This window comes from Hymenobacter sp., from assembly GCF_035709525.1.
In the GTDB taxonomy this organism is placed as follows: Bacteria; Bacteroidota; Bacteroidia; order Cytophagales; family Hymenobacteraceae; genus Hymenobacter.
Map to the genome: position 1 here is coordinate 1 of NZ_DASTEP010000084.1, position 53,311 is coordinate 53,311.

48 protein-coding genes are annotated in these 53,311 nt (G+C 62.5%); 27 read left to right on the plus strand and 21 right to left on the minus strand.

Translation table 11 applies throughout. The annotated features are described in order from the left end of the window. Positions 1 to 57: 57 nt before the first annotated feature. The 6 genes from VFO93_RS07210 (at position 58) to VFO93_RS07235 (ending at position 6,329) form a co-directional block, all read left to right on the plus strand. Positions 58 to 2,601 (plus strand): glycoside hydrolase family 95 protein, encoded by a 2,544-nt coding sequence (locus VFO93_RS07210; RefSeq protein WP_325133676.1) that lies wholly within the window; start codon positions 58 to 60, stop codon positions 2,599 to 2,601. A 213-nt stretch (positions 2,602 to 2,814) separates the two neighbouring features. Next, positions 2,815 to 3,297 carry a type II 3-dehydroquinate dehydratase gene (locus VFO93_RS07215; protein ID WP_325133677.1) on the plus strand — a complete coding sequence of 161 codons (483 nt, stop codon included), beginning with the start codon at positions 2,815 to 2,817 and terminating at the stop codon, positions 3,295 to 3,297. Positions 3,298 to 3,401: 104 nt separating this feature from the next. Further along, positions 3,402 to 4,508, plus strand: a complete 1,107-nt coding sequence (locus tag VFO93_RS07220; protein ID WP_325133678.1) for an aminotransferase class V-fold PLP-dependent enzyme — start codon at positions 3,402 to 3,404, stop codon at positions 4,506 to 4,508. Between the two features lie 169 nt (positions 4,509 to 4,677). Beyond that, complete coding sequence (locus tag VFO93_RS07225) at positions 4,678 to 5,133, plus strand: ribonuclease H (protein WP_325133679.1); 456 nt, start codon at positions 4,678 to 4,680, stop codon at positions 5,131 to 5,133. A gap of 2 nt (positions 5,134 to 5,135) precedes the next feature. Then, positions 5,136 to 5,531 carry a hypothetical protein gene (locus VFO93_RS07230; RefSeq protein ID WP_325133680.1) on the plus strand — a complete coding sequence of 132 codons (396 nt, stop codon included), beginning with the start codon at positions 5,136 to 5,138 and terminating at the stop codon, positions 5,529 to 5,531. Positions 5,532 to 5,612: 81 nt separating this feature from the next. Next, the gene (locus VFO93_RS07235; protein WP_325133681.1) at positions 5,613 to 6,329 is read left to right on the plus strand and encodes a tRNA1(Val) (adenine(37)-N6)-methyltransferase; all 717 of its coding nucleotides are present in this window, start codon (positions 5,613 to 5,615) and stop codon (positions 6,327 to 6,329) included. A gap of 115 nt (positions 6,330 to 6,444) precedes the next feature. On the opposite strand, the gene VFO93_RS07240 is transcribed toward VFO93_RS07235, so the two are convergent. From VFO93_RS07240 to VFO93_RS07250, 3 genes are all read right to left on the minus strand, one after another. Continuing rightward, positions 6,445 to 7,140, minus strand: coding sequence for an ATP-binding cassette domain-containing protein (locus tag VFO93_RS07240; protein WP_325133682.1), 696 nt, complete (start codon positions 7,138 to 7,140; stop codon positions 6,445 to 6,447). A 151-nt stretch (positions 7,141 to 7,291) separates the two neighbouring features. Then, positions 7,292 to 8,188 (minus strand): hypothetical protein, encoded by an 897-nt coding sequence (locus tag VFO93_RS07245; protein WP_325133683.1) that lies wholly within the window; start codon positions 8,186 to 8,188, stop codon positions 7,292 to 7,294. Between the two features lie 64 nt (positions 8,189 to 8,252). Then, positions 8,253 to 9,611: a saccharopine dehydrogenase C-terminal domain-containing protein gene (locus VFO93_RS07250; protein WP_325133684.1), complete on the minus strand. Its 1,359-nt coding sequence runs from the start codon at positions 9,609 to 9,611 to the stop codon at positions 8,253 to 8,255. Positions 9,612 to 9,878: 267 nt separating this feature from the next. Here VFO93_RS07250 and VFO93_RS07255 point away from each other — a divergent pair, with 267 nt between their 5' ends. Together VFO93_RS07255 and VFO93_RS07260 are read left to right on the plus strand one after the other, a co-directional pair. After that, positions 9,879 to 10,400, plus strand: a complete 522-nt coding sequence (locus VFO93_RS07255; protein ID WP_325133685.1) for a cytidine deaminase — start codon at positions 9,879 to 9,881, stop codon at positions 10,398 to 10,400. A gap of 356 nt (positions 10,401 to 10,756) precedes the next feature. Beyond that, positions 10,757 to 11,137, plus strand: a complete 381-nt coding sequence (locus VFO93_RS07260) for a DUF423 domain-containing protein (RefSeq protein WP_325133686.1) — start codon at positions 10,757 to 10,759, stop codon at positions 11,135 to 11,137. Between the two features lie 185 nt (positions 11,138 to 11,322). On the opposite strand, the gene VFO93_RS07265 is transcribed toward VFO93_RS07260, so the two are convergent. After that, positions 11,323 to 11,835: a DUF1573 domain-containing protein gene (locus VFO93_RS07265; RefSeq protein ID WP_325133687.1), complete on the minus strand. Its 513-nt coding sequence runs from the start codon at positions 11,833 to 11,835 to the stop codon at positions 11,323 to 11,325. Positions 11,836 to 12,007: 172 nt separating this feature from the next. Next, positions 12,008 to 13,441 (minus strand): ATP-dependent DNA helicase, encoded by a 1,434-nt coding sequence (locus VFO93_RS07270; protein ID WP_325133688.1) that lies wholly within the window; start codon positions 13,439 to 13,441, stop codon positions 12,008 to 12,010. A gap of 184 nt (positions 13,442 to 13,625) precedes the next feature. On the opposite strand from VFO93_RS07270, the gene VFO93_RS07275 reads away from it, so the two are divergent. From VFO93_RS07275 to VFO93_RS07285, 3 genes are all read left to right on the plus strand, one after another. Next, a complete protein-coding gene (locus tag VFO93_RS07275; RefSeq protein WP_325133689.1) occupies positions 13,626 to 14,654 on the plus strand; it encodes a LacI family DNA-binding transcriptional regulator in 1,029 nt (342 codons plus the stop codon). Positions 14,655 to 14,854: 200 nt separating this feature from the next. Next, a complete protein-coding gene (locus VFO93_RS07280) occupies positions 14,855 to 15,178 on the plus strand; it encodes a hypothetical protein (protein ID WP_325133690.1) in 324 nt (107 codons plus the stop codon). A gap of 407 nt (positions 15,179 to 15,585) precedes the next feature. Beyond that, positions 15,586 to 18,885: a T9SS type A sorting domain-containing protein gene (locus VFO93_RS07285; protein WP_325133691.1), complete on the plus strand. Its 3,300-nt coding sequence runs from the start codon at positions 15,586 to 15,588 to the stop codon at positions 18,883 to 18,885. A 138-nt stretch (positions 18,886 to 19,023) separates the two neighbouring features. Here the strand turns inward: VFO93_RS07285 and VFO93_RS07290 are convergent, their stop codons facing one another. Beyond that, positions 19,024 to 19,443, minus strand: a complete 420-nt coding sequence (locus VFO93_RS07290; protein ID WP_325133692.1) for a PaaI family thioesterase — start codon at positions 19,441 to 19,443, stop codon at positions 19,024 to 19,026. A gap of 464 nt (positions 19,444 to 19,907) precedes the next feature. On the opposite strand from VFO93_RS07290, the gene VFO93_RS07295 reads away from it, so the two are divergent. From VFO93_RS07295 to coaD, 3 genes are all read left to right on the plus strand, one after another. Continuing rightward, entirely contained in the window at positions 19,908 to 20,399 is a 492-nt protein-coding gene (locus tag VFO93_RS07295) for an NUDIX hydrolase (RefSeq protein WP_325133693.1), read from the plus strand. Between the two features lie 153 nt (positions 20,400 to 20,552). Beyond that, positions 20,553 to 21,437, plus strand: a complete 885-nt coding sequence (locus tag VFO93_RS07300; RefSeq protein WP_325133694.1) for a DUF3822 family protein — start codon at positions 20,553 to 20,555, stop codon at positions 21,435 to 21,437. A 174-nt stretch (positions 21,438 to 21,611) separates the two neighbouring features. Beyond that, complete coding sequence (gene coaD, locus VFO93_RS07305; protein ID WP_325133695.1) at positions 21,612 to 22,082, plus strand: pantetheine-phosphate adenylyltransferase; 471 nt, start codon at positions 21,612 to 21,614, stop codon at positions 22,080 to 22,082. Between the two features lie 76 nt (positions 22,083 to 22,158). On the opposite strand, the gene VFO93_RS07310 is transcribed toward coaD, so the two are convergent. Then, complete coding sequence (locus tag VFO93_RS07310; protein ID WP_325133696.1) at positions 22,159 to 22,665, minus strand: hypothetical protein; 507 nt, start codon at positions 22,663 to 22,665, stop codon at positions 22,159 to 22,161. Between the two features lie 217 nt (positions 22,666 to 22,882). Between VFO93_RS07310 and VFO93_RS07315 the strand changes: the two genes are divergently transcribed. Together VFO93_RS07315 and VFO93_RS07320 are read left to right on the plus strand one after the other, a co-directional pair. Beyond that, complete coding sequence (locus VFO93_RS07315; RefSeq protein WP_325133697.1) at positions 22,883 to 24,514, plus strand: ABC-F family ATP-binding cassette domain-containing protein; 1,632 nt, start codon at positions 22,883 to 22,885, stop codon at positions 24,512 to 24,514. Positions 24,515 to 24,616: 102 nt separating this feature from the next. Next, positions 24,617 to 25,411 carry a hypothetical protein gene (locus tag VFO93_RS07320; protein WP_325133698.1) on the plus strand — a complete coding sequence of 265 codons (795 nt, stop codon included), beginning with the start codon at positions 24,617 to 24,619 and terminating at the stop codon, positions 25,409 to 25,411. Positions 25,412 to 25,495: 84 nt separating this feature from the next. On the opposite strand, the gene VFO93_RS07325 is transcribed toward VFO93_RS07320, so the two are convergent. Next, positions 25,496 to 25,663 (minus strand): lmo0937 family membrane protein, encoded by a 168-nt coding sequence (locus VFO93_RS07325; protein WP_325133699.1) that lies wholly within the window; start codon positions 25,661 to 25,663, stop codon positions 25,496 to 25,498. A gap of 198 nt (positions 25,664 to 25,861) precedes the next feature. Between VFO93_RS07325 and VFO93_RS07330 the strand changes: the two genes are divergently transcribed. Continuing rightward, complete coding sequence (locus tag VFO93_RS07330) at positions 25,862 to 26,749, plus strand: 3-hydroxybutyryl-CoA dehydrogenase (protein ID WP_325133700.1); 888 nt, start codon at positions 25,862 to 25,864, stop codon at positions 26,747 to 26,749. A gap of 190 nt (positions 26,750 to 26,939) precedes the next feature. After that, entirely contained in the window at positions 26,940 to 27,479 is a 540-nt protein-coding gene (gene msrA, locus VFO93_RS07335; RefSeq protein WP_325133701.1) for a peptide-methionine (S)-S-oxide reductase MsrA, read from the plus strand. 110 nt (positions 27,480 to 27,589) lie between these two features. Here msrA and VFO93_RS07340 read toward each other — a convergent pair whose 3' ends face one another. From VFO93_RS07340 to VFO93_RS07355, 4 genes are all read right to left on the minus strand, one after another. Beyond that, positions 27,590 to 28,027, minus strand: coding sequence for a hypothetical protein (locus VFO93_RS07340; protein ID WP_325133702.1), 438 nt, complete (start codon positions 28,025 to 28,027; stop codon positions 27,590 to 27,592). 19 nt (positions 28,028 to 28,046) lie between these two features. Beyond that, entirely contained in the window at positions 28,047 to 28,907 is an 861-nt protein-coding gene (locus VFO93_RS07345) for a 2,3,4,5-tetrahydropyridine-2,6-dicarboxylate N-succinyltransferase (protein ID WP_325133703.1), read from the minus strand. Between the two features lie 187 nt (positions 28,908 to 29,094). Further along, on the minus strand, positions 29,095 to 31,380 hold the full coding sequence (locus tag VFO93_RS07350) for a GH92 family glycosyl hydrolase (RefSeq protein WP_325133704.1): 2,286 nt from the start codon (positions 31,378 to 31,380) through the stop codon (positions 29,095 to 29,097). A 241-nt stretch (positions 31,381 to 31,621) separates the two neighbouring features. Continuing rightward, positions 31,622 to 32,836: an alpha/beta hydrolase gene (locus VFO93_RS07355; protein WP_325133705.1), complete on the minus strand. Its 1,215-nt coding sequence runs from the start codon at positions 32,834 to 32,836 to the stop codon at positions 31,622 to 31,624. A 223-nt stretch (positions 32,837 to 33,059) separates the two neighbouring features. Between VFO93_RS07355 and VFO93_RS07360 the strand changes: the two genes are divergently transcribed. From VFO93_RS07360 to VFO93_RS07380, 5 genes are all read left to right on the plus strand, one after another. Beyond that, a complete protein-coding gene (locus VFO93_RS07360; protein WP_325133706.1) occupies positions 33,060 to 34,268 on the plus strand; it encodes a glycosyltransferase in 1,209 nt (402 codons plus the stop codon). A gap of 113 nt (positions 34,269 to 34,381) precedes the next feature. Further along, complete coding sequence (locus VFO93_RS07365; RefSeq protein ID WP_325133707.1) at positions 34,382 to 35,401, plus strand: beta-ketoacyl-ACP synthase III; 1,020 nt, start codon at positions 34,382 to 34,384, stop codon at positions 35,399 to 35,401. Between the two features lie 111 nt (positions 35,402 to 35,512). Then, positions 35,513 to 36,166 (plus strand): metal-dependent transcriptional regulator, encoded by a 654-nt coding sequence (locus tag VFO93_RS07370; protein ID WP_325133708.1) that lies wholly within the window; start codon positions 35,513 to 35,515, stop codon positions 36,164 to 36,166. A 204-nt stretch (positions 36,167 to 36,370) separates the two neighbouring features. Further along, positions 36,371 to 37,768 carry a tRNA uridine-5-carboxymethylaminomethyl(34) synthesis GTPase MnmE gene (gene mnmE / locus VFO93_RS07375; RefSeq protein ID WP_325133709.1) on the plus strand — a complete coding sequence of 466 codons (1,398 nt, stop codon included), beginning with the start codon at positions 36,371 to 36,373 and terminating at the stop codon, positions 37,766 to 37,768. A gap of 213 nt (positions 37,769 to 37,981) precedes the next feature. Next, a complete protein-coding gene (locus VFO93_RS07380; RefSeq protein WP_325133710.1) occupies positions 37,982 to 39,274 on the plus strand; it encodes a citrate synthase in 1,293 nt (430 codons plus the stop codon). 67 nt (positions 39,275 to 39,341) lie between these two features. On the opposite strand, the gene VFO93_RS07385 is transcribed toward VFO93_RS07380, so the two are convergent. From VFO93_RS07385 to VFO93_RS07400, 4 genes are all read right to left on the minus strand, one after another. Further along, positions 39,342 to 39,533: a DUF4177 domain-containing protein gene (locus tag VFO93_RS07385; RefSeq protein ID WP_325133711.1), complete on the minus strand. Its 192-nt coding sequence runs from the start codon at positions 39,531 to 39,533 to the stop codon at positions 39,342 to 39,344. Positions 39,534 to 39,589: 56 nt separating this feature from the next. Beyond that, the gene (locus VFO93_RS07390; RefSeq protein ID WP_325133712.1) at positions 39,590 to 39,970 is read right to left on the minus strand and encodes a hypothetical protein; all 381 of its coding nucleotides are present in this window, start codon (positions 39,968 to 39,970) and stop codon (positions 39,590 to 39,592) included. A 315-nt stretch (positions 39,971 to 40,285) separates the two neighbouring features. Further along, entirely contained in the window at positions 40,286 to 42,247 is a 1,962-nt protein-coding gene (locus tag VFO93_RS07395; RefSeq protein ID WP_325133713.1) for an OmpA family protein, read from the minus strand. A gap of 129 nt (positions 42,248 to 42,376) precedes the next feature. Continuing rightward, on the minus strand, positions 42,377 to 42,958 hold the full coding sequence (locus VFO93_RS07400) for a 7-carboxy-7-deazaguanine synthase QueE (protein ID WP_325133723.1): 582 nt from the start codon (positions 42,956 to 42,958) through the stop codon (positions 42,377 to 42,379). Between the two features lie 231 nt (positions 42,959 to 43,189). Here VFO93_RS07400 and VFO93_RS07405 point away from each other — a divergent pair, with 231 nt between their 5' ends. After that, entirely contained in the window at positions 43,190 to 44,062 is an 873-nt protein-coding gene (locus VFO93_RS07405; protein ID WP_325133714.1) for an EamA family transporter, read from the plus strand. Between the two features lie 163 nt (positions 44,063 to 44,225). Here VFO93_RS07405 and VFO93_RS07410 read toward each other — a convergent pair whose 3' ends face one another. Further along, entirely contained in the window at positions 44,226 to 45,125 is a 900-nt protein-coding gene (locus VFO93_RS07410) for a bifunctional 5,10-methylenetetrahydrofolate dehydrogenase/5,10-methenyltetrahydrofolate cyclohydrolase (RefSeq protein ID WP_325133715.1), read from the minus strand. A gap of 152 nt (positions 45,126 to 45,277) precedes the next feature. After that, on the minus strand, positions 45,278 to 47,590 hold the full coding sequence (locus VFO93_RS07415) for a mechanosensitive ion channel domain-containing protein (protein ID WP_325133716.1): 2,313 nt from the start codon (positions 47,588 to 47,590) through the stop codon (positions 45,278 to 45,280). A gap of 135 nt (positions 47,591 to 47,725) precedes the next feature. On the opposite strand from VFO93_RS07415, the gene VFO93_RS07420 reads away from it, so the two are divergent. Next, positions 47,726 to 48,052, plus strand: coding sequence for a DUF805 domain-containing protein (locus VFO93_RS07420; protein ID WP_325133717.1), 327 nt, complete (start codon positions 47,726 to 47,728; stop codon positions 48,050 to 48,052). Between the two features lie 70 nt (positions 48,053 to 48,122). Here the strand turns inward: VFO93_RS07420 and lepA are convergent, their stop codons facing one another. Continuing rightward, entirely contained in the window at positions 48,123 to 49,910 is a 1,788-nt protein-coding gene (gene lepA / locus VFO93_RS07425) for a translation elongation factor 4 (protein WP_325133718.1), read from the minus strand. Between the two features lie 204 nt (positions 49,911 to 50,114). On the opposite strand from lepA, the gene VFO93_RS07430 reads away from it, so the two are divergent. Both VFO93_RS07430 and VFO93_RS07435 read left to right on the plus strand, forming a co-directional pair. Beyond that, entirely contained in the window at positions 50,115 to 50,750 is a 636-nt protein-coding gene (locus tag VFO93_RS07430) for a murein L,D-transpeptidase catalytic domain-containing protein (RefSeq protein ID WP_325133719.1), read from the plus strand. A 64-nt stretch (positions 50,751 to 50,814) separates the two neighbouring features. Continuing rightward, positions 50,815 to 51,669, plus strand: a complete 855-nt coding sequence (locus tag VFO93_RS07435) for a hypothetical protein (protein ID WP_325133720.1) — start codon at positions 50,815 to 50,817, stop codon at positions 51,667 to 51,669. A gap of 222 nt (positions 51,670 to 51,891) precedes the next feature. Here the strand turns inward: VFO93_RS07435 and VFO93_RS07440 are convergent, their stop codons facing one another. Continuing rightward, on the minus strand, positions 51,892 to 52,947 hold the full coding sequence (locus VFO93_RS07440; RefSeq protein ID WP_325133721.1) for an NAD-dependent epimerase/dehydratase family protein: 1,056 nt from the start codon (positions 52,945 to 52,947) through the stop codon (positions 51,892 to 51,894). A gap of 100 nt (positions 52,948 to 53,047) precedes the next feature. After that, positions 53,048 to 53,311: hypothetical protein (locus VFO93_RS07445; RefSeq protein WP_325133722.1), on the minus strand; the 264-nt coding region annotated here is incomplete at its 5' end.

Sequence of the window (53,311 nt, forward strand, 5' to 3'; positions counted from 1 at the left end):
ACAGCGCCACCACTGCCTACCCCAACTCGCCGCCCTTACCCCTATCTTGCCCGGCTTATGGCATTTCCTCGCTTACTCCAAAAATTAGCAACTTTCGCCGCGCTGCTCACCCTGCCCGCCCACGCCCAGCAAAGCCCTAAACTCTGGTACCGCCAGCCCGCCCAGCAGTGGGTTGAGGCCCTGCCGCTGGGCAACGGCCGCCTCGGGGCCATAGTATACGGCAAGCCCGAGCAAGAACTGATTCAACTCAACGAAAGCACCTTGTGGAGCGGCGGCCCAGTGGAAACCGGCATAAACCCCGGCTCGGCGGCCGTGCTGCCGCAGGTGCGCCAGGCCCTGCTGCAAGACCAGGACTACGGCCGGGCCGACCGCCTGAGCCACCAGATGCAGGGCTTCTTCTCGGAGTCGTACCTACCGCTCGGCGACGTGCGCCTGCGCCAGGACCTGGGCGGCCAGACGCCCACCGACTACTACCGCGACCTCGACCTGGCCAGCGCCACGGCCACCACCCGCTTCACGGCCGGGGGCGTGCGCTACGAGCGCACGCTCTTCGCCTCGGCCCCCGACAAGGTACTGGTCTTGCGCCTCACCAGCAGCCAGCCGGGCAAGCTGAGTCTCGATATTTCGGCGCGCTCGCTGCTGCGCTACCAGGTGGCGGCCGCGGCGGGCGAGCTGGTGGTGCGCGGCAAGGCCCCGGCCCATGTCGACCCCAATTACTACAACAAGCCCGGCCGCCAGCCCATCGTGCAGGCCGACACGGCCGGCTGCAACGGCATGCGCTTTGAGTACCGCCTGCGCGCCCGCACCCGGCAAGGCACCGCCACGGCCGACACGGCTGGCCTGCACGTGCGCGGGGCCACGGAAGTAGTGGTTTTTATCGCGGCGGCCACGTCGTTTAATGGCTTCGACAAGTGCCCCGACAGCCAGGGCCTCGACGAAGACGCGCTGGCCACCGCCGCCCTGCGCGCTGCCAGCGGCCGCAGCTACGAAAGCCTGTTGCGCCGCCACCTGGATGACTACCAGCGCTTATTCAACCGCGCCACCCTCACCCTGGCCGCACCCGCGGCGGCGGGCGGCGGCGCGGCCCTGCCCACCAACGAGCGCCTGCAAGCCTACACGGCCGGCGCGGCCGATACGGGGCTGGAGGCGCTGTATTTCCAGTTTGGGCGGTATTTGCTGATTTCGGCCTCGCGCCCCGGCGGGCCGCCCGCCAACCTGCAAGGCATCTGGAACAAGGAACTGCGCGCGCCCTGGAGCTCCAACTACACCATCAACATCAACACCCAGATGAACTACTGGCCCGCCGAGGCCACCGGCCTCAGCGAGCTGCACCAGCCGCTGCTCGACTGGCTGCCCGGCCTGGCGCGCACGGGCCGGGCCACGGCCCGCGAGTTTTACGGCGCGCGCGGCTGGGTGGCGCACCACAATTCCGACATATGGGCCATGTCGTATGCAGTGGGCAACCGCGGCGACGGTGACCCCGTGTGGGCCAACTGGTATATGGGCGGCAACTGGCTGTGCCGCCACCTCTGGGAGCACTACCTCTATACCGGCGACCAAGCGTTTTTGCGCCGGGCGTACCCGCTGATGAAATCGGCGGCGCACTTCTCGCTCGACTGGCTGGTCGAAGATGGCAAAGGCCACCTGGTCACGGCCCCGTCCACCACGCCCGAAAACAAGTTTAAGGACGCCGCCGGCCGCGAGCAAAGCGTGTCGGTGGGCACCACGATGGATTTGTCCATCATCCGCGACCTGTTTGCCAGCGTGCGGCAGGCCTCGGCCATGCTGGGCGTGGATGCGCCGCTACGCGACAGCCTGCAAGCGGCCACCGCCCGCCTGCTGCCGCTGCAAATCGGCAGCCAGGGCCAGCTCCTGGAGTGGTCGCAGGAGTTTACCGAAACCGACCCGCGCCACCGCCACGCCTCGCACCTCTACGGCCTGTATCCCGGCTGGGAAATCACGCCCCACACCAGCCCCGCCCTGCTGGCCGCCGCCCGCAAAAGCCTCGAAATCCGCGGCGACGAAGGCACCGGCTGGAGCAAGGGCTGGAAAATAAACTGGTGGGCCCGCCTGCTCGACGGCGACCACGCCCACCGCCTCGTGCGCCAGCTCCTGGCCTACGTGCCGCCCACCACGGGCTGGGGCGGGGCCGGCGGCACCTACCCCAACCTCTTCGACGCCCACCCGCCCTTCCAGATTGACGGCAACTTCGCCGGCACCGCCGGCATGGCCGAAATGCTGGTGCAAAGCCACGACGGCGCGCTGCACCTGCTGCCCGCCCTGCCCGGCGCCTGGCCCAGCGGCACCGCCACCGGCCTGCGCGCCCGCGGCGGCTTTGAGGTAGTGGCGCTGCGCTGGGAGCAAGGCCGCCTCACCGGCCTCACCATCCGCTCGACCCTGGGCGGCAACCTGCGCCTGCGGCTACCGGCCGGTCTGAGGCTGGCCAGCGGCCCCGCCCTCACGCCCGCCACCGGCCGCAATGCGAATGCGTTTTATCAGCAAAGCGCGTATTTCGGGGCGCAGCCGGGCGGTGCGGCGGGCGCGGCGGCTGATTATGACGTGGCTACGAAAGCGGGCAAAGAGTATACCTGGCGGTGGTAGGGTGCGGTAAAAAGGGATGCCGGTGGAGTAGCCCCAGCGGGGCGGCCCGTCGGTAGCAATGCTACGTTATACAGGCTAAAGCCCCGTAGGGGCGACCCATTCGGCCGAATGGGTCGCCCCTACGGGGCTTTAGCCCTTTATCTTTCCCTTCGCATTTACTAGCGACGGGTCGCCCCTCCGGGGCTATTCTACCACCTGAGCTACTACTCCCTCATGAACATCCTCCTCCTCAACGGCCCCAACCTCAACCTACTCGGCCGCCGCGAGCCGCACATCTACGGCACGCGCTCGTTCGACGACTTTTTGCCCGAGCTGCAAGCCGACTTTCCCGACCTCACGCTCACGTCCTTCCAAAGCAACCACGAGGGCGCGCTGCTCGACCGCCTGCACGCCGCCGCCGGCTGGGGCGACGCCGGTTCCGAAGCCGCCAGCCAGGCCGTGGTGCTCAACGCGGGCGGCCTCACCCACACCAGCGTGGCCCTGGGCGATGCCGTGGCCGCCGTGGCCGGCGCGGGCCTGCCCGTTATCGAGGTGCACCTCAGCAATTTGGCGGGGCGCGAGGAGTTTCGGCACGTCAGCTACATCGCCAAGCACTGCGTGGGCAGCATCGCGGGCTTTGGGCTGGAAAGCTACCGGCTGGCGCTGCACTACCTGCTACGGCAGAAGCCGCGGCCGGTGGGTTTTGGCAGGAGGTAGCGAGGTGTAGGGTAAGCTTTAGCTTGCCTTTTTAGCGATTTTTCGGGTTCTTTTAAAAAAGGCAAGCTAAAGCTTACCCTACACCCTTCTCTACCTTTGCCCCCATGGCAACCCTTCCGACTTATACGTTCAATCCCGGCCCCGCCGCCGTGTACCCCGAGCTGCGCCAGTACCTGGCCGATGCTTTTGAAGAGGGCTGGCTGTCGGCCCCGCACCGGGGCGAGCGCTTCGCGGCGCTCGTGCGCCACACCCTGGAGCAGGCCCGCGCCAAGCTCAACATTCCGCAAGACTATACCATTCTGTTCACGTCGTCGGCCACCGAGTGCTGGGAAATTCTGACCCAGAGCCTCACGCCGCGCCGCTCGTTTCACCTCTACAACGGGTCGTTTGGGCAGAAATGGTTTGACTACGCCCGCGCCCTGCGCCCCGGCTGCACCGGCCTGCGTTTCGACATCAATGACGTGCCCGACCCGGCCACGCTCCCCTTCGACCCCGAGGAAACCGACCTCGTGTGTTTGACGCAGAACGAAACCAGCACGGCCACCCAGCTGCGCGACAACTTCATTCTGAACGTGTTCAACCGCGTCGGCCCGGCGTTGCTGGCCGTCGATGCTACCTCGTCTATCGGCGGGGTGCAGCTCAAGTTCATCAAGGCTGACGTGTGGTACGGCTCGGTGCAGAAGTGCCTGGGGCTGCCCGCCGGCCTGGGGCTGCTGGTGCTATCGCCCCGCGCCGTGGCCCGCGCCCGCGAGGTGGGCGACAAATCGCACTACAACAGCCTGCTCAGCATGATTTCCAACATGCTGAACCACCAGACTACCCACACCCCCAACGTGCTGGGCATCTACCTGCTCAGCCGCGTGCTGAGCATGCGCGAGCCCATCAAGACCATCGCGCCCCACCTCGCCGAGCGCGCCCAGAAGCTCTACGACTACTTCGGGCAGGTGCAGCCGCTGGGCTTGCGCCCGCTCATCGACAATGCGGAGGCGCGCTCCACTACCGTTATCGGGGTGCAGGGCCCGCCCGCCCTCATTGAAGAGGTCAAGCGCCGCGCCCGCGACGAGGCCGGCCTGCACCTAGGCTCGGGCTACGGCGACCACAAGGCCACGAGCTTCCGCATCGCCAACTTCCCGGCCGTGCCCGATGCCGCGTTTGAGGCGCTGGTGCAGTTTTTTGAAAAGCTTCGCAATGAGGAGGTAGCGGCGAAATAGGCGCCTCCGCACGCGGGGAACCTCACCCCCGGCCCCTCTCCCAAGGAGAGGGGAGCCGACCGCAAACCGACGTTTGCTGTCGTTAAAGTCGTCAGGCTCCCCTCTCCTTGGGAGAGGGGCCGGGGGTGAGGTTCCCCGCGTGAGGCCGCGTTATTTTCGTTAAAAAAAAGTGATTACCCTTTTCACCGATGGCTCGTCGCGCGGCAACCCCGGCCCGGGCGGCTACGGCACCATCCTGCGCTACGGCCCCCACGAAAAAGAGCTGACCCAGGGCTTCCGCCGCACCACCAACAACCGCATGGAGCTGCTGGCCGTGATAGTGGGCCTCGAAGCCGTGACGCGCCCCGAAATTCCCATCCTCGTCGTCTCCGATTCCAAGTACGTGGTCGATGCCGTCGAAAAACGTTGGGTCTTCAACTGGGTTAAAAAACCCGACTTCGGCAAAAAAGCCAACGAAGACCTGTGGCGGCGCTTCCTGCGCATCTACGAGCAGCGCAAAGTGTCCTTCAAGTGGATAAAAGGCCACGCCGGCCACCCCGAAAACGAGCGCTGCGACGTGCTGGCGGTGCAAAGCGCGCTCGGTAAGGGGCTGCTGGTGGATGAGGGTTATGAGGCGCTGGGGTGACTATGAAACTGGAATACATCGCCGACAATACGGCCAGCGGCAAATATCCCGACGCTTGGCCCACCAAACTAATCCGGCTGTTTGACTTTGATGAGTCACAGAACCAGCAGCTAATAGAATTACTCACCGAAAGGTTGCTTAGGCAGCGGTTAGAAGTTGAACTGGCAGAAGTAAGCTTTATTTCTGCGGTGAACTGCCGCCTATTGCTTCGGCTTTCCGATATTGATAAGGGAATATCAGAAATCAATGGGCAAAACAGCTTTGCTTGCGACCTAACTGAAATAACCTATTTGGCTGCTATTGCTAACATGCACGACGTAGGCGAGGGTCATAACTGGCTGGATGATGCCTCAAGTGAAGGCATAGAATTTCTCTATTCTGCGGGCGGCACTTGGTAGAGGCAGGCGAGCGGGCCGCCAAAAGTATCCAAACCTCGTCTCTCGCTACATCCCGACTCCGAAATCGCGCTAGTTTCTTCTGTGCCCAACGACTACTTCCAGTTCCAGCAGTTTCGCATCGACCAAGCCGACTGCGCCCAAAAAGTCAGCACCGATGCCTGCCTGCTGGGCGCGGCAGCCGACCTCAGCGGGGCCAGCCGCGTGCTCGACCTCGGCACCGGCACCGGGCTGCTGGCACTCATGGCCGCCCAGCGCGCCCCGGCCGCCACGATTGAGGCAATAGAAATCGACCCCGCTGCCGCCGCCCAGGCGGCGGCCAACGCGGCGGCCAGCCCCTGGGGCAGCCGCGTGCGGGTGTGGCCGCTGAGTTTGGCGGCCTATGCGGCTACGGGGCCGGGGGCGTTCAGCCACATTATTTGCAACCCGCCGTTTTTTCGGCGCAGCCTGGCTTCGCCCGATGCGGCGCGGGCCACGGCGCGGCACGAGGGCGCGGGCTCGCTCACGTTTGGCGATATTATCGGCTTTGCGGCGGGGCACCTGGCGGCGGGCGGCACCCTCACGGTGCTGCTGCCGCCGCCCGAGATGCAGCAGTTTGAGCGCGAGGCGGCGGGCGGGCTGCCCGTGCAAGCGCGGCTGACGGTGCGGCACCGGCCGGGCGGGCGCGCTACGCGCTGCATCAGCACGTTTGGGCGCGCGGCGGGGGCGGTGCGGGAAAGTGAGCTGGTTATTCAGGACGCCGGGGGGGCGTATTCAGCAGCGTTTCGGGCGTTGCTGGGCGGGTTTTATCTGGCTTTGTAAAACGGAGTGGCACTCCGTTTCGCGCCCGACGAGCTAACCCAACGCGAAACGGAGTACTATTCTATTTTCCAAGCTCGGTGAGCTACCCCAACGCGAAACGGAGTGCCACTCCGTTTTACAGCAAATCCCGCAGCTGCGTTAGCTTTTCGCCGTGCAGGGCGGCCAATAAATCGGCCTCCAACGTGCCAAATTTAGCGGCCGTGTAGTGGCGCTGCACCCGGCCGCCGACCAGCACGCTGGCCTCGTCGGCCACCTCGGTGAGGGTGCTCAGGATGTGCGAGGTGAGCAGCAGGCCGGTGCCCCGGTCGCGCAGGCGCTTGAGGATTTCCTTGAGCAGCAGGTTGGCTTCGAGGTCGAGGCCGTTGAAGGGCTCGTCGAGGATGAGGTAGGCAAAATCCTGCACCAGCACGGCCAGCAAAGCCAGTTTTTTCTTCATGCCGGCCGAGTATTCGTCGGCGTACTGGTCGAGGGGCAGGTCGAGCAGCTGGTTCCAGGGGCGCAGGTCGGGCACCGGGCGGCCCCGCGCTTGCAGGCAAAACTCCACGTACTCGCGCCCGGTGAGGCGGGGGTAGAAGTACGGCTCGTAGGGCACGAGGCCGGTGCAGTCGCGCACCGCGCTAGCCGCGCCGCCCACGCGCACGGTGCCCGTGAAACCCGTTTCGAGGCCGTAGAGGCAGTTTATCAACGTCGTTTTGCCCGCGCCGTTGGCCCCCACCAGCGCGTGGATGGTGCCGGGGCGCACAGCTAGACGCACGCCGCGCAGCACTTCTTGGTGGCCGTAGGCTTTATGCAGGTCGCGGACTTCGAGCATGAGGTAATGGGGCTATTACTTAAGTTGCAATATTCTAAAAATCAACGTATAGCTGGGCGTAGAGGCGCATACTTGCGTCTTGCGTTACTCAGCTCGTCAGACGCAAGACGCAAGTATGCGTCTCTACTCTACTCCTACCATCTATTACCCATTACCCAACCACCCGCCGCAACCGGCGGCCACTCTGCCAGGGCAACCCGATGGCCGCCACCAGCAGCAGCACCGGATACAGCGGGTGGCCCAGCAGCAGTAGCGCGATACTCAGCACCAGTCCCTGCGTGAGGCGAATGTGCGCTTCTACGGGGTAGAAGGCATATTTGGCACAAATGAACAACGCCACCAGCGCCAGCCAGGCCACGGCCACCGCCAGCGCGCCGCCCCAGCCGGCCGGCCCGCTCGCCAGCAGCCCCCAAAACGGCGCGGCCGTGGCCGCCGCGTAGCCTAGCCCCAGCACCAAGCGCCGCCGCAAAAACTGCCTGGGTGAGCGGGCGGCCACGGCCAGCATAGTAGCCGGCTCGGCCGTGCCGTAGCAGGCCAGCACCAGCAGCAGCCACGCGAGCAAGGCCGCCGGGGCCAGCGGCGAAGCCCGCTGCCAGGCGGCCAGCCCCAGCAGCACCGGCCAGAAGAATAAGCCTTTAGTGGCGCGCATTCCGCTCACCCACTCAAAGGCCTCGCTGCGAAACGGGCTGCGCCAGCGGTGCCAGCTGGCGCGGTCTTCCCCGGCCGGCGGGGCCCAGGCCACCAGCAGAGCCAGCGCCAGCAGCAGCGCCGCCGGGCCGAAGGCCCGGCCGGCCAGCAATACCACCGTCACGGGCAGGGCCAGTAGTGCGTATTCCCACGCTAACCACGCCTGAAAACCGGGCGCGGTAGCGGCCAGAAAACGGTAGTCGCCCCGCTGCCGGTGCGCGCCCAGCAGCGCCCAGGCTACCACCACCGGCACCGCCCACTGCCCCCAGGAGTGCCGGGTAGCTACAGCCAGCGCCTGCCCTACCGACATGAGCACAAAGGGCAGCAGCACCAGCAGCCGCAGCGCTCCAATCTCCCGCAACAGCCGGCACAGCAGTCGCCCCCGGAGCCGCAGGTACGCCAACGCGGGCACAGAAGCCGTGGCCCTACCGACGCTCATCCTGCTCGTGGAAAATAATGCCGTAGTTGGCCGCCAGTTCGGCCAGAATGGGCTCGTAGAAGTCGGCCGTGGTGGGCACGAGCACGCCGCGCCGGGCTATTTCGCCGCGCAGCAGGCGGCGCACGGCCATGCCCAGCGGCAAGCCCACGGTTTGGGCCATGGCGGTGTGGGTAGCGTCGCGACCCGTGACGACGAGCGACGCGGTGCGGCGGCGGGCTTCCCCATTCAATTCATACTCAAACTGGTGCAGCATCACTACCTGGTCGCGGTCGTGGGGGCCAAGCGCCCATTTCTCTACTAATAGGTGCTCCAGCAACTGCGCGGCGGTGGCATTGGCCAGGCCCACCGGGCGCTCGCCGAACAAACCAAGCCAGGCCAGGCGCGTGAGTTCGGGGCCGTGGGGGTCGAGGTGCAGCTGGGCGGCCAGCGCGGCGGCGGCTTCGGCGGGGGCAGCGGGCTGGGGCAGGCGGCTGATTACCAGCGCGGCCCAGGGCAGGGTGGCGGCGTTGCCCAGCTTTTGGGTATCGTCGGTGAAGCCCAGCGCCACCAGCACCTGCCAGGCGCCGCAGTAGCCGGGGCGGCGCAGGGTGCCGCGCAGCATGGTTTGCACATCGTGCAGGCCATATATTTCGCGGTAGCCCAGCGAATCGCGGTTGGCGTAGCCCTCGAAGTGGCCGTGGCCGGGCACCGCCAGCACCTCGGCGCGGGCAAATAGCTCTTGGTATGGAATGGCTTTTAGTTCGTCACCTTCCAAAAACTGCGCCGGCCCGCCCTGCCCGGCCAGCACCACGTTGCGCGGGTTCCAGCTGAATTTGTAGCGCCAGGGGTTTGCGCCTTCGCTCTCGGGCGCTACCAGCCCGCCGCAGTACGACTTGAAGCCCGTGATGCGCGCGCCCGCCGCCCGCAGCTCGTCCAGCGTCTGCATGGCCGACATATGGTCGAGGCCGGGGTCGAGGCCGCATTCCATCAGGAAAAACAGCCCGGCGGCCGCCGCCTCGTCGTGCAAGGAGCGGATTTCGGCGCTCACGTAGCTGGCCGTGGCCAGGTGGCGGTGGTGGCGTAGGCAGGCCCACGCCACTACCGGGTGCAGGGCGGCCGGCAGCATCGAAATGACCAGGTCGGCCTGGCTTACCAGCTCATCGAGCTGCGCGGCATTGTGGGCATCCAGGGCCACGGGGCGGGTGTACTGCGAGTGGGCGGCCAGCACCGGCACCAGGTGCGCGGGCTGGGCGTCGGCCACGGTTAGAAACCAGTTTTCGGCCGGCGCGTGGCGCAGCAGGTAGTCGATGAGGGCCGAGGCCGAGCGGCCGGCCCCGAGCAGTAGCAGGCGGGTGGGTGGGGTCATTGGGATGAGTGGATGAGTGGATGAGTGGGTTGGTGGATGAGCGGATAAATTGGTTTTTTCTGCTAGCTGAAGCGCGCTCGTCACCGAAAGCAACACACGAAGGAAAGGCAGCTTCCTCATTCATCCACTCATCCACTCATCCACTCATCCACTCATCCACTCATCCACTCATCCACTCATCCATTCATCCACTCATCCACCAACCCACTCATCCACTCATCCGCGCTTACTCCGTTACTTTGTGCCCCCCTTTCCCATTCCTACCCAATGGCCGCCGATTCTGCCGCTCCTACTACCCGCCGCTACCTTAGCCTGCCCTACGATGAGCTAGCCACCCCCGACCAGCTCAGCCCCGCCGAGCGGCAGGTGTGGGACGCCGCCCGCGCCGCCACGGCCCACTCCTACGCGCCGTACTCGCACTTCCACGTGGGGGCCGCGCTGCTGCTGGCCGATAGCACTGTTTTCCAGGGTACTAACCAGGAAAATGCGGCTTACCCTTCGGGCTTGTGCGCCGAGCGCACGGCGCTTTTTGGGCTGGCGGGCAGCCACCTGGGCGCGGTGCCGCGCATCGTGGGCATGGCCGTGGCGGGCCGCCCGGCGCAGGGCGAGTTCACGGCGGCGCTACCCTGCGGGGCCTGCCGCCAGGTAATGCTGGAGTCGGAAATGCGCCAGCAGCAGCCCATCTGGCTGCTGCTGCCCGGCCCGGCGGGCACCGTGCTGCGCTTCGAGCGCCTGGCCGATTTACTACCGTTTCACTTCTCACCCAGCGACTTACCGCCCCGTCTTTAGTGGTAGATGGGTAATTGCTGTTACCTCAGTCTTTGTGGAAGCTGGGGTTAGGTTTCTGGTTCAGGAAGTAGCCACCCAGCCCCGTAGGGGCGACCCGTCGGCAGAAAATTTCGTAATCCCTCCGGATAAAGCCCCGTAGGGGCGGCCCTGTCGGCTGGTGGGGTCGCCCCTACGGGGCTTTTGCGCGTTAGCTAAGACCTATTACTACCAACGGGTCGCCCCTACGGGGCTAGCCGGCCATGTGACGCAACCAGCAACCGAGATTCTACCGCGACTGCGTAACAATAGTGAATAAGGTTTGCTTGTCAACTTTGTACCCGCTGATTCACTCATCCACTCCTTCACCAATTCACTTTATGTCTGCTAAGCTTATCATTCAACTCGCGGCCCTGCTCGGGGGCCTGGGCGTGGCTATCGGGGCCTTTGGGGCGCACGGGCTGCGCGCCATGCTCGAAGCCAGCGGGCGCTTCGACACCTTCGAAACGGCCGTGCGCTACCAGTTCTACCACGCGCTGGCCATGCTGGCGGTGGGCGTGCTGGCCACGACGCGGCCCGAGCTGCGCGGGCCGCTGGGCACCACGGCCGCGCTGTGGCTGGGCGGCGTATTTCTGTTTAGCGGCTCGCTTTACTTGCTGTGCTTCACGGGAGTAACCAAGCTGGGCGCGGTCGCCCCGATTGGTGGGCTGCTGCTGATTGCCGGCTGGGTACGCCTGCTGCTGGCCGTGAGCAAACTGTAATTCAGTGTACCGTAAGCTTTAGCTTGCGAGCGAGCGCAGCGAGCAGCCGCGCCTGCCAACGTTTGCTTGCGCTACTGCTCGTTGCGCTCGCTCGCAAGCTAAAGCTTACGGTACACCGACTACCTAAAAGGGCGGCCCGGCAAAATTGCCGGGCCGCCCTGTTTATCTTATAATCAGCTGGCTGACTACGACTTCTTCACTTTAGCTTTCAGCTTGGCGTCGCCTTCTTTCATTTTCTGCTTGCCAGCGTCGGTCGTGTTCACGTCGGTAGCGGCCGAAGCGGCGGTGGCTTCTACCACGTTGCCGGTGAGGGTAGCAGTCGAAGCACCAGCGGCCGAGTTCGACTCGATAGTCAGCACTTTGGTTTGCATGCCCATTTTGCCAGCCGAGTTGAATTTAGCCGACAGGGTACCGGTTTTGCCGGGCATTACGGGCTCTTTCGACCAGTCGGGCACGGTGCAGCCGCAGCTCACGCCGATGTTCGAGATAATCAGCGGCTTGTTGCCCACGTTCTTAAACTTGAACACGTGGTCTACGATGTCGCCCTGCTTGATGGTGCCGAAGTCGTACTTGTCTTCCATCACTTTGATTTGGGGACCATCGGCCTTAGCCGTGGCGGCAGCCGGAGCGGTTTGAGCCTGGGCGGTGTAGCCGCCAGCGAATGCGAGGCCCAGGGCCAGTAGCAACGTCTTAGTCATGACAAAAAGTAGAAATAAGGGGTGTGAGGAACAAACAAATTTACGTGCGCAGCCGGCCCCTGCAAATCGGCGGCCAAACTACCCCGCCGCGTCTGTGCGCCGCGTGAAGCTGGCGCGCTCTGCAAACTTCACCGGCCGCGTTTGGATTCCAAAGTAACAAGAAATTATTGAGTTAATCCTCACTGATTTCACTCGCGTCGATGAGGCGCTGCTGAAAATTAAGCAAAAACAGCCGCTCCGACGCCCGCGTGATGGCCGTGTAGAGCCAGCGCGCAAACTCGCCGCCCACCGGCTCGTCGGGCTTCAAAAAGCCGTGGTCGACAAACACGGCCTGCCACTGGCCGCCCTGCGCCTTGTGGCAGGTGAGGGCGTAGGCAAATTTTATTTGCAAGGCGTTGAGGTACGGGTCTTTGCGCATCTCGGCGTTGCGCTCGCTCTTTTTGGTGAGGTGGCTGTAATCTTCGGTCACGGCCTGGTAGAGCGCCTCGTTTTGGTCGCGGGGCAATGAGGGGCTTTCGGTGTGCAGGGTGTCGAGCAGCAGCTTTACTTCCAGCTCAGGCTCGTCGGGGTAGTCGACCAGCCGCACCCGCGCCTGGGCAAAGCGGCAGCCGAATACCTCCTCGCGCTTGATTATTTTGGTGACTTCGAGGAAGTCGCCGTTGGCCAGAAAGCCAATCTCCGAGTCCTTGGGCAGCCAGAAATAGTTGTTGCGCACGACCATGATGTAGTCGCCGGCCTCAATCTCCTCCTCGGCCTCAAACAAGGTGCGCCGGATGAGCTGGTTGTACTGGTTGGCGTTGCGGTTCGAGCGGCAAATGATGGTCGTGTTCTCGTGCCCGAAGTTGCGGTAGGCCCAGCGCAGGCCGTCCTCCAGCTTGTCGCCGCCCATCTTAAACATATCCTTGAAGCCCTTGGTATGCAGCCGGATGGCGGGTGCTTCCTCGCGCAATTCCTCACGCAGCTCGGTGGCATTGACCAGGATGCCCGACGACTCGGCCTGGCGCATTACCTGGCGCAGCTCCACGCCTTCCACGCGGGCGCGAAAGCGGCCCGCCAGTAGCTCGGGGTCGAGCGCCGGGCTCAGCAGCTGGCCCACGGGCGGCAACTGCGCGGTGTCGCCGATGAGCAGCAGGCGGTTGGTGCTTTTCTCGAACACGTAGCCCATCAAATCATCCAGCAAGCCGCTCTCGCCGAAGGCTTTCTCATCGGAAATCATGGACGCCTCGTCCACGATGTACAGCATTTCCTCGGTGCGGTTGGGCTGGCGCTGAAAGCTGAGGCGCTCGGTGGGCGCGCCGCTGGTTTGGCGGTATATCTTCTTGTGGATGGTGCTGGCGGGCACGCCGGCGTAGGCGCTCATCACCTTGGCGGCGCGGCCGGTGGGCGCCATGAGCGTGTATTTGCGCTGCAACTTACTGAGCCACTGCACGAGGGCACTCACCACGGTGGTTTTGCCGGTGCCGGCGTAGCCGCGCAGCACAAATACCTTGCGGCCGGGCAGCGGGTCGCGCAAAAACGAGTCGAGCTGCACGAATAGCTCGGCCTGGTCGTCGGTCGGCTCAAACGGGAAGTAGTCGCGGACGGACGGATAGCGGGTTTTTAGCATCTAGTCAAAACAGCAAATTTACGTTCAGCGATAAACGCTTTTTTGCTGGCATAAAATCCAGGCTAAGGTAAGCACACTGCCCCTAGGCAGCCCATAACCTGAACAAGTAGTTTCGAGTATTGCACCCGTTTATCGCGGCTTTTTGCTTAGCTTGCACAGCCCACTTCTACCCTATTCTTTCCCCGTGTCTTCCGTTACCCTGAAGCAGCTGGCCCAGCAGCTCGGCCTGGCTTCGTCTACCGTGTCGCGGGCGTTGCGCAACGGCTCCGACATCAGCGCCGAAACCAAGCACCGCGTGCAGGCCATGGCCGCGCAACTGCACTACCAGCCCCATGCCTACGCCAGCGGCCTGCGCAGCCAGCTCAGCCACACCATCGGGGTGGTGGTGCCCGAGGTGAATGACCAGTTTTTTTCGCAGGCCATCGATGGCATCGAAGAAATAGCTCGCCTCAACGGCTACCACACCCTTATTTGCCTCACCCACGACAGCTACGCCCTCGAAGCCGACGTGACGCGGCAGCTCACCCGCGGCCGGGTCGATGGCGTGCTCATCTCGCTGGCCGGCGAAACCCAAGGGCCGGCGCACCTCGAGCAACTCAGCAGCCGGGGCGTACCGCTGGTATTTTTCGACCGCGTGAGCGAGGCGCTCGACACGGCCACGGTGACGACCAACGATTTCGACGCCGCCTACCAGGCCACCGCGCACCTGCTCGAAGCCGGCTGCCGCCGGGTGGCCTACCTGCTCATGTCGGGCAAACTGGCCATCGGCAACCAGCGGCAGCAGGGCTACGAAGCCGCCCTACAAGCCCACGGCCTACCCGCCGACCCCGACCTAGTGCTGGAAGGCGGTGGGGCCAACCTCGAAAACGTGGCCCGCATCAAGGCTTTTTTGCAGCGCCGGCCCGACATCGACGGCATTTTTGCCTCGACGGGGCGGCTGGCGCTCAGCACCTACCAGGCCTGCCAGGAGCTGGGCCGCGCCATCCCGCAGCAGGTCAAGGTTATTGGCTTTTCCAACCTCGAAATCGCCTCGCTGCTGGCCCCGCCGCTCTCCACCATCACCCAGCCCGCCTACGAAATCGGCCGCGAGGCGGCGCGACTGCTCTTCGGGGCTATTATTGATAAAAAGCCTTTGCTGGCCAGCCAAAGCGTGGAGCTGCCCGCCCGGCTGCTGCCGCGGGCGTCGACGGGGGCTGACGTTGTACGCGTCTAAAGCAACTGCTTTATGCCGCCGCTTCGCGGTTAAGAAAGTTCTAAAAGAAAGTAGGCCACGCACCACTATAAGGTAGTACTTCTATATTAGCGGCATGAACGAGCTGCGCTGCCTACTCGACTGCCCGGGGTTGCGGGTGAGTAGCGACGACGACAACGGGTGGCTTTACCTGGAGTGGCGCGGGGTACGATGCGGCCTCCGTGCAGCGGCACACGGACCTCATTTGCGCCTGCCACCGCACGTGTCCTTACCCCAAAATCCTGAGCGACCACTCCGCGCTGGAGGGCAGCTGGCAGCACTCGGTACGCGGGATTGGGGGGCCGTACCTCACCCGCCTGGCGGCACAAGGCGTCGCCTATTTTGCCTGGGTATACAGCGACGGCTACCAGGACCGTGCCTCGATGGAGCAGGCGCTTTTTTACGCGACAGAGCCGGCCATTGCCCTGTTTGCCGACCTGGCCTCGGCCTGCCAGTGGCTCCAGCGCAGCCCGCCCGGCGCAGCGGGCCGGCGACGGCCCCGGTGAGGTGCCCCCGGCAAAAACCTGCGTTGTGCCGCGCGCCTCGCCCGCTGCCCAGAGGCCAGCTTTGCCTGCCGGCGAGCGGCCCACCTCGCCTGCTGCTAGCGAGCAAAAACCCCTGTGGTACCCGGCAGGGCATGGCCCCCGCTTGCCGCCCTGGGCCCCGTTCTATTTTATATATATATTCTCCTACATTTACGTTCCTCAAGCCTTACAAATTAGGCTTATAGCGCACATAAACCTTGAGGAGTGGCGCACGGGGACTGATGCAGCAGCTCAATTTTGGCAAAGGCCCAGAATGGCTTTCGCTATGCCCAGGCGCAGGTTACTCAAGCCCGACATTTTCTAAAGTGCCGGGTAAAGCCGGTTAATCAGCAAGCTCTCAACTACCCTTTTACTTTTTTCTTTCTCGCATGACCAAAAACTACACACTTGGCTCGTGGCTGGGTAGCCGCCAGTGGGTGGCCGTCGCTGCCCTTAGCCTGAGCACCCTGCCGGCCGCCCAGGCCCAGACCATTCCCAGCTGGTTGGCAGCGCTCACGGCCAGCCAGCCCTACAATGGCAGTGCCACGGCCCTGGCCACGGTGGCCGATGCCAGTGGCAACGTCTACATCGCGGGCTCCTTCACCGGCCAGATACAGCTGGGAGCCACTACCCTGCTGAGCGTTGGCAACACCGATGTGTTTGTGGCGAAGTGGAACGCGGCGGCCGGCACTTGGGCCTGGGCCGTGCGGGCCGGCGGCACCGACTACGACGCGGCGGCGGCGCTGGCTTTGAGCGGCAGCGACGTTTACCTCACGGGCTACACTGCCGACACGAAAACCGGTACCAACGGTGTTGCCTTCGGCACGCTGCCCCTGCCGGGCAAGGGCACCTCTGCCAGCAGCGACTTATTTGTGGCCAAGCTCACCGACGCGGGCACCTCCGCCAGCTTTACCTGGGTGCTGAACGGCGGGGGCAACCGCACCGACGCGGGCACCGCGCTGGCCGTGAGCGGCGGCAGCGTGTACGTGGCCGGCTCGTTCGTCAATGACACGCGGGACGGGCAAGTGGTTACCTTCGGCACGGCGACCCTGAACGGGTTGTCGCCGACCGCCACGTATGACAGCGACGTGGTGGTGGCCAAAATAGCCGATGCCGGCCCCACCGCCAGCTTCAGCTGGGCGCTGGCGGCGGGCGGCTCCTCGGTAGACAAGGCCAACGCCCTGGCGGTGAGCGGCAGCAGCGTGTACGCGGCGGGCTACATCACCAACAACTCCACCAATACCAATGCCGTTACCTTCGGGGCGGCCGGGGTGGCGAATGGCCAGACCACGGCTGCCAGCAGCGACGTTTTCGTCTCTAAAATTACCGACGCGGGGGCCAGCGGCGCATTTAGCTGGGTGCAGGTAGCGGGCGGCACCGACAGCGACCAAGCCGCCGCGCTGGCCGTGAGCGGCAGCAGCGTGTACGTAGCGGGTGCCTTCATTAATAGTACCGCCAATTTAAATTCCGTGACCTTCGGGGCGGCCGGGGTGCTCAACGGGCGGGCAGCGAGCCCCAGCCAGGATGCCTTCGTGGCCAAGCTCACCGATGCGGGCACCACCGGCGCCTTTGTGTGGGCGCAGGCCGTGGGCGGCAGCGACAGCGATAAGGCCGCCGCACTGGCGGCCAATGGCACGGCGCTGTACGTGGGCGGCTCATTTACCAACAACAGCCTCAATGGCAACGCAGTAACCGTGGGCACGCTGGGCGCGCTCAACGGCACGGCGGCGGCCGCCAGCCAGGATGTATTTGTGGCCCGCCTCACCGATGCGGGCAGCAGCGCCACCTGGGGCTGGGCCCAAGCGGGCGGCGGGGCCAGCACCGACAACCTGACGGGCCTGGCCGTGAGTGGCACCAGCGTGTACCCGGTGGGAGGCTTTGGGGTGCAGGCCGGCTTCGGCACGGCCACCGGCTCGCCGCTGAGCTCGGGGGCCGACAACACGCTTTTTGCCGGCCAGCTCACGGAGGCTACCGGCGGCGGCGGCGCCAGCTGGGCACGCGTAGCCCAGGCCCAGGTGGGCGGCTCGTTCCGGAGCCAGGCCACGGCGGCCGATGCCAACGGCTTCGTGTACGTGGCCGGCTATTTCTCGGGGCGCATCGTGCTGGGCAGCACTACCCTCACGTCGGCCGGCATACTGGATGGGTTCGTGGCGAAGTGGAACCCCACCACCAATACCTGGGTGTGGGCGCTGGGCGCGGGCGGCCTCGGGGCCGACCAGGTAACGGGCGTGGCAGTGGGCTACGCTGGCAACATATTCGTCACGGGCAGCATCGGGGAAAGCAGCACGAATGCCAACCTCACGCGCTTTGGCAGCCTGACCGTTAATGGCGTGTCGGCCACCAGCAGCCAGGATGTTTTCGTGGCCAAAATCGCGGATACGGGCCTTGCGGCCGCCTGGACCTGGGTGCAGGTAGCGGGCGGCACCGACAGCGACCAGGGGCAGGCCATCGCGGTGAATGGCACCAGCGTGTACGCGGTGGGCGCGGTCGCCAACACCGTTAACAGCTCTAATAACGTTACCTTCGGCTCGACTACCCTGGCCGGCCTGGGCAACAGCGATACGTTCGTAACCAAGCTCATCGACGGCGGCAGCACTGGCTCCTTCGCCTGGGCCGTGGCGGGCGGCGGCGCCGGCAACGACCAAGCCAACGGGGTAGCCGTGAGCGGCACCAGCGTGTACATGACGGGCTACGTTACCAACAACGCGGCCAATGTCAACACCGTCGCCTTCGGCAGTACCTCGCTGCCGGGCCTGGGCACCTCGAGCTTCAACAACGACCTTTTCGTGGCCAAGCTCACCGACGCGGGCACCTCGGCTACCTACGCCTGGGCCCAGGCGGCCGGCGGCGCGGGCACCGACATGGCCAACGCCCTGACCGCGAGTGGCAGCAACGTGTACGTGACCGGCTACATCACCAACGATGCGGCCAACACGAACGCGGTTACGTTTGGCAGCACCCCGCTGCCCGGCGCTACTACCGCCCGGGGCGTGGATGCCTTCGTGGCCAAGCTCACCGATGCCGGCAGCAGCAGCACCTGGGGCTGGGCGGTGGCCGGGGGCGGCACCGCCTCCGACTACGCCACGGGCATTGCCGCGAGCGGCACGGGCGTGTACATCACGGGCCATTATACCAACACGGCTGCCAATGCTAACGCGGTCGTGTTCAGCGGCACCTCGCTGCCGGGCTTTAGCAGCACGACCGGGCCCGATATCTTCCTGGCCAAATACCTCGACGCGGGCAGCAGCGCCGGCATGGCCTGGGCGCAGCGGGCGGGCAGCCCGCTCCCCGACTATGCCTATGGGCTGGCGGTGAGTGGGGCGCGGCTGTACGTGGCCGGCGCTTCGCAGGGGCCAGCCGCGTTTGGCAGCACCACGCTGGCCAACCCCTCGGGCGCGCAGGAGGGCTTCGTCGCCCTGCTCAACGACGTGACGTCGCCGCTGGCCACTTCGGCCGGCCAGCGCCTGCCCGCCTTCAGCCTCTACCCCAACCCGGCCCGGACTACGGCTACCGTAGCGGGCCTGGCGCCCGGTGCCCCGCTGCAAGTGGCCGACCTGCTGGGCCGCACCGTGGCCGCCGCCGTGGCCGATGCCAGCGGCAAAGCCACCCTGGCCCTGCCGGCCAGCCTGCGCGCGGGCGTGTACCTGGTGCGCAGCGGCACCCAGGCCGTGCGCCTCACGGTAGAGTAGCCGGCCGCGCGGCGGCCCAGCAGCCCGCCGCGCTAAACTAAAAAAAGGTCTCCTTCGCTTTTAGCTTAGGAGACCTTTTTTTAGTTTATAAATCTTGCCATCAGTGGCTTGAATACCAAACCTTACGTGCTACTTACCTTACTCTACCACCGCCATCGTGGCCGTAGCTTTGGCAATGAGCACCTCATCGCACCACACTTCGGCTTCGCAGAAGTGCAGCCGCCGCCCGGCCTTCAACACCCAGCCCACGGCCCGCAGGTGCGTGCCTATGCCAGGGTTTAAATAGCTCACTTTCAACTCGGCCGTGACTACGCCTACCCCGTCGGGCACGAGCGTGACGGCCGCAAAGCCCGCCGCCAGGTCGGCCATGGTGGCCGTGAGGCCGCCGTGCGTGAAGCCCCGCTGCTGCTGGTGCTGCTGCCCCAGCGTCAGTCCCACCTCGATGCGGCCGGGCTCGATGCGCGTGAGGTCGGCCCCGATAAGGTGCATAAAATACTGACGCTCCAGCTTGCGGCGGATGCGGGTTTCGAGGTCGGGCTGAGCGTTGGCGTCTTGCATGGAGTCGTATTTTAAATAATAAAGGGGTAGCGCCCAGCTGGCTTTTACCGCGGAAAGCCGCAGAACAAGCCAGCTGGCGCGGCAAAGGTCGCGCTGGGCTCGCCGCCCGCGTACTTGAAAAGCGGCGGCTTGGTGCCCGAGAGCTCGTTAGGCAAAGGTGGCCACCAGCCAGTGCCCGCGCACGCGCCGCACCTCGCAGGCACTGGCGGCCGGGCGAGCTTCATGCCAGCCCCAAAGGGGGCGGCCCAGGTAGAACACCAGCGAAAAAGCAGAAGCCCCGCAATATCAATCTGGTTAAAAGCACCCGTTTTTTTTGCCATAACCCCCAGCCGGCCAGCCGGCAGCAAGCCAAGATAGCCGCCCTGCCGACGCCTACCCCCAACCGCCGGGCCGGTGCCTACGTTAGCGCAGGCGCTATTCTATGCGCGGGGCTTCCTTTCCGCAGGCCCCGCCAACCTTCTGATATGGTAAATACCGACGATTTGCTACGCCCCTACGCCGGGCAGGTGCGCGTGCGCGTGGGCGGCCTGCTGGTGCGCGAAGGCACGCTGCTGCTGGCCGCCCACCGGGGCCTGCTGCCGGCGGGGGCCTCGTTCTGGTCGCCTCCCGGCGGGGGCTGGGCTTTTGGCGAATCGCTGCGCGATGCCCTGCGCCGCGAGTTTCTGGAAGAAACTGGCCTGGCCGTGCAGCCGGGCCGCCTGCTGCACCTGCACGAGTTTCGGGAAGGCGACTTGCAGGCGCTGGAAATCTTTTTTGAGGTGCTGCCCGACGACCCCACCGCCCAGCCCCGCCTGGGCCACGACCCCGAGCACGGGGCCAGCCAGCAGCTCCTCACCGAGCTGGCCTGGCAGAGCCCGCGCCAGCTGCTGGCGCTGCCCCCCGCCCAGGTGCACCCCGTGTTGCGCGGCCTGCTGAGCGTCGACGATGTATTTGTGCCCCAGGCCATCCTGAAGTAGCGCCGCCACCTAGCTGGCAAGGCCAGCTATTTTACTAGCTCACTATCAATGGTTAGCTATTTTGGATTGCAAGCGGGCACCGGCGGCCGGCCGCGCCGGGGCTGGCCCGCAACCTAGGTTAGCTGCTACTTTTGGCACTCGTTACTTTTGCCTGTGCCTGCACTTTCTACTTTCGCTTCTGCGCCGGCCGCCCCGGCCATTACCCTGCGCGACGACACCTTCGCCCCCGACAACCTGGGCGCCTACCAGCTGGCCGTGCTGGCGGCCGGGGGGCGCTGCGCCCTGGCCGTGCTCGAAACCGCTCGCCAAAAAATAGTGGTGCTCGAAGACCTGGCCCTGCCCACACCGGGCGGGCTGCCGGCCCTGGCGGCCGGGCACGAGCTGCTGGGCCGCGCTGGCTGGGGCCGGGTGCGGGTGGCCGTGGGCGGCGGGGCCTTCACGCTGCTGCCTGCGCCGCTGTTTCGGCCCGGCGATGAGGCCAGCTACCTCCAGCTACACCATGCGCTGGGCGCTACCGAGCAAGCCGTGGCCTACGCCCTACCGGCCAGCTCGCCGGCCAATGAACTGGTGAGCATCTTCGCCGCCGACGCGGAGCTGGCTGGCTGGCTGCGCGCCACCCACGGCCCCGAGGCCCGGCTGCTGCACCACACCAGCCCGCTGCTGGCGGGCCTGCTGTATCAGCAGGGGCCCACGGCCCCGGCGCGCCACCTGTCGCTGCACCTGGCCGGGGCTGAGCTAACGCTGCTGGTGCTGGGCACGCAGCTGGAGTATTGCAACGTCTTCAGCGTGAGCACGCCCGAGGATGTGGTGTACTACACTATCCTGGCCATGCAGGAGCTGGGCCTCAACCCCGACCAGGACCCCGTGACGGTGTGGGGCGAGCTCACCGGCGACTCGGCCGCCTTCGCGCTGCTGGCTACCTACGTGCGGCATCTGCGCTTCGGCAACCGTCCTTTTGGCCTGCACTACAGCTACCGCCTCAACGAAGTGGCCGAAAGCCGCTATTTCGAGCTGTTCAGCCTGGCGTTTTGCGGGTAGTCGCTTGCAGTCAGCTCTCTAAGCAGCTGATAAAACAAAAGCTGTTATGCTGTCATGCAGAGCGCAGCGAAGCATCTCGCGTGGCGCAGTATTCTCAACGTCATTAATTACTACCCCACGCGAGATGCTTCACTGCGCTCTGCATGACCTGAGAGAGGAATCCGCTCTAACAAAATGAAAAAAATCGCTCTTTTCCCTGGCTCGTTCGACCCCTTCACCAACGGGCACCTCGACGTGGTGCGGCGCGGGGCCGAGCTGTTTGATGAGGTTATCATTGCCCTCGGCAACAACAGCAGCAAGCAGCGCTACCTGCCCGTAGACTGGATGGAGGCGCAGATAGCCGCGCTTTTTCAGGACGACCCACGCGTGTCGGTGTGCAGCTTTCGGGGGCTCACCGCCGATTTTGCCCGCGCGCGCGGAGCACGCTACCTGCTGCGCGGCCTGCGCAATACCACTGATTTTGAGTATGAAAACACCATCGCGCAGGCCAACCGCCACGTCAACCCCCAGCTCGAAACGGTGTTTCTCATTACCTCGCCCCTGCTGGCGGCCATCAGCAGCACCATCATCCGCGAGATTCACCGCTTCGGCGGCGACGTGGGGCAGTTCGTGCCCTTCGCGCTGCCTGCGCCGGCGCAGCCGTAGCGCTGCTGGCGCACAGAAAAAGGCCCCGCTCTCGTGGTGAGAGCGGGGCCTTTTTCAGTTAGGAAAGGCTAGTAGCCTAGCGGTCTTTCATCATGGCCAGCGGGTCCGAAACCTGTACTTTGAAGTACTGCATGGCGATAAGCGAAGTGATAACGCCCGTCATGGTGCCCAGCAGCACGATAGCTAGGAAAGCGATGATGGTCGACAGTTCGAAACCAAATACGTTTTGCACCTGCGTCAAATCGAGCTTGCCAGGGAAAACGGCTTCCAGCAAGATGAAGAACAAGCCCAGGATAATCGAAGCCGTGAGCGCCGCTACGATGCCGGTGCCGTAGCCGCCGAGGTAGGGCATATGGTCGCCACGCACCTGGCGGAAGTGCCGGATGGCCAGCACCGTACCGGCTATCAGAAACACGATGTCGAGCGTGCCGGCCGTGATGTCCTGGAAGAAGCCAGCCAGCACGGCAATCAAGGTATAAATGCAGAGCACAGTAGCCGTGAGCAGGCCGTAGCGAAAGCCGTTGCGCTCGGCGGTGAGGGTAGCGGTCGAGCCCGTGGGGGCAGCCAGCGAATGAGTAGCCATAAAAAAGGAAAACGAGGACGTGGAGGTGAGAAACTGAGGGGCGGCCCCCTATGCGGCGGCCTGGGGGTTATACTGCATTTGCGGCGCGGGTGTTGTGCTGGCGGCACAAATTGGCGCAGCGGCTTGTTGAGAAAACGCGGGCGCGGGGCACGTGCTTATATAAGTGAGGCACGGCCGTATTTTTGCCCGGCTATCAGTAGTTTTTATTCTGGCATAGATGATTTCGACCTCCAACGTGAGCTTGCGCTACGGCAAGCGGGTTTTATTTGAAGACGTGACGGTGAAGTTTTTGCCCGGCAACGTGTACGGCCTCATCGGGGCCAACGGGGCGGGCAAATCCACCTTTTTGAAAATCCTGTCGGGCGAGATTGAGCCCAACACCGGCTCGGTAGAAATGCCGGCCGGCCAGCGCCTGGCCGTGCTCAAGCAAAACCAGTTTGCCTACGACGACCAGGAAGTGCTGAAAACCGTCATCCAGGGCCACCAGAAGCTGGCCGACGTGATGCGCGAAAAAGACGCCCTCTACGCCAAGTACGACGCGGGCACCGCCACCGATGCCGACGGCGAGCGCCTGGGCGTGCTCGAAGGCGAGTTTGCCGACATGGAGGGCTGGGATGCCGAATACAAGGCCGCCGAGCTACTCTCGGGCTTGGGCATCACCGAAGACAAGCACTACTCGCTGATGGCCGACCTCGGGGCCAGCGAAAAAGTGCGCGTGCTGCTCGCGCAGGCGCTTTTCGGCAACCCCGACGTGCTGCTGCTCGACGAACCGACCAACAACCTCGACGCCGAGAGCGTGCTGTGGCTGGAAAACTTCCTCGATAATTTCGAGAACACCGTGATTGTGGTGAGCCACGACCGCCACTTCCTCGACGCCGTGTGCAACTACATGGCCGACCTGGATTTCTCGAAAATCACGATGTACCCCGGCAACTACTCGTTCTGGTACGAGAGCAGCCAACTGGCTCTGCGCCAGCGCCAGGAGGTAAATAAGAAGACCGAAGACAAGCGCAAAGAGCTCGAAGAATTCGTGCGCCGCTTCTCGGCCAACGCCTCGAAATCGAAGCAGGCCACCAGCCGCCAGAAGCTGCTGCAAAAGCTGACGCTGGAAGAAATCAAGCCCTCGTCGCGCCGCTACCCCTACATCGCCTTCAAGCCCGAGCGCGAAGCCGGCAACCAGCTGCTGACGGTAGAAGGTATCAACAAGACCGTGGACGGCCAGTCGGTGCTGAAAAACGTGAGCTTCACGCTCGACAAGGGCGACAAGGTAGCCATCGTGGGGCGCGACGACCGGGCGGCATCACTACTGTTCGACATCATTTTTGGCGAAGAGAAGGCCGACAAAGGCACCTACAGCTGGGGCACAACCATCACGCCGAGCTACTTCCCGAAGGAAAACAGCGCCTTTTTCCAGGCCGACAACATGAACCTCGTGGACTGGCTGCGCCAGTACTCAGTAGAGAAAGATGAGAGCTTTGTGCGCGGCTGGCTGGGCCGGATGCTGTTTTCGGGCGAGGAAAGCCAGAAGAAGCCTAACGTGCTGAGTGGTGGCGAGAAAGTGCGCTGCATGCTGAGCAAAATGATGCTCGAAAGCGGCAACGTGCTGGTATTGGACGACCCCACGAACCATTTGGATTTGGAAAGCATTCAGGCTCTTAACAACGGCTTGAAGGACTTTACGGGCTCGCTTATCTTCGCCTCGCACGACTTGCAGTTTATCGACACGGTAGCCAACCGCATCATCGAGCTCACGCCCGATGGCATCATCGACCGCCGCATGAACTACGAGGAGTACCTGGCCGACGAAACCCTGAAAGCGCAGCGCCAGAAGATGTACCAGCTGGCGTAGTGGAGTTTTGAATTATGAGTTATAAGTTTTGAGTTGAATCCTCAGCTTCTACCTCTGCATTTTTAACTCAAAACTTATAACTCAAAACTCATAACTCTACAGATGAAGCGTTTGCTTTTTCCGTCGCTGCTCGGTGCGGTGGCGCTGCTGGCCCCCGGCCGCAGCCTGGCCCAGGACAAACCCGTGCTGAATACGGCCCCCATCGTGGTGCCCGCCCCGGTAACGCCTACCCCGGTGCCTGTGCCCGTGCAGCCGACCACGCCCACCGAAACGCCCACGACGCCAGCCACTACCACCCCGCCCGCCAACAACCTGCCCACGCCGGACGTGTACAGCCCCTCGGGCTTCGAGCTGCCCGAGCGCGAGCAGAAGCGCAAGGCCTTGCAGCAGCACGCCGAGCAATACACCAAGATGTTTGTGTATTCAGGTATCGGGCTGGGCTACAGCTCGTTCTACGGCCTGAGCAACTTCAATTTCAGCATTTCGCCGGCGCTGGGTTACCGCGTTAGCGACCGCTTTTCCATTGGGCCGGGCATCAGCTACGCCTACAACTACTACGGGGCCGACAACGGCCGCGGCGGCACTTCCAGCTTCAATACCAGTAGCTTTGGCGTGAAAGGCTTCGCGCAGCTCATGGTCATCGACCAGTTTTTTGTGCACGCCGAATACGAAGTAACGCGCGCCGAATTTTTGGCCGTTGACAATTTTGGCTACCTGACCGGTGGCAAGGTGTCGCGCTCGGTGCAAACGCCGCTGCTCGGCGCGGGCTACCGCTCGCAAATCAGCAACCGGGCCGCGGCTGACATCGTGCTGCTTTATAACTTTCAGGACAACTACAACAGCATTTACCCGAACCCTGTCATTCGGTTTAATTTCCTGTTCAACATCGGGCACTAGGCCCACCTGGCCAGCCATGCAAAAGGCCTCGCTACCCATTGGTAGCGAGGCCTTTTCGATTAGTAGGAAGCGGAAGCCCGAAAGCTACACCGGCCGGCGACCGCTAATAACGCGCAGCAGCACGGCGATAATTGCGATTACCAGTAGAATGTGAATCAGGCTATTGCCGGCCAGGCCGCCAACGATGCCGAAGAAGCCGAGTGCCCAGATGATGACGAGGACTACGGCTATGAGATACAGTAGGTTACCCATGAGTGAAAGGGAGCGTGTGTTGGATAGAAGAGGAAATCCCGGCGCATTACCGCCAAGTTGGATTGTTTTACGGCGCACTAAAAAAAAGGATGAAGTTCCCGTAAAAAATTTCGCTCGTCCCGGCGGCTCTGGCAGCAGTCAGTAGCTTTGCAGGGTTTTAACGCGGGTTTTCCGCCTCTCTTTTTTCTCTTCCCACCCATGCAAGTTGCCGTTATCGGTTCGGGTACTATGGGCAATGGCATTGCCCACGTGTTTGCCCAGCACGGCTTCGCCGTGTCGCTCATCGACCTCAACCAGCCCGCCCTCGACCGGGGCATGGCTACCATCACCAAAAACCTCGACCGCCAGGTAGCCAAAGCCACCTTGAGCGAAGACGATAAAACGGCCACCCTGGGCCGCCTGCGCACCTTCACGAGCATCGCGGAGGGCGTGGCCGGGGCCGAGCTGGTGGTAGAGGCCGCCACCGAAAACGTGGACCTCAAGCTCCAGATTTTCCGCGACCTCGACCAGTACGCGCCCGCCGGGGCCATCCTGGCCAGCAATACGTCGTCGATTTCGATTACCAAAATCGCGGCGGCTACCAAGCGCCCGGCCCAGGTTATCGGCATGCACTTCATGAATCCCGTGCCGGTGATGAAGCTGGTGGAAGTTATTCGCGGCTACGCTACTTCCAATGAGGTGACGCAGCGCGTCATGGACCTCTCGCGGCAGCTTGGCAAGACGCCCACCGAGGTCAACGACTACCCCGGCTTTGTGGCCAACCGCATCCTGATGCCGATGATTAACGAGGCCATTATCAGCCTGTTCGAGGGCGTAGCCGGCGTGGAGGAAATCGACACCGTGATGAAGCTCGGCATGGCCCACCCGATGGGCCCGCTCCAGCTGGCCGATTTTATCGGCCTCGACGTGTGCCTGGCCATCCTGCGCGTGCTGCACGACGGCCTCGGCAACCCCAAATACGCGCCCTGCCCGCTGCTGGTGAACATGGTAACGGCCGGCCGCCTGGGCGTGAAGTCGGGCGAGGGCTTCTACCAGTACACGGCTGGCTCAAAGGAGCTGGTAGTAGCGGCGCGATTTCGGAAGTAGCGTAAGCTTTAGCTTGCGAGCGAGCGCAGCGAGCAGGGCGTAAGCAGACGTAAGCCCACGCAGATGCTCGCTTGCAAGCTAAAGCTTACGCTACACGCGGCCGAACGGTATTGCCCAGTTTTGCGTTAATCTAACACGCCGATACAACATCAGCGTCAGCAAAAAATCAGCGCAAAACCTGCGATATTTTATGGAACATGCAACTTTCGGGGCCGGCTGCTTTTGGTGCGTCGAGGCCGTTTTTCAAAATCTTAAAGGGGTCGAGAAAGTGGTTTCCGGCTACGCCGGGGGCCGCATCAAAAACCCTACGTACCGCGAGGTGTGCAGCGGCATGACGGGCCACGCCGAGGTGATTGACATCACCTTCGACCCGGCTATTATCAGCTACGAAGAACTGCTCGAAATTTTCTTTAAAACCCACGACCCCACGACCCTCAACCGCCAGGGCAACGACACGGGCACGCAGTACCGTTCGGTTATCTATTACAACAGCGAGGAACAGCACCAGCTGGCCGAGCAGTGGAAGAAAACCCTGAACGATAAGCACGCCTTCCCGAACCCTATCGTGACGGAAATTACCGCCGCGCCCGAGTTTTACCCCGCCGAGGACTACCACCAGAACTACTTTAACCTGCACGGCCACGAGCCTTATTGCCAGTTTGTGGCCAAGCCGAAGGTAGATAAGGTAAAGGCGCTATTTGGCGAAAAATTGAGGTCGGTAGCGGCGTAAAGACTAATAGGCAAAAAATTGAAAGGGCCGTCAGCTATAAGCTGACGGCCCTTTTTTACGCCTGCAATTTCGATAATCGTAGTTGCGATTATATACCCTGCGGACTACCTTCAATTATCAGGGAAAGAAGCAGGTAGCACGAAATTTCCTACCGCTGTACTGTCGCCACCATTACCTCCCTTCCTGACCTCAATTTCTAGCTGACCACTTTGATTTAGGCGGCGGCGAAGGCCGATTTGGGAGCCGCTGACATGAGGAATTTCATAAACCTTCACTCGCTTATCCCAAATCCAACCATTACGCACATAGTAAATTTCTGCCCAGTCGTAGCCGTCCAAAAATCCTTCGCCATGGTTTGAGGTTTCGACAGCTAAATAGGTTTGGTCATCAACCGAAACCACCGTAGAATACTGGCCGTGGCTGTTATGCAGGGATACTATGAGTATCACAATGAACAGTACAAATAAGGCAATTGCCCCGGCAATAGCGACACCAGCGTACCACAGGCAACCGCGCTTGGCACGGACTGGTGTCGAGAGTGGCTCCATGTTGAGAATAATTAGCTACCTAAACTGACACATTGTGCTCGCGCAGCGCGTCATTCAAGCTGGTTTTCAAATCGGTACTAGGCTTGCGCTGGCCAATGATGAGGGCGCAGGGCACCTGGTAGTCGCCGGCCGGGAAGCTCTTGGTGATGGAGCCCGGAATGACGACCGAGCGGGGCGGCACGTAGCCTTTGTATTCCTTGGGCTCGGCGCCGGTGACATCGATGATTTTGGTGCTGCCCGTGATGGTGACGCCCGCGCCGATAACGGCCTCTTTGCCAATGCGGCAACCTTCGACCAAAATGCTGCGCGAGCCGATGAACGCGCCATCTTCGATAATAACCGGGGCCGCCTGCACGGGCTCGAGCACGCCGCCGAGGCCCACGCCGCCGCTCAGGTGCACGCCCTTACCGACCTGGGCGCAGCTGCCTACGGTGGCCCAGGTGTCGACCATCGTGCCCTCGCCCACGTAGGCGCCGATGTTGGTGTAGCTCGGCATCAGGATGACGCCGGGGGCCAGGTAGGCACCGTAGCGGGCCACGGCGGGCGGCACCACGCGCACTTTTTGGGTGGCGTAGTCGCTTTTGAGGGCCATTTTGTCGTGGTACTCGAAGGGGCCGACTTCCTGGGTTTCCATCTTGCGGATGGGGAAGTAGAGAATCACGGCCTTCTTCACCCACTCGTTGATAGTCCATTCGCCGCCTTCTTCGGTGGGCGGCTCGGCTACGCGCAGCTTGCCTTTGTCGAGGTCTTCGATGACGTGCTCAATGGCGGTTTGGGTGTCGGGCTGGTCGAGCAGGGTGCGGTCGTCCCAGGCGGCTTCGATGGCCTCTTGGGCGGCGTAGCGGTCGAGAACGGGGCTGTGGTGGCTGGTGGTATCCATTTAAAAGAAGTGGTAAAACTGGGCGCAAAAGTACGGTTAGGCGCAGGTTAAAGCGGCTTCGGTTGGCATTGTTCTGTCATGCTGAGCGCAGCGAAGCATCTCTGCCGCATCGTTGTTAGCCATACAACGGTGCGGTAGAGATGCTTCGCTGCGCTCAGCATGACAATCGTGTTTCTCGCCGACTACCCTACTTCGCTTTCGACACTGAAAATGGCGCGTCGGCCGCCTGCGTCCCGCGCGCCTTGGTCGGCGCGGCAGACATCTCGAAATTCAGCGTCGCACCTTTCAGCAATTCGGCGTGGCTGAGCCAGTTGTGCGCGTAGGGCCGGCCGTTCATAGTCAGGTTGTTGATGTAGCGGTTGGCGGCGCTGTTGGCGGGTGCGTTCAGCACCACGTCGTGGCCGCCGGGCAGGTGCAGGGTAGCCTTGGGGAAGAGCGGCGCGCCGAGCACGTACTGGTCGCTGGCGGGGCACACGGGGTAGAAGCCCAGGGCCGAAAACACGTACCAAGCCGAGGTTTGGCCGTTGTCTTCGTCGCCGCAGTAGCCGTCGGGCGTGGGGCGGTAGAGGCGGTTGAGCGTTTCGCGCACCCAGTACTGCGCCTTCCAGGGCTGGGCGGCGTAATTATACAGATAGATAACGTGTTGCGCCGGCTGGTTGCCGTGCGCGTACTGCCCCATGTTGGCAATCTGCATCTCCCGAATTTCGTGAATCACGGAGCCGTAGTAGGTATCGTCGAACACGGGCGGCAGGGTAAACAGCGTATCGAGCTTGGCCACGAAGGGCTTCGGCCCGCCCATCAGATTCATCAAGCCCTGCACGTCGTGAAACACCGACCAAGTGTAGTGCCAGCTATTGCCTTCGGTGAAGGCATCGCCCCACTTGAAGGGGTTGAACGGCGTCTGAAACGTGCCGTTCTGGTTGCGTCCGCGCATCATGCCCCACTCCTTATCGAAGAGCTTGCGGTAGTTTTGGCTGCGCTGGGTGTAGAGGTCGATTTCCTTCTTTGGCTTGCCCAACGCCTTGGCTAGCTGCGCGATGGCGAAGTCGTCGTAGGCGTACTCCAGGGTGCGGGCGGCGCTTTCGTTGATTTTAACGTCGTAGGGCACGTAGCCGAGCTTGTTGTAGTACTGCACGCCGGCGCGGCCCACGGCTTCGAGCGGGCCGGCGTTGTTGGCGCCGTGGGTCAGGGCTTCGTAAAGGGTGTTGATGTCGTAGCCGCGCCCGCCTTTGAGGTAGGCCTCGGCCACCACGGAGGCCGAATTGTTGCCCACCATCACGTCGCGGTAGCCGGGGCTGCCCCACTCGGGCAGCCAGCCGCCCTCGCGGTAGTCGTTGGCCAGGCCGGCCTGCATTTTGGCGTTTTCTTCGGGATAGAGCAAATTCAGCAGCGGAAATAGCGCCCGGAACGTATCCCAAAAGCCGGTATCAGTATAGAGGTAGCCGGGCTTTACCTGCCCATTAAACGGGCTGTAGTGCACCGGCTGCCCGCTGGCATCGAGCTCGTAAAACTTGCGCGGAAACAGCAGCGCCCGGTATAGGCACGAGTAGAACGTTTGCCGCTGCTCCTCGCTCCCACCCTCGATTTCGACGCGGCCCAGCGCTTGGTTCCAGGCAGTTTCACCTTGCGCTTTTACCTTGTCAAAGTCATCGCTACCAAGCTCCTGCAAGTTGCGCTCGGCCTGCTCGGCGCTGATGAACGACGAGGCCACGCGGGCGTTTACCTGCTCGCCCTTACGAGTGCGGAAGCCCACGGCGGCCAGCACGTGGGCGGCCGTGAGCTCACTCACGCCCGTGGCCAGCGCCTTGTCATTATACAGCTGCGGATTGGCAAAGGCGTGGTCGAACTCAATGACAAAATAGTTCTTGAAATTGGCCGGTACGCCCCCACTGTTGCGCGTGGTGTAGCCGACGATGCGGTTTTGGGCGGGCAGGATTTTGAGGTACGAGCCCTTATCCAGCGCGTCGATGACGACGTAGGCGCTGTCGGTGCGCGGGAAGGTGAAGCGGAAACGGGCGGCGCGCTCGGTGGGCGTTATCTCGGTGGTGAGGTCGTAGTCAGCCAGATACACGCTGTAGTAGTAGGGCCGCGCCGTTTCGGCCTTGTGCGAAAACCAGCTCGCGCGGGCATCCTCGTCCACCTTTACGCGGCCGGTGCCGGGCATGAGGGCAAACTGCCCGTAGTCGTTCATCCAGGGCGAGGGCTGGTGCGTTTGCTTGAAGCCCCGGATTTTATCGGCGCTGTACTGGTAGGCCCACCCACTGCCCATTTTGCCGGTTTGGGGCATCCAGCAGTTCATGCCCCAGGGCCGGGCGATGGCCGGGTAGGTGTTGCCGTTGGAGAGGCTGGGCTTGGAATCGGTGCCCATGAGCGGATTCACCAAATCGGCCGGGTTTTGGGTGGGCTGGGCCTGGGCGGCCGCGCCGGGCAGCAGGAAAAGCAGCGGCAGCAGCGCCGCGAAGGGGTTTTTCATAAAAGCGCCGCCAGCCGGGAGTGGGCTGGCGGCGCAAATTAGGGGTGCGGACGCGGGGAACCTCACCCCCCGGCCCCCTCTCCTGCGGAGAGGGGGAGCCAACCGCTAACTGTAGTGCTAAGCTCTGCTTGGCGTCACGCTTGGCGAGCGTACCCTAACGCATCACCAAGCTGGAGCTTGGTGCTACTGCGTCAGGCTCCCCCTCTTTTTTGGAGAGGGGGCCGGGGGGTGAGGTTCCGCGTTATTTATCCAGCGATTGCAGCCAGGGCAGCGCGTCGGCCATCATGGGCGTGATACTCGACTGGTGCGTGCCGCCCTGAATGGACGTGAGCGTGACGTTGGTAGCCCCAGCCTTCTGGAAGCTGGCAAGCGTGCTCACCGACGTTTGGTAGAAGACGCTTTCGTCGGCCGTGCCGTGGTAGAGGCGCGTGGGGCTGCGCGGTGCCCAGCCACCGAAGCTGTTGTCGGTGAGCTTTTGCCGCAGCACCGGCTCGCCGCCAGTGGTGCCGAGGGCGGAGTAGAAGGCAGGCGTAAATAGTGCGGCGGGGCTGGTAGTGAGCTGCGGCTCAATGTCGGTGCGGGTTTTGGTGCCATCGAGCAGCGCTGGAATACGGGCGGCGTAGGGTGCCTGGAAGAAGTCGGACATGGGCCGGTTCCAGCCGTAAGTAGCGTTGTAGCCGTACAGGATAAGCGCCAGATACGACGGCGTGGCGTAGTTCTGCACCGCCGCCACGCCGTTGAGCATGCCGTTGAGGTCATAGCCGCCCGCGCCCTCGGCGGCGGCCGTGAGCGTGAGGCCGTGCTGGGCGTTGGTTTCGATTTCCTGCTGCGCGGCCATCGTCACGTAGCCACCTTCGGAGTAGCCCAGCAAAAACAGATTTTTATTGACGGTGATATTCTGCTGCTGTAAGTAATACTTGGCCGCCTTTATCATATCGACTACCGCGCCGGCCGAAGTCGCCTTGTCGTAGTAGGGCTGCGGAACGTTGCCCGACACGCCCAGCCCGATAAAATCGGGAATAACCGTAACAAACCCCGCGCTGGCGAATAGCTCGAATCCCGTGAAGGTACTCGGAAAGTTAGACGGCGACTCGCTCTGCTTGAACGTAGTACCGTGCTGCGCGCTCAGCAGCGCGGGCGCCTTGGGCGTATTGAGCGGCACGCCCAGCAGCCCCGACACCTGGATAAGCTGCCCCTTGTAAGTGGTTTTGTAAACCATCTTGAAGTACGTGGCATCGTACTGAATATGAGAGGCAAATGCGCCAAAGCCCGCTATCGTGGCCAGCGCCTGCGCCTGCGCCTTGGGGATGGTAGTAGCCGCCTGAGCCGATACAAACAGGTCTTGCCCGCTGGGCTGCGTAGGCTGGGGTTCTTCTTCGGAGCGGCAGCCGGCCAGGCTGCTCACTACGAATACGGCCAGCAACAGCCAGCGCGTGGGAGAAAGGGATATTTTCATAGGGAAAAGATACAACAAGAAAAATGGGTGCTTTATGGAAGCCGCTGACGCGGCTACCGGCCAACTACAGTTGAATATTCATACTAATTCTGCTTAAAACAGCCTGAGCCAAACTTCCAACCCAGCCCACGCCGCAACGCCGCCCGGCCGCGCCGGCGGCTATCTTTACGCCCCGGCTACGGCGGCACCGACGGCTACCTTAGCTACCGCGCCGGGGCTACCCGTGCCCGATTCTTCGCTCCGCCTTTCGCCCTCGGTACTGCTAGCGGCTGTCCTCAAGCCCCTGGACGACACCCGCTTGTATGGCAAGTTGGGGCGCACGGTGGCTTCAGCCCTACCCTCGGCCACCGTGTGGGTAGCGGGCCGGCAGGCGGCCGCGCCCGCCGCGCCGGGCAGTATTCGGTTTGTGAGCTTGCTGCGCGGCTCGCGCCTGAGCCTGGGGCGGCTGCTGGCCCAGGCCCGCTACTGGCAACTGCTACGCCGGGCGCAGCCCGCACTGCTGATAGTGGCCGCGCCTGAGCTGCTGCCCCTCACGCTGCTGTGGCAGCGGCTGGGGCGCGGGCGGCAGTTTATCTATGATATTCAGGAAAACTACGCGCTCAATATTCGCAGCCAGGGCGTGTACCCGGCCGCCGTGCGCGGGCTGCTGGCCGCCGGGCTGCGCCGCGTAGAGGCCGCCGCCGCCCGCCGCGCCGCCGCCCTGCTGCTGGCCGAAGCCAGCTACGCCGACGAGCTACCCTTTCTCAAAGCGCTGCCCACCAGCCGCGTGCTACTGCTCGAAAACAAATACCAGCCGCAGCCCGGCGAGGTGCTGCCCCGCGCCGCCCGCCCGCTGCCCGCGCCCACCGCGCCGCTGCGGCTGCTGTTTTCGGGCACTATTTCGGAGCTGAATGGGGTGCGCGAGGCCATCGCGCTAGCCCGGCAGTTGCGGGCTATTTCGGCCTGGCCGGGAGGGGTGCAGCTTATCATTATCGGGTTTTGCCAGCAGCCGGCTTTGCTGGCTGAACTGCGGCAAGTAGCTGCCACGGAGGCCGCCTGGCTCACGCTCATCGGCGGGGCCGAATTGGTGCCCCACGCCCAACTGGTGGCCGAAATCGGGCGCAGCCACCTGGGCTTGCTGCCTTATCGCCCGCACCGTAGCACGGCGCGCTGCCGGCCCACTAAGCTATTCGAGTACCTGGCCCACGGCCTGCCGGTGCTGGTGCCGCCCAACCTATTATGGGCAGGGCTGGTGCGGCAGCACGGGGCCGGGCTGGTCGTTGATTTTGAGCAGCCAGCGGCAGCGGCGGCGCAGGTAGCCGCCGCTTTGCCTACGGCCATTTTTTACCCCAGCGGCCCGCCCACCGAGGCGGTGCTGTGGGTTGGCGAGGGCAAAAAATTAGGGCATTTGCTGGAAAGCCTCTTGCCGGCCGCCACCTTTGTGCCCGCTTAGCGTAGCCCGGAGGAGGTACTTTTGCGACCATTTTACGCCGCTCGTCGTTTGCCCCTCTGGCCCCGGCTGGTGGCCCTTCTCGCCCCTCCCACCCTCCTACTCACTCATTGCCAATGGCTTCTCCTACCACCTTGCGCCGCGCCGAAATTGCGGGCGTGGGCCACTATGTGCCTGACCGCGTTGTTAAAAACGCCGACCTCGAAGAAATGATGGAAACCTCCGACGCCTGGATTCAGGAGCGCACGGGCATTCAGGAGCGGCGCTGGTTTGAGGAAGGCAAAGACACCACGGCCGGCATGGGTGCCGAGGCGTCGCGCCGGGCGCTGGCCATGGCCGGCCTTCAGGCCAACGACGTGCAGCTAATTGTATTTGCTACGCTTTCGCCCGATTACTTCTTTCCGGGCTCGGGCGTGCTCATGCAGCGCGAGCTGGGCATGACCAACAACTGCCCCGCCCTCGACGTGCGCAACCAGTGTTCGGGCTTCATCTACGCCTTGTCGGTAGCCGACCAGTTTATCCGCACCGGCATGTACGACAACGTGCTGGTGGTAGGCTCCGAAATTCACTCCTCGGGCCTCGACAAAAGCACGCGCGGCCGGGCGGTTTCGGTCATTTTTGGCGACGGCGCGGGCGCGGTGGTGCTGCGTCCGGCCTCGCGCGAGGGCCACGGCATCCTGAGCACGCACCTGCACGCGCAAGGCGAGTTTGCCGAGGAATTAATTGTAAAAGAGCCCGGTGCCAACCGTGAAAACCGCACCGATTTTGTGGCCGAAAACCGCGAAGGCATGTACCCCTACATGAACGGCCAAAACGTGTTTAAGCACGCCGTGGTGCGCTTTCCGCAGGTGATAAAGGAAGCGCTCGACCAAAACGGCCACCAGCCCCAGGACATTGACCTGCTCATTCCGCACCAGGCCAACCTGCGCATCACGCAGTACGTGCAGCAGAAAATGGGTTTGCCCGACGAGAAGGTTTTCAGCAACATCCAGCGCTACGGCAACACTACCGCCGCCAGCATACCCATCGCCCTGAGTGAGGCCGTGCGGGAAGGCCGCGTGCAGCGCGGCGACTTAGTATGCCTGGCCGCCTTCGGCTCTGGCTTTACGTGGGCCTCGGCGCTGATTAAATGGTAGTTATATTTAACATTTATCAATTAACATTTAACAACCTGTTTAGTCCACTTTGCCCTCTGCTCCGACGATACACAATCGGCGAGCTGTTAAATGATAAATGTTAATTGTTAAATGACAATTACTGAAGAAAATTATTTAAAAGCCATTTATAAACTGGCCGAAGCCGAGCCGGGGCAGGACGTGAGCACGAACCGCATCGCGGCGGCGCTCACAACCCGCGCGGCCTCGGTAACGGACATGCTGCGCCGCCTGGCCGAGAAGGAACTGTTGCGCTACGAGAAGTACCGGGGCGTGCAGCTCACGGCCGAGGGCCGGCGGCTGGCGCTGCTCACGGTGCGCAAGCATCGGCTGTGGGAGGTGTTTCTGGTGCAGCAGCTGGGCTTCAATTGGGATGAGGTGCACGAGGTGGCCGAGGAGCTGGAGCATGTGCAGTCGCCGCTATTGATGCAGCGCCTCGATGAGTTTCTGGGCTTCCCGACCTTCGACCCGCATGGCGACCCCATTCCGGCCGCCGATGGCGCGGTGCGCCGCCCCACCCACCGCCTGCTCGCCGACCTGGCCGTGGGCGAGCGCGGCACGCTGGCGGCCGTGAAAGACACCTCCGCGCCCTTCCTGCAATACCTCGACAAAGTGGGCCTGGCGCTGGGCGCACAGCTTAAAGTGCTGGACAAGGTCAGCTTTGATAACTCACTAGAGCTGCGCGTAAACCGCGAGCGCACGGTGCTGATTTCGGCCGAAGTCGGGCGCAATTTGTTTGTAACGTGAATAGCGGCTGGCCGCCGTTTAGCGCGTAGCGCGTAACGGCAGGCCGACGAGTGGGGCGAGTCTCCAGACTCGCGCAGCCAGGCCCGGACGACGCGGGTTTGGAAACCCGCCCCACTCGTCGGCCTGCCGTTACGCGCTGCGCGCTAAACGGCGGCCAACACGCTGCCCCGCCCGCCTACAAAATTCAATCAATCCGATTAATCCGTGGTTCTGACCGATACGATAGTAGCCCTTTCCACGCCGCCCGGCGCGGGCGCACTGGCCGTGGTGCGCCTTTCCGGCCCCGAGGCCGTGGCCATTACCCAGGCGCTTTTCTCGAAGAAAAACCTGGCCGCTCAGCCCGGCCACACGCTGCACTATGGCACCCTGCGCGACCCCGCCAGCGGCCTGATTCTGGATGAGGTAGTGGCCGCGCTCTACCGCGCCCCGCGCTCCTACACCCGCGAAGACGTGGTAGAGATTTCCGGCCACGGCTCCGATTTTATCGTGCGGCAGGTTCTGGCGGCGCTCTTGCGCCAGGGTGCCCGCCTGGCCGAAGCCGGCGAGTTTACCAAACGCGCTTTCCTCAATGGCGCGCTCGACCTGGCCCAGGCCGAGGCCGTGGCTGACCTCATCGCGGCAGACTCGGCGCTTTCGCACCAAGTAGCGTTGAACCAGTTGCGCGGCGGCTTCTCGGACGAGCTGCGCGACCTGCGCGGGCAGCTTATCAAGTTTGCCGCGCTATTGGAATTGGAACTGGATTTTGGCGAGGAGGATGTAGAATTTGCCGACCGCACCGGCCTCACGCGGCTGCTCACGGAAGTGCAGGGCGTAGTCAATGGCCTGCTACGTTCGTTTGAGCTGGGCAACGTTATTAAGAACGGCATCACAACCGTCATCGCGGGGCGGCCCAATGCGGGCAAGTCCACGCTGCTCAACGCGCTGCTGCGCGAGGAGCGCGCCATTGTGTCGGCCATCCCGGGCACTACCCGCGATTTTATTGAGGATGAAGTGAGTATCGACGGCCTGCGCTTCCGCTTCGTGGACACGGCCGGCCTGCGCGACAACCCCGCCGACGAGGTCGAAGCCATCGGCGTGCAGCGCACGCGCCAGCGCATTGCGCAAGCGGCGCTGCTACTCTACCTCTTCGACCTGACTACTCTGACGCCTGCCGAGGTGCAGGCCGACCTAGCCGAGTTCACCGCCGCGCACCCCAAGCTGCCCGTGCTGCTGGTCGGCAACAAGCAGGACGCCGCCACGCCCGAGCAGTTGACCGCGTTTGCTCAACTCAAAACTCAAAACTTAGAACTTAAGACTATTTCTGCCGGCCAGCGCCAAGGGCTGGAGGAGCTGCAAGAAGTCCTTTTGGCACAGGTGCGCGGCGCGGGCCTGGCCACGAGCGGCACCGCCACCATCGTCACCAACGTGCGCCACGCGCGCGCCCTGGAGGCCGCCGCCGGGCACCTGGCCGCTGTGCAGCAGGGCCTGGCCACTGGGCGCGGCACCGAATTGCTGGCCGCCGACCTGCGCCACGCCCTCGGCGCGCTGGGCGAAATCACGGGCGACATCTCGACCGACGACCTGCTGACGAGCATTTTCACCCAGTTTTGCATCGGCAAGTAAGGCGCTCTGCTTCAAGTAAAGCTGCGATTTAGCGCAAACGTTATCGGCGGGGCTTGCGGCTTATTTTTAGCTGGTTATAGAAACCTAAAGCCGGCCCCAATGGTAATGAGTAGGTACGCTACCGGCTAAAAAGCTTCCCGGCTTACAGGCTAGGCCTTAGCTTAGCGCCCAGAAAATTCCCTGACTTACTCCACCCACTCTTCTTCTAGTACAATGGCAGAAACTGCTGAACTCACCCTCGACGGCAAGACCATCAGCTTGCCGGTTATCGAAGGCACCGAGCACGAAAAGGCATTTGATATTGGCAAGCTGCGCGACCAGACTGGCTTTGTTACCTACGACCCAGGCTATAAGAACACCGGCGCCACCAAAAGCGCCATCACGTTTCTCGACGGCGAGGAAGGCATTCTGCGCTACCGCGGCTACCCCATCGAGCAGCTGGCCGAAAAATCGACTTTCCTCGAAGTAGCTTACCTACTGATTTACGGCGAGTTGCCCACGCAGGCCGAGTTCGATGCGTTCAGCTACGAGATTACCCAGCACTCGCTGGTGCACGAGGATATCCGCAAGATTCTCGACGGCTTCCCGTCGTCGGCCCACCCGATGGGCATTCTGGCGTCTATCGTGTGTTCGCTCACCGCCTTCTACCCCAAGAGCATCGCGCCCGAGCTGAGCAAGGAAGAGCTGAACCTCAACATTGTGCGCCTCATCGCCAAGCTGCCCACCATCGCGGCCTGGAGCTACAAGAACTCGGTGGGCCACCCCTACGTGTACCCGCGCAACGAGCTCGACTACACGTCGAACTTCTTGTACATGATGTTCAGCTACCCCACCGAGCAGTACCAGCACAACCCGGTGATAGTGAGCGCGCTGAACAAGCTGCTCATCCTGCACGCCGACCACGAGCAAAACTGCTCGACCAGCACCGTGCGCCTCGTGGGCTCGGCCAATGCCAGCCTCTACGGCTCGGTATCGGCGGGCGTGAACGCGCTGTGGGGCCCCCTGCATGGCGGCGCCAACCAGGAGGTTATCGAAATGCTCGAAGCCATTGAGGCCGACGGCGGCGATACCAGCAAGTTTATCGCCAAGGCCAAGGACAAGAACGACTCGTTCCGCCTCATGGGCTTCGGCCACCGCGTTTACAAGAACTTCGACCCCCGCGCCAAAATCATCAAAAAGGCCGCCGACGAGGTGCTGCAAGCCTTGGGCAAGCAAGGCAGCCCGCTGCTGAAAATCGCGCAGGAATTAGAGCAGGCCGCCCTCACCGACCAGTACTTCATCGACCGCAAGCTGTACCCGAACGTGGACTTCTACTCGGGCATCATCTACAAGGCGCTCGGCATCCCCACCGAGATGTTCACCGTGATGTTTGCCCTGGGCCGCCTCCCCGGCTGGATTGCCCAGTGGAAAGAGCTGCGCGAAAACAAAGAGCCCATCGGCCGCCCCCGCCAGGTTTACGTGGGTGCCACCGAGCGCGACTACAAGCCGATGGCCGAGCGCGCGTAAGCTACTTATCGACCAGATTAATAAAACAGCCCACCTTTTGGTGGGCTGTTTTTGTGTTAGGACTGTCTTACTCCGGCAGTTCCCGCTTGAGCGTGATAAGCAAGCCGGTGGTAGTGCCAGCAGCAGTTATGGGCGCGGTTGTTACAACCTCCCAGCCCAGGCTACCTAGCTGGTTGAGTTGTTCGTTGAGCTGCTTGTAGTCTAGGCCTTTAAAAAAGCGGCTTTCCGTTTCCAGCAAGTGGTATTCAAATTTTTTCATGAGCAGATTCTTTTAGTTGCCACCGACGCAGCTTCATCGCCGGTAGCCAAAATATATTACAGCCGATGCGCCGTGAACGAGGCGCGCAAATGCTGATAAGCTACGCGCTGGCCGGGGTCGAGCAGGTTGCTGAGGGCCTGCTCGTAGCGGCGCTGCAAGGGCGCCAGCTGCTCATCGCGCTCGGCGGCAGGCGCATTGGCCAGCTTCAGCTCAAACTCCAGCTGGCGGCGTTGCTCAAGGTAGTTGAGGTGCAGCTTCTTGATTTGCACGTACTGGCCTTCGTTGAAGTGGATGCGCTGGGCCAGCGCCTGGGTGAGCGCGGTGGCGTGGATGGCCACCGATTTGGGGTAGCTCTTGGGTTCGTCGCCGGGGCCAGTGGCGGGCGTGGCGCTGGTGAGGCCGGCGGTGAGACAGGCGGCGGCAAGGAGGTTTTTCATGGGATAAAAAGGGTTGGGTTGGAAAAAAATTGGTGACTAGCAAGCGGCTGCCGAGCGGCTAGGCTCGGTGGCCGGGGTAACTGATTCCAAACCTACAGGCTTTTTATTTTTTGCACAAAATCGGCCCAACCTAGTATTTTTTTAATCCGCATATTTTTCCCTTAAATTACAATAGCCTCATTACAAGTAATTTATTCCTGTTTGAAGAAGCAAAGCTAGAGCCAACAAAAATGCCCGCACTGAGGCGGGCACTACATTTTGTTAGGAGAATCCTACGATATTTTCACCTCCTTAAAGCCTTGCTTTAAGCACGGTCTACAAAATCCGCAGCTCGATGCGGCGGTTTTGGGCGCGGTGGGCTTCGGTGTCGTTGGCGGCCAGGGGCTTGGTTTCGCCGTAGCCTTTGGCGCGCAGGCGGGTGGCGGGCACGCCGTGCTTGGTGAGGTAGTCGAAAACGGCCTGGGCGCGGCGCTGCGAGAGGCTAAGGTTGGCGGCGGGCGTGCCCACGTTGTCGGTGTGGCCGGCTACCTCCACGCGCAGGCTGGCATCCTGGCGCAAAAACTCCACGAGGCGGTCGAGCTCGGTACGCGAGCGGGGCTTGAGCACAGCTTGGTTGGAGTCGAAAAACAGGTTGTTCAGCACCGCGCTCCGGCCGCTTTTGGCGGGGTCGAGGTAGATGTCCAGCGTCAGCGGGTCGAAGTTTTGCTTGCCGGAATAATCGAAATTGAGGCTTTTGAGCAGGTAGCCAGGGGCGGCGGCGTACATGGCGTAGGCGCGGCCCTCGTTGAGCACGGCGGTGTACTCGCCGGTTTCGATATCGGAATATACTTGCTGCGTCAAGACATTGGTAGTGAGGTCGAACAGCTGCACCATCGCCTCGATGGGCTTTTTAGTAAGGGCGTCGAACACGCGGCCCTGGGCATAGGTGCTGGTTTCGCGGGCGCGGGCGCTGGCCGGCACCTCGCTGCCGTAAAGCATGATGGGCGCGGGCAGGCCGGGCGCATCGCCGGGCTGCGGCGGCTCGGTGCGGGTGTAGTAGGCGCGGCGGTTGTCGGAGCTGATGAACAGCGAAGCTTCGCGGGCAAACGTATTCATGGGGTAGCCCAGGTTGCGCGGGGCGCTCCACTCGCCTTTGTCACTCAGCTCAGTCCGAAAAATATCGGAGCTACCCAGCCCCGGCAGGCCGTTGCTGGCGAAGTAGAGCGTAGTGCCGCTGGCGTGGATGAAGGGCGCTTCCTCGTCAAACGGCGTATTCACGGGCGCGCCGAGGTTGCGCGGGGCGGTCCAGGTGCCATCGGGGCCGATGTTGGTCACGTAGAGGTCGTAGCCGCCCAGCCCACCGCCCCGGTTGGAGGAAAAGTAGAGCGTGCGCCCATCGGCCGACAGCGAGGGCTGGCCGTCCCACTGCTTGGAATTAACCAGGATGCCGAGGTTGCGCGGCGGCGACCACTTGCTGCCGCGCAGGTGCGAAAGGTACAGGTCGCAGTTGCCCACGCCGCCCTGGCGGTCGCAGGCCGTGAAAACCAGCGTCTTACCATCGCCCGAAATGGTGGCCGCGCCTTCGTTTTCCTTGGAGTTTATTTCCTGCGAAATCGACTTGGGCGCGCCAAATTTACCGGTGCTATCGACCGAGCTGATGAGCAAATCCTCGTTTTCGCGGCCCGGCTGCTCGGCATTGCGCCGCAGCGTGAATACCAGCGAGCGGTTATTGGCCGTGAGCACCGGAAAATACTGCGCCCGGTACTGATTGAGGGGCGCGGGCAGGCGCGTGGGGGCCGCGCCCGTGGGGTGCGCCATGGCCTCGGCCGCGAAGTCGCAATTTTGCAGTTGCAGCTTGGCGTTAGCGACCTGCTTTTTATCGGTTGGGTTGAGGCTGAGGTAGTTGGTATAAGCCTGGCGCACGGTGGCGTAGTCGCCTACCCGGCTTGCGAGCTGGCCCAGCACCAGGTAGTCGGTAGCGTGACTAGCCTCGACGGGCAACTTGCTGAGGCCGGTTTTGTAGGCTTCGAGGGCCTTGGGCTGGTCGCCGAGGGTCAGCAGCAGCGAGGCTTTGCGCAGGTAGGGCTCGCCGTAGTCGGGGAATTTATCGGTAAGCTGGTTCCACACCAGCAGGGCTTGCTGGGGCTGGCGGTCGCGGCGGTAGAGCTGCTGCGCTTTTTCGTAGAGGCTGCGGGCCTTGTTATCGGTGATGCTGGCGGGCACCGGCGCTTGGGCCGCGGCGGGCGCGGAAGCCAGGGCCAGCAGCAGGCCGGCCGGGAGCAGAAGTTTAGGCAACATAAGGTGGGAAAAGCGAGCGCAAAACGCGGTGGGCCACGGGGCCTGTTTGGGTAACGACCCCAAATGCCGGGCCGTTCCACCGAAACTTCACCGGCGAATCACAAAGATGCGGCCCGCGCCTGCCCCAGCCTACGGAATGTCGAGGTATTTATGCGTTTGCAGCGACACCTGCCAGCGCGGGTTAGCCTTCACGTAGTCGATGAGGGCGGGCGTCATGCGGGCGGCTCGGCTCCATTCGGGCTGGAGGTAGAGGCGCGTGGTGGCGGGCACCAAGGCCGCGTGCTCCTCGGCCCATTTGAAGTCGCTCTCGTTAAAGACAATGATTTTCAGCTCGTCGGCGTGAGCCAGCACCTCGGGCAGCGGAGCCTTGAACTTCTTGGGCGACACGCATATCCAGTCCCAGTTGCCGCTGAGCGGGTGCGCGCCGCTGGTTTCAATCCAGGTTTTGAAGCCGGCTTCCTGCAATGCTTTGGTCAGCGGCAGGCAGTTGTGCATCAGCGGCTCGCCGCCCGTGATGACGACATTACGGCCAGGATATTCGCTGGCCGCCGCCACTAGGTCGGCCACGGCCTGGCGCGGGTGCGCGTCGGCGTCCCACGATTCTTTCACGTCGCACCACACGCAGCCCACGTCGCAGCCGCCGAGGCGGATGAAGTAGGCCGCCCGCCCCGTGTTAAATCCTTCACCCTGAATGGTGTAAAACTGCTCCATCACGGGCAACACGGCCACGTTCTCGCTGGCCCCGAGGATGGGCAATTGACTTAATAAATCGGTAACTCCTGACATACTCAACTAAAAAACGGGCGTGACTTACGTCAACGCCCGAGGCGCAACCGGGGGTTCCGGCAACCCAAATTTACGACATAATGCGGGCGACTACGCGCTTATGACGGACCTTTGCAGTTCCGAACTGTGCGGCTGCGGGGTTCGGGGTTAGTTTAAATGAAGTCTGATTCGCGTTTTTCGTTGCCGGCGGTGCCGTCGGTTTTGTTTGCCATTTTGAGCGTGCAGGGCGGGGCGGCCCTGGCCAAAGGGTTGTTTCCAGTGCTGGGGCCGGCGGGTACTACTACCCTGCGCATCGGCATTTCGGCCTTGGTGCTGCTGGCCGTGATGCGGCCCCGCTTCAGCCAGTTGCAGCCCGCGCAGTGGCGGGCGGTAGTGCCCTACGGCCTGGCGCTGGGGCTTATGAATTTCTTTTTTTATTGCGCGCTGGCCCGCATTCCGCTGGGGCTGGCCGTCACGCTGGAGTTTGTAGGGCCGTTGAGCTTAGCGCTGGCCGGGGCCCGGCGCTGGTACGAGGTAGCCTGGGCGCTGCTAGCGGGCCTGGGCATTGCCCTGCTCGCGCCCTGGGGCGGGCAGGGGCCCGATATGCTCGGCATGGGCTTCGCGCTGGCGGCCGGGGGCTGCTGGGCAGTGTACATCGTGCTGGGCCAGCGCACGGCCGCCGTGCTGCCGGGCACGCAGGCGGTAGCCATCGGCATGGCGGTGGCCGCGCTGCCGGTGCTGCCCTTCGGCATTGCCAGTGGCAGCTTGCAGCTGCTCACGCCGCACTTGCTGCTGCTGGCAAGTCTACTGGCACTGTTTTCCAGCATCTTACCTTTCACCCTGGAAATGCAGGCCTTGCGCAAGCTACCCGCCCGCACCTTCAGCATCCTCATGAGCCTGGAGCCCGTGGCGGCGGCCCTCTCGGGCTGGGGGCTGCTCGGCGAGCAGCTCACGCTCACGCAGTGGCTGGCGGTGGGCTGCATCGGGGCCGCGAGTGCGGGCTCTACCTTCACGGCCCGCCGCCCGGCCGCCGCCGTGGGCGGCGAGTAGGCGGGCTCGCCTGGCGTGGCACCTCACCCCCTAGCCCCCTCTCCAAAAAAGAGGGGGAACTAGCTCTAGTTCTAGCTTCTAGAAATGATGGCTAAAACTAAAAACTAGTTCCCCCTCTTTTTTGGAGAGGGGGCTAGGAGGTGAGGTTCGCGCCCAGCAAATACTACTTCGGGTACACCTCGCCTTTAGCCGCGCGCAGCGTATTCAGCAGCAGCATGGCAATGGTCATCGGGCCTACGCCGCCCGGCACGGGCGTGATGCGCGAGGCCAGCGGCGCTACTTCGGCAAAGTTCACGTCGCCTTTCAGGCTAAAGCCTGATTTCTTGTTGGCGTCCGTTACGCGGGTAGTGCCCACGTCGATAACTACCGCGCCGGGCTTCACCATGTCGGCGGTCACAAACTCGGGGCGGCCGATGGCGGCCACGATAATATCGGCCTGGCGCACGATTTCGGGCAGGTTTTTAGTGCGCGAGTGGCAGAGTGTCACCGTGCAGTTGGCCGTTTCTAAGTTCTTGGCCAGCAAGATGCTCACCGGCGTGCCCACGATGTTGGAGCGGCCGATAACCACGGCGTGCTGGCCGCTGGTTTTGATGCCGGCGCGGGCCATCAGCTCCACGATACCCGAGGGCGTAGCGGGCAGCAGCGCGGGCAGGCCGGCCACCATGCGGCCCAGGTTGATGGGGTGAAAACCGTCCACGTCCTTCTCGGGGCGAATGGCTTCGATAACCTTGTCGGCGTCGATGTGCTTGGGTAGCGGCAGCTGCACGATGAAGCCGTCGATGTCGGCGTCCTCGTTCAATTGCTGCACCTGGGTTAGCAGTTCGGCCTCCGTAATATCATCTTCGAAGCGCAGCAGCGTGCTGGCAAAGCCCACGCGCTCGCAGGCCAGCACCTTGTTGCGCACGTAGGTTTCGGAGCCGCCGTCGTGGCCCACGAGGATGGCGGCGAGGTGCGGCACTTTCTGGCCGGCTTCTTTGAGGCGGGCTACTTCGGCGGCAATTTCAACTTTGATGTCTTCGGCGGTTTGCTTGCCGTCGATGAGGTGATTGGTGTTTTCGGGCATGTTTTGAAAATGGAATTTTTAATTTATTTGGCCATGCTGAACGCAGCAAAGTATCTTATGTGCTGCCATTTGCTTGCGTTATTGATTACTGCTCCACGCGAGATGCTTCGCTGCGCTCAGCATGACGGACGTTATTTGGCATACTACCCTACCTACCGCATAGCAATGCCAGCCTGCGTAAGCTGCTGGTAGATACTGGCCAGCAGCTCGCTTTTCAGCACCTGCTCCTGGCGGATGTTGTTTATCCAGAACTGCACTTTCAGGTCGTAGCCCTGCGGGTTGACGTTGCTGAGCAAGATTTCGGGGGCCACTTTATGCAGCGTGTTGGGGTGGTTCAGAATTTCGGCGCTGATGAGCTGGCGGGCCTGGTCGAGGTCGGCATCGGGGCCAAGGTTAATCGCCAACTCGCTGCGAATGTGGTTATTACTCAGCGTCCAGTTGATGACGTGGCCCGAGAGCAGGTCGCCGTTGGGCAAAATTACTTCCGAGCCCGACTGCGAAATAAGCTTGCTGGCCCGAATGCCGATGTCTTTTACCCGGCCCGCCTTGCCGTTGACCTCGATGTAGTCGCCAACCTGAAACGGTCGCTCAAAAATCAGAATCACGCCCGACACGAGGTTGTTGATGATATTCTGCAAGCCCAGGCCGATACCCACGCCAAGCGCGCCCAGCACGATGGCAATTTTATCGACCGGCAGGCCCGAGGCCAGCGTGGCCAGCAGCAGCCCCACCGCCAGGATGCCCAGCCGGATGGCCACCATCCAGGAGCCCTTGCGGTCGGTGTCGGCGTTGAAATCGTCGTCGGTTTCGCCGAAGAAGTAGCCCACGTATTTTTGCAGCTGGATGGTAGCCAGCACGATACCTACAAACAGCAAAATATTGCCGAGCGTAAACGTGGTGCTGCCCAGGCTGTGCGGGGCCGTGAGCACGTGCTCGCTGGTGCGGTACAGCAGGTTGTAGAGGTTGAGGTTGTTAGTAAACAGCATCAGCCAGAGCACGCCCACTACCACCGTGAGCGCCTTGCGCAGGCCGCTCTCCATTTTGCCGAAGCTAAACCGGGCGCTGGCCCCGCCGGCCACCCGGCTGCGCTGCACTTGCAGAAAAAACGCCTCGGTGCATACCCGCACGAAGGCCGACAGCGCCACGCCCTGCGTGAGCCCGAAAATAGCCGTGGTACTGAACATCTTGGCCAAACTCACGCGGCCATTGGCGTTGGCCAGCACGGCCAGCACCTGCAAGCCCACGAACAGCAGCGCCACCGGCCGCACGAAGCCTGCCAGCAGCTTGCGCTGCCGCAAAAAGCGCCAGAATTGCCAGCCCAGCCCGGCCGCCGCCCCATTGAGCAGCACCTCGGCCCAGCGCGCGCCCAGCCCCGGCGCCCGCGTGGTGTAGGCAAAGGTGAGCGCGAAAAACGCCCCCACGATGCCCAGCCAGTACCAGAACAGCGGCCGGGGCCAGCTGCGCCAGCCCAGCACCGACACCGCGGCCAGCAGCAGCAGTTGCAGCAAGGCCGTGTAAGCGGCCGGCGCATTCAAATCGAAAAACGGGGCCAGGCTGAACACCACCAGCAGCGCCGAGGCCACCGGCACGGGCCGCAGGTAGTACAGCCGGTGCTCGGGCAGCCGGAGCGGTCCGGCTGCGGGCGCGGGTTCGGCCGACGCCCGGCGTAGCGCCCGAAAATTGTTGAACACCCACCCGAAAAACGCCAGCGCCAGCAGCGCCATCCAAACCCAGTAGTCCCAGTTTTCGGCGAAATAGTAGCTCACCAGCGAGCGCTGGGCGGCGTAGGACTGGCGCACGAGCGCGCTCGTTTGCTCGTCGGCCACTATGCGGCTGGGGTGCCACAGCGGCGGCAGCTCGGCCTGGCTGCGGCGGTGGTTGAAGCGACCCATCTGCTCGCGCACCACGTCTTGCAGCTCCAGCACCTGGATGTAGCCGTCCGACACGCGGGTTTGCAGGCCAGTCACGGTTTGGCGGCTGCGGCGCAGCAGCGCGGTGGCCTGGTCTTCCTTGCTTTGGAGGCGGGCCAGGGCGCGGCCCACGGACGTGGTGGTGGGCGGGCGCTGGGCGGCGGGCGGCAGTTGGGTAGCCAGGGTATCGAGCCGGGCCTGCATGGCCGCGAGCTGCTTGCCGCCCTCGGCCAGGGTAGTGCGCCACTCGCCCAGCTGCGCCTGCATGTCGGCCAGCAGCACGCGGTACATCTGCAATTGCTTCACGTCTACCACGTTGCCATACTGGTCGAGGTTCTCGCGGATAACGTCGAGGTTATCCTCTACCGTGGGCAGGTCGTCGCTCAGGTCTTCGGTGTTGGTGGCGCGGCGGGCCGTGCCGTTGATGCGGCTCAGCACGAAATAGGCGCGCTCCACACGCTGGGCCAGCGAATCGGGCAGCACGGGCGGCGGCTGGCGGCGGGCTTTGGCCTGGGTAGGCGATTTGGGGGGCGCGGGAGCAGCGTAGGCTTCCATTAGCCCACCCATAAACAAGCCTAGTACTGCTAAACGAAAAACGAAAGCTAGAGCAGATAAACGCATTCAGGAACGCTAGAGAACCTAGTATCTTGGCGGAGGCTTTGCACCTTCCGATTAGCTACTTCTCTATTTATGAAACACTATTTTATTGTTTTAAAAAAGTATGCCAGCGTGGAAGGTCGGGCTAGCCGGGCCGAGTACTGGAACTTCTTGCTTTTCAACTACCTCGCATCCCTCGTCCTAGCATTCATCGAAGCTCGATTGCGCACCAACTTTCTTGTCGCGACCTATGCCACAATCGCCTTCTTCCCTGGCCTCGCCGTTGGCATGAGAAGAATGCATGACATAGGAAAATACGGCAGCTATTTTCTTATACCGGGATTCAACCTGCTGCTGGCGTGCTTTGCGGGCGATAATCATGCTAATGCATACGGCCCACCCGAGATGAAGCGGGGATAAAAGCACTTTTTATCCTTCAAGATACACCATTAAAAAGGCCGGCTCCTCACAGGAACCGGCCTTTTCGTTATCAGTCAATCTTGAGCACCGCCAGAAACGCTTCCTGCGGAATCTCGACCGAGCCCACCGAGCGCATCCGCTTTTTACCTTCTTTCTGCTTTTCGAGCAGCTTGCGCTTACGCGAAATGTCGCCGCCGTAGCACTTGGCAATTACGTTTTTACGCAGGGCTTTCACCGTTTCGCGGGCAATAATCTTCTGGCCGATAGACGCCTGGATGGCGATGTCGAACATCTGGCGGGGTAGCAGTTCGCGCAACTTTTCGCAGAGGCGCTTGCCCCACTCGTAGCTTTTGGAGCGGTGCACGATGGCCGACAGGGCATCTACCTTCTCGCCGTTCAGCATCACGTCGAGCTTCACCATGTCCGACTCGCGGTAGCCAATCAGCTCATAATCAAGCGAAGCGTAGCCGCGGCTGATGGTTTTGAGCTTGTCGAAGAAATCGAATACGATTTCCGAGAGCGGCAGCTCAAAGTTCATCTCCACCCGCTCCGAAGTCAGGTACGACTGCCCTTTGATGACGCCGCGCTTCTCCATGCAAAGCGTGATAATCGGCCCCACGTACTCCGAGGCCGTGATAATCTGCGCCTTGATATAGGGCTCCTCGATGTGCTTAATCAGATTCGGCTCCGGCATTTCGGAGGGCGCGTTGATAATGAGCTCCTGGTCTTTCGAGCCCGTAGCGTGAAACTGCACGCTCGGCACGGTGGTAATCACCGTCATGTTGAACTCACGCTCCAGGCGCTCTTGCACAATTTCCATGTGCAGCATGCCCAAGAAGCCGCAGCGAAAGCCGAAGCCCAGCGCCACCGACGTTTCGGGCTCCCACACCAGCGAGGCGTCGTTGAGCTGGAGCTTTTCCATGCTGCTGCGCAGCTCTTCGTACTCGGTGGTATCGACGGGGTAAATGCCGGCGAATACCATCGGCTTCACGTCGGCAAAACCCTGGATGGCTTCCGGCGTGGGGTTGCCCACGGTCGTGATGGTGTCGCCCACCTTCACCTCGCGGGCTTCCTTGATGCCCGAGATGAGGTAGCCCACGTTGCCGGCGCTCATTTCGGTGCGCGGCTCCTGGTTGAGCTTGAGCACGCCGATTTCGTCGGCGCCGTACTCCTTGCCGGTCGCCATGAAGCGGAGCTTGTCGCCCTTGCGCATAGTACCGTTTTTGATGCGGAACAGGACTTCGATGCCCCGGTACGAGTTGAATACCGAGTCGAAAATGAGGGCTTGCAGCGGGGCTTCGGGGTCGCCCTGCGGCGCGGGAATGCGCTCGCAAATAGCGTTCAGGATATTCTCAATCCCGATGCCGGCCTTGCCCGAGGCGTGGATAATATCCTCTGGCTTGCAGCCGATGAGGTCCACGATTTCGTCGGTCACTTCCTCCGGCATGGCGTGCGGAAGGTCGATTTTGTTGAGGACCGGAATGATTTCCAAATCGGCCCCAATGGCGAGATAGAGGTTGGAAATCGTTTGCGCTTCAATGCCTTGCGACGCATCTACGATGAGCAGCGCGCCCTCGCAGGCGGCGATGCTGCGGCTTACCTCGTAGCTAAAGTCGACGTGGCCGGGCGTGTCAATCAGGTTGAGCGTGTACAGCTCCCCTTTGTAGGGAAATTGCATCTGGATGGCGTGGCTCTTGATGGTGATGCCGCGCTCACGCTCCAGGTCCATGTTGTCGAGCAGCTGGGCCTGCATGTCGCGCTTGGCCACGGTGCTCGTGAATTCGAGCAGCCGGTCGGCCAGGGTGCTTTTGCCGTGGTCGATGTGGGCAATAATGCAGAAATTACGGATATTCTTCAATGCAGAGGCAGTTTTGTCGCCGCACGAAGATACGGCTAATTAGCGGCTACCCGTATGTTTGGGGCCGGGCCGATTACTGAACAGTACGCGCCGTGTCTGTCGTTCCGCCATTGGCTGCAAGCGGTGCCGGACAGCGCGGCCGGCGGCCCGTGCGCCAAGCCAGCACTCGTTATCTATACAGTATTTCAAAGCTACCCAAGCCCCGTGAAACCGACCCTATGCAGCTGTCTACCCCGTCCCCTGCTGGCGCTGCTGGGCTTAGTAGCGGCACTGAAGCTGGCGGGCTGCCAGTCGCCGCCGCCTACTTTGGCCCAGCACCCCGCGCCCCCACTGGCTCGCTACGTGGCCGAGCTGCGGGCGGCCCGCGCCCGGCAGCCCCAAGCGGCCCGCTACCACGGCCAGCTCGGCATCTTCGTGGATTTGACGCGCCCCGACACCGAAAACCGCTTTTTTCTGCTCGACCTGCGCACCGGCCGGGCGCTGGTGGCCGCGCCCTGCCTCAACGGCCGCACCGACCGGCAAGGCCGTGTGCGCTATTCTAACGAGGTGAACTCCAATTGCAGCTCGCGCGGCCTGGCCTGGACGAGCTACGCCGAGGCGTATCCGGGGCGCTTTGGCGTGGCCTACCGCCTGCACGGCCTCAGCGCAGGCACTTCTAACCTGGCCGCCCGCACCGTGGTGCTGCACAGTTGGCGGCACGTACCCGCCGCGCCCGTGGTGGCCGGGCGGCACCCCATCCAGAGTTGGGGCTGCCCGGCCCTGGCCCCCACCCGGCTGGCCGAGGTAGTGCAGCACCTGCGCCGGGCAGGCCACCACCGCGTGCTGGTGTGCCTGCGCTAAGCACCGGCCAGGCGTATGTTTGGCCATTCGTTCGGGCTTTACTTTTTCTTCTTTAGCTATCGCTGTGCAACCTACTTTTACCGACGCCGCCCACTCTTCTACTGCCGCCGTGCGCGGCAAGTTTCGCGTGGTTTTCCTAAATTCTACAGCCTGCTATCTTATTGCCTATCAGCTTATATCCTTTATTTACCAGGCGGGCACAGCGGCGGCGGCGCACCGCCTGGGCGTGCCCGGCACCTGGAACCTGGCCGGCGTGCGCTTTGAGCTGGGCGACAGCGGCTGGACGCAGGCCATAGTGCTGCAAGTGTACAGCGCCGGTCCGCTCCTGGCGCTGGCCGTGGGCGCGCTGGCCTTCGGCCTCTACTGGAAGCGGCAGCGCCACCGCCGGGGCCTGGCCAAGCTGCTGCTGCTGTGGGTGGTGCTGCACGCCCTGGGGGCGGTGCTGGGCGGGCTACTGGCCGACAGTATCACGCAGTCGGGCTCGTGGTACGTGCCCAACTGGCTAATCGGGGCGGGAGGCACCTGGCCCAGCATGGTGCTGGCGCTGCTGCTGGCAGCGGGGCAGCTGGTGCTGGGCTACGTGGGGGCCGTCGTGTTTTTGCTAACCCAGGACTCGCATACCGTGCTCCAGTTTGAGCGTCGGCCGCAGCTGGTGCGGGCCACCATTTTCGGGCCGTGGCTGGTGGGCTCAGCTCTACTGGCGCTCAGCAAATGGCCCTACCTAAGCCTGAATGAGGGGCTGCGCTACGCCACCCTGCTACTATTGCTGCTGCCGCTGGCGCTGGGCTGCCTGCAAGAATCATTCAACCAGAAAAAATGGACGCCCAGCCCCACCCGCCTGGCCGGGGGCCTGCTAGTGCTAGCCGGCCTGGCACTGGTAGCCTGGCGGCTGGCGCTGGCCGGGGGCGTGCGGCTGTAGCCAGGTGCTGCCAGTGATTACGGACTGAGTTTATAGGTAGTCCCGCGTTGCTTATTTTCTGTGGCTGCGCTTTCCGGGCATTCCCAGGAATGCTTTATCAGAAGGAGCCCCGCTTGCCCGCATTAGAGATACAGAAACGAGAAGGCCAGCAAACTAGCACTAGTTTGCCGGCCTTCCTGTTTTGCTTAGTCAGCTAATTGCTACCTGGCAGCAGCGGCTTGCTTACGCGTGCGTGCGGTCGAGCCACGACTGATGAATTTCTTCAAACGTGGTGCGCAGGTTCTTTGTAATATCCCACTGCGGGTAGTGCTGCTTCATCTTGCTCAGGTCGGAGATGTAGCAGATATGGTCGCCCGCCCGGTTTTGGTCGACGTAATCGTAGAGCATTTTCTTACCCGAAATGTCTTCAATCAGGCTGAATGCTTCCAGAATGGAGATAGAGTTATCGCGGCCACCCCCGATGTTGTACACCTCGCCTACGCGGGGAGCTGCCACGAAGGCTTCCATGAAGCTCACCACGTCGTGCGAGTGGATGTTATCGCGCACTTGCTTGCCTTTGTAGCCAAAGATGGTGTACTTACGCTCTTCCAGGTTGCACTTGATGAGGTAGCTGAGGAAGCCGTGCAGCTCAACGCCCGAGTGGTTGGGGCCGGTGAGGCAGCCGCCGCGCAGGCAGCAGGTCGGAATGTTAAAATAGCGGCCGTATTCCTGCACCATCACGTCGGCAGCCACCTTGGAAGCGCCGAACAGCGAGTGCTTCGACTGGTCGATGCTAAACGTTTCCTTGATACCATCAAAATAATCCGCATCCGCAAAGTCCCAGCGCGTATCCAGCTCCTTCAGGTTGAGGCGATTGGGCGCATCACCGTATACCTTATTGGTAGACATGTGGATGAAGATTGCCTCGGGGCAGTGCTGGCGCGTAGCTTCCAGCAGGTTGAGCGTGCCGCCCGCATTAACATCGAAGTCGTCGAAAGGACGGCTCGCGGCCAGGTCGTGGCTGGGCTGCGCGGCCGTGTGCGCGATAACGTCGGGGCGGATAGCCGCAATCGTTTCGCTGACGCCTTTACGGTCGCGGATATCTAGCTCGACGTGCTCAAAGTTTTTGTAATCAGCCAGCAGACGCTTCTGATTCCAACGCGTGTCACCATTGGGGCCGAAGAAGTCGGCCCGCATGTTGTTGTCGATGCCGTATACTTTCCAACCACTTTGGCAATATTTTCTAACAACTTCACTGCCAATGAGGCCACTAGAGCCAGTAACAAGAATTTTTTTCATGCTCACTATTTAACATGATGACCAGAACAAGGGGCTTTCGCTTATGCGAAAAAGCAGAATCGGTCACGTACTATTCTGCTTTACTTATAAGATTAGAAGGTTATTTAATTTGCGCAATCTGTTCGAGCACATTGCTTAGGACGTGCTGCCGGTCAAATTGCTGAACGTAGCGGTACGCGTTTTTCTTGTATACCTCAAAACTTTGCGGATTAGCCAGATAATCGCTTAGCTGCTTCTCCAACTGGTCTATTTTCCCAAAATCAGAAGAAATACCCAGCTTGTTTTCAGTTATGACTTTATAGATTTCCGATTCGGTATCGGCCGATACAAAGGTTAGCTTTTCCTTGGCCATGATACCGAGCAG

Bases quoted from the DNA above. Each gene is read 5' to 3' on its own strand.
- VFO93_RS07210 (WP_325133676.1), top strand. From the start codon at position 58: ATGGCATTTCCTCGCTTACTCCAAAAATTAGCAACTTTCGCCGCGCTG.
- VFO93_RS07215 (WP_325133677.1), top strand. From the start codon at position 2,815: ATGAACATCCTCCTCCTCAACGGCCCCAACCTCAACCTACTCGGCCGC.
- VFO93_RS07220 (WP_325133678.1), top strand. From the start codon at position 3,402: ATGGCAACCCTTCCGACTTATACGTTCAATCCCGGCCCCGCCGCCGTG.
- VFO93_RS07230 (WP_325133680.1), top strand. From the start codon at position 5,136: ATGAAACTGGAATACATCGCCGACAATACGGCCAGCGGCAAATATCCC.
- VFO93_RS07240 (WP_325133682.1), bottom strand. From the start codon at position 7,140: ATGCTCGAAGTCCGCGACCTGCATAAAGCCTACGGCCACCAAGAAGTG.
- VFO93_RS07250 (WP_325133684.1), bottom strand. From the start codon at position 9,611: ATGACCCCACCCACCCGCCTGCTACTGCTCGGGGCCGGCCGCTCGGCC.
- VFO93_RS07255 (WP_325133685.1), top strand. From the start codon at position 9,879: ATGGCCGCCGATTCTGCCGCTCCTACTACCCGCCGCTACCTTAGCCTG.
- VFO93_RS07260 (WP_325133686.1), top strand. From the start codon at position 10,757: ATGTCTGCTAAGCTTATCATTCAACTCGCGGCCCTGCTCGGGGGCCTG.
- VFO93_RS07265 (WP_325133687.1), bottom strand. From the start codon at position 11,835: ATGACTAAGACGTTGCTACTGGCCCTGGGCCTCGCATTCGCTGGCGGC.
- VFO93_RS07270 (WP_325133688.1), bottom strand. From the start codon at position 13,441: ATGCTAAAAACCCGCTATCCGTCCGTCCGCGACTACTTCCCGTTTGAG.
- VFO93_RS07285 (WP_325133691.1), top strand. From the start codon at position 15,586: ATGACCAAAAACTACACACTTGGCTCGTGGCTGGGTAGCCGCCAGTGG.
- VFO93_RS07290 (WP_325133692.1), bottom strand. From the start codon at position 19,443: ATGCAAGACGCCAACGCTCAGCCCGACCTCGAAACCCGCATCCGCCGC.
- VFO93_RS07295 (WP_325133693.1), top strand. From the start codon at position 19,908: ATGGTAAATACCGACGATTTGCTACGCCCCTACGCCGGGCAGGTGCGC.
- coaD (WP_325133695.1), top strand. From the start codon at position 21,612: ATGAAAAAAATCGCTCTTTTCCCTGGCTCGTTCGACCCCTTCACCAAC.
- VFO93_RS07310 (WP_325133696.1), bottom strand. From the start codon at position 22,665: ATGGCTACTCATTCGCTGGCTGCCCCCACGGGCTCGACCGCTACCCTC.
- VFO93_RS07315 (WP_325133697.1), top strand. From the start codon at position 22,883: ATGATTTCGACCTCCAACGTGAGCTTGCGCTACGGCAAGCGGGTTTTA.
- VFO93_RS07320 (WP_325133698.1), top strand. From the start codon at position 24,617: ATGAAGCGTTTGCTTTTTCCGTCGCTGCTCGGTGCGGTGGCGCTGCTG.
- VFO93_RS07325 (WP_325133699.1), bottom strand. From the start codon at position 25,663: ATGGGTAACCTACTGTATCTCATAGCCGTAGTCCTCGTCATCATCTGG.
- VFO93_RS07330 (WP_325133700.1), top strand. From the start codon at position 25,862: ATGCAAGTTGCCGTTATCGGTTCGGGTACTATGGGCAATGGCATTGCC.
- msrA (WP_325133701.1), top strand. From the start codon at position 26,940: ATGGAACATGCAACTTTCGGGGCCGGCTGCTTTTGGTGCGTCGAGGCC.
- VFO93_RS07340 (WP_325133702.1), bottom strand. From the start codon at position 28,027: ATGGAGCCACTCTCGACACCAGTCCGTGCCAAGCGCGGTTGCCTGTGG.
- VFO93_RS07345 (WP_325133703.1), bottom strand. From the start codon at position 28,907: ATGGATACCACCAGCCACCACAGCCCCGTTCTCGACCGCTACGCCGCC.
- VFO93_RS07350 (WP_325133704.1), bottom strand. From the start codon at position 31,380: ATGAAAAACCCCTTCGCGGCGCTGCTGCCGCTGCTTTTCCTGCTGCCC.
- VFO93_RS07355 (WP_325133705.1), bottom strand. From the start codon at position 32,836: ATGAAAATATCCCTTTCTCCCACGCGCTGGCTGTTGCTGGCCGTATTC.
- VFO93_RS07365 (WP_325133707.1), top strand. From the start codon at position 34,382: ATGGCTTCTCCTACCACCTTGCGCCGCGCCGAAATTGCGGGCGTGGGC.
- VFO93_RS07370 (WP_325133708.1), top strand. From the start codon at position 35,513: ATGACAATTACTGAAGAAAATTATTTAAAAGCCATTTATAAACTGGCC.
- VFO93_RS07380 (WP_325133710.1), top strand. From the start codon at position 37,982: ATGGCAGAAACTGCTGAACTCACCCTCGACGGCAAGACCATCAGCTTG.
- VFO93_RS07385 (WP_325133711.1), bottom strand. From the start codon at position 39,533: ATGAAAAAATTTGAATACCACTTGCTGGAAACGGAAAGCCGCTTTTTT.
- VFO93_RS07390 (WP_325133712.1), bottom strand. From the start codon at position 39,970: ATGAAAAACCTCCTTGCCGCCGCCTGTCTCACCGCCGGCCTCACCAGC.
- VFO93_RS07395 (WP_325133713.1), bottom strand. From the start codon at position 42,247: ATGTTGCCTAAACTTCTGCTCCCGGCCGGCCTGCTGCTGGCCCTGGCT.
- VFO93_RS07400 (WP_325133723.1), bottom strand. From the start codon at position 42,958: ATGGAGCAGTTTTACACCATTCAGGGTGAAGGATTTAACACGGGGCGG.
- VFO93_RS07405 (WP_325133714.1), top strand. From the start codon at position 43,190: ATGAAGTCTGATTCGCGTTTTTCGTTGCCGGCGGTGCCGTCGGTTTTG.
- VFO93_RS07410 (WP_325133715.1), bottom strand. From the start codon at position 45,125: ATGCCCGAAAACACCAATCACCTCATCGACGGCAAGCAAACCGCCGAA.
- VFO93_RS07415 (WP_325133716.1), bottom strand. From the start codon at position 47,590: ATGGAAGCCTACGCTGCTCCCGCGCCCCCCAAATCGCCTACCCAGGCC.
- VFO93_RS07420 (WP_325133717.1), top strand. From the start codon at position 47,726: ATGAAACACTATTTTATTGTTTTAAAAAAGTATGCCAGCGTGGAAGGT.
- VFO93_RS07440 (WP_325133721.1), bottom strand. From the start codon at position 52,947: ATGAAAAAAATTCTTGTTACTGGCTCTAGTGGCCTCATTGGCAGTGAA.